A 57,671-nucleotide genomic window follows, 5' to 3' on the forward strand; every position below is an offset into this window, starting at 1 on the left:
GATGGCAGCAATTAACTCGCTACCTTGTACTGACCAACGACGACCTTGTTCGTCTCTCACTCGCCCTTCGATTACAGGTAGTGCTGCACTGAGCCCGTTTTGTCTAAGGGTGAAATAAAGAGACTCGGGCAGATAGTTTTGCCCTGCTGGTGGAATAATTAAGTTCTGAGCTTGTGCGCTAAGCTGCTCGGTAGATTCCGCATAACTTCGTTTGGCATTGAGGTTGATGGCTTGCACCGCAACAAATAAGGTCACAGCCAACACGATACCGATCAGAATCGCGGCGGCTTGCAGTGGTGCTTGTCGATAATGTGCCGCAAACAGATCCAGGGCGAGTCGAGTATGCGTGAATCTGGTGGTTGATAGCTTAGCTTGCTTCATGGCGAAGCTCATGTTTGTTTACTTGATGACTGTTCTGTAGCTGACTGTTATCCAATCGCAGCCGTGCTTTCATAAATTCAGCGCATTCATGGCTGTGTGTTACCAATAGCACCGCCGTATTGCCCTGGGTGGTGATTTCACTGAGCAGTTTCATCACTTCCAAGCCTGCTTTTTGGTCGAGGTTACCTGTGGGTTCATCAGCAAGTAGCAGTTTAGGTTTGTGTGCTAAAGCGCGCGCAATCGCGACTCGTTGTTGTTGACCACCGGAAAGGGCAGAAACATGTCTATCAAGCAGTTGGCTGATGCCTAGAGTCTCGACCAAATAATCGCACCAGTCATTCCATTTTTGTTGATTCAAATGTAGAGGGAAGGCGATGTTTTGCTGCACGTTGAGCGGCGTTAATAGGTTGAATTGCTGAAAAATAACACCGAGTTTTTGGTGTCGAAATCGGCTCCATTGCGGGTCTTTCCAAGCCGCCGTGTTATCACCATCTAACCACAACTCACCTTCGGAAAGTGGCTCAAAGCCAGCGATGACATTGAGTAAGGTACTTTTGCCGCTGCCACTTGCGCCTGTCAGCGCAACACTCGCTCCTGTGTTCAACGTAAAGTCGACGCCTTCCAACACGCGATGTGTCTCTTTGCCATCGACAAAGCTTTTGCTGGCGTGTTTGAGTGTGACAAGTGGGCTTTCCATTTCCTCTCCCTGTATTCAAAAGGTGTCGTTTCTTTTGGCAATGGCTATTGCAGTTAGTTCTCTAGAAACTTTAGACAACAATTAGATAAAAACAGCGATTTACATCGAGTTTAAGGTCTGTTGACCTTTCGAGCTGATTTTTGCAGCGAATTGTTGGGTATTTGTGCAAGGCAGAAGCTTTGATGTGTAGTTAGCCTACATGAAAAAGCTGATAACGCAGGAGAAATGACCAACAAACGCTGCCCAAAGGGTTCGGCTAAAATCGTTCTATGCCTTGTTAAGGAGTATTTACTTAGGATGCTAGGCTACACACTCCTTGCCTCGCCTAAAACGATTTTACCTCGAACAAAACTTAATCTCGAAAGATAAACAGACCCTACTTTGTACTGAAAAGAAGAGGGAAGAGATTAAATGAGGAAGGGATATGACAGGCATTAAAAAAGCCCGAGTCAGACTCGAGCTTTCAAAGATATTAAGCGTGGTCAGCTTACACGTAGTACGCTTCAACTTCGCCTTTAAGCTTGATTAGCATTGGGTTACCGAAACGGTCTTTTGCTTTAGGAGAAGCAATTTTTACCCAACCTTCGCTGATGCAGTATTCTTCTACGTCAGTACGCTCTTGGCCGTTGATACGAATACCGATTTGGTGCTCGAAGCATTCTTTGATGAAGAATGGGCTACGTGGGTTACCCGCTAGGCGATCTGGTAGAGCTGGTTTAGCTGTATCTGTCATTTTGTGTGACCTAAATTCCGTAAAAAGTGCGCTATTGTAGTCAGTGCACTGTGTGTGTTCAAGATATGTTGAGAGTGGATGCGTTGTTTAACTTTCAAGTACCGCCTACAACCCCTTCAAATACTGCGCGTTGGCTGTTGGTTGAATCATGTCATTCAGCGTTTGGACGGCTTGTTCACTGTGATCTTCAAGTAGAGCTAAGAACGCGTCAATCAACTCAGGTTTGCTTGCTGAGACTTTCGTTTCTGTCTGGATATCACGCAGATCGATCAACACATCGGTAAACAATTGCGGCAGATCGTGCAGCACTTGCAGGTTTAAGACGTTGTGCTCGCTGTAGATTGAATTGTGGCTGCCTTTTTGTTTTTGTACCACGTAAGGATTGTCTTTTAAGTTGATGATAGACGTGCGTTTATCACAGCGTTTCAAACAACCTTTGTTGACCTTCACCTTACGGCATCCTTCGGTTTGTTGGAACAAACATTGGCGGCTCGTGAGTAGGGTATTTGGATGATAAATGCTGTAGAAGCTGCGCATGTTTTTCGGACGCTTTATGTGACGCATCTGCTTCATATTCAGCTCGTTAGAAACAAACGCGCCACTTGCCGCGAACTCGTCTTGAAGGCATTTAAACGCGTATGAGTTCACCGTGTTCATTTGTGGGCCTGCCACCCAGCCTAAGCCGAGCTCTTTTGCGATCATGCCGACGCCTGAGTTGTTGGTGATCAACAACTCAGGTTGGATGGTTTCCAAAAATACGCGCGCGGCGTGGTAGTCTTCGCCAATCAAAATGGCCGGGAGCCATGGTTTGAGCATTGGATTGGCTTGGAATAACTCAATCATCGCGCTCAGTTCGCCAGACAATCCCATTGGCAATTGATAGTAAACATCAACGTCGTGGTATTCGCACAGCATAGCTTCTTGTGCTGACGAGATCAGAACCGATAATTTTGGCGCACTTTGGCGAGTTTCTGGTTGAGGTAACGCTGGCAGAGTTGGCACATCAATCGCCCCTTTCAAGCTGCTGCCGGATACTTGTTTCGAAGCGACATCGAACGACTTAGTTTGCTCTGCCACTTTCTCAATGATCGCGGTTTTGTCGTCGTAGAGTTTCTTTTTCACCGCTTGCACATCATCAGCAGACTGGCATTGATAAACCTTCGAAAAATGTTTTACAGCGTGGTCGCGCGGGTTGTCGATGTACATCGCCTTGCCGAAATCACCTTGCAAAAATGCGTTGGAGAAATCACGGTTGAACACCGTGTATAACTCTGTGGTGTCTTCAGAGAGTTCCAAACCCTCGCACATGCGATCGATTTGCTGACGCCAATTGTCGACCACGGCATAGACGTAGTGCGATTTCTTGATTCGCCCTTCTACTTTTAAAGAATACACGCCAGCATCGGCAAGCGCTTCCAAGTCCCCAAAGGCGGAGTTGTCTCTCATATTGAGTGGGTAGTTGTTGCCCGTTTTGGTCGTTTCGTACTGCTCGCGACAAGGTTGACTGCAACGTCCACGGTTACCTGATGCACCATTGCGAGCGGAACTGATATAGCAAATTCCGGAGAATCCGATGCAGTATGAGCCGTGGACAAACACTTCCATCATTACGTTGTGCTCGCGACCAAATTGCGCCAGATGTTTTATTTCATCGATGTTAAGTTCGCGAGATAAGTTTACTCGGCTTGCGGTGAGCTGGTTGAGAAAGAGGATCTGGCCTTCGTTATGCGTGTTCAGTTGTGTTGAAGCGTGCACATCCAAATCGGGAAAGTGATGTTTGAGAATGTAGGCCAGACCGAGATCTTGCACGATCACGCCATCGATTTTGGTGGTGTTCAGTTGGCTGAGTAAGCGAACAATCGCTGGAATTTCACTTTCTAAAATCAGCACATTCAACGTTAGGAAAATCTTACAGCTGTGCTGATGGGCTAACGTTAACACGCCATTTAAGTTATCTAAGGTGAGGTTGGTCGCTCGGTTACGAGCATTGAAGCGGTCGAGCCCACAGTAAATTGCATCGGCGCCAGCGGCAATGGCGGCTTTGATGGAATCTAAATCACCACCGGGTGCTAATAACTCAAATTGATCGCGTGTCACTACTTTTCTCTTTCTTACTAAAATAGGCTGCAAATGTTACGTATTTCACGCTTTTGATGCTCGGCTAGTTAATGCTTTATTAATCTGAATCAATTAATCCGTGTTACACGGTCGACTCTTGAGTGGGTAGAGTGCAATTCGCCATAGCGGAATCTGACTTCTATAGTTTTCCTACACTTGGTTTTTCTATATTTAGTTTTCTACTCAGAGAGAGGAAGGGACGACAAATGAAAAAAGTAATGATGGGGTTGGTAGTGGCGTTGGCGTCATTGAGTACGTTGGCTGGGGAGGGTGTGGTAACCGTTGCGAGCACGCATTCAGCAAAAGATACGGCGGATAAATTTGTCGCTATCGCGCAAGAAAAAGGGTTGAACGTCTTTGCGCGCATTAACCATCAAGAGAACGCCGTGAAAGTCGATATGACGTTGCGACCAACTGAAGTTATCGTGTTTGGGAACCCTAAAGTGGGCACACCACTGATGATCTGTGCGCAGGAGGTGGCGCTCGATTTACCCCAAAAAGTGTTGGTGTATGAAGATGCTGAAGGTAAAACGTGGTTAGCTTACAACGATCCGATGTATTTAAAACAGCGCCATCATATTGAAGGCTGCGACGAGGTATTGAACAAAATCAGCGGCGTGCTGGGCAATTTAACCAACGCGGCGGCGAAGTAGGGTTGGTTATTGGCTTCGCTTTTTTAACTCCGAAAACGAAAAAGCCAACCTCACAAGGAGGTTGGCAAATCTTACCTAGATTGGGGGAGGTAAGATCAGGAGGTGGCGAGTACGCTGTGCACTTCTGACTTAATTGAGTCAGACTGCGTGCCGAAAATCGCTTGTAAATTGTCGCCAATCACTAACACATCTCGCGCGCCGAGCGCTTTTAGCTTAGCAACATCAACGTTGGCAATGTCTTTCACCGAGACACGCAGACGAGTAATACACGCATCGACTGACTTAATATTGGCTTTGCCGCCCAATGCAGCCACTACATCTACCGCGATTTCATCAGGTTGTCCGGCAATCTTCACTTCTGCAATGTCGGTTTCACGGCCCGGCGTTTTCAGATCCAACTTCACAATTAGGAAGCGGAACAAGCCGTAGTACAGCGTCGCCCAGATTGGACCGATGATGATGAACATCCACGCGTTGCTCGACATTGGGTAGTAAAGGAAGAACTGGATCGCGCCGTGCGCAAAGTCCGTACTGTGTTTGATTTCCAAAAATGCGGTGATCGCAAACGCAATACCGGTGAGGAAAATATGGATCACGTACAGCACTGGCGCGACGAATAAGAAGGTAAATTCGATTGGCTCTGTGATACCAGTCAACCAAGAGGTCAACGCCGCAGACATCATCAAACCGCCGACGATTTTCTTACGCTCTGGAGACGCGCAGTGGTAAATCGCCAGTGCCGCTGCAGGTAGCGCCCACATGGAGTACATAAAGCCACCAGACAGATAACCTGCGGTTTTATCGCCCGCGAAGAAGCGAGTGAGCTCACCGGTAAACTCTTTGCCGGTTTCTGGGTCTACATAGCTGCCGACTTCGAAGAAGAACGGCGCATTCCAGATGTGGTGCAAACCAACAGGGAGTAATGAACGTTCGCCCGCGCCGTAAACCGCCCACGCGAGAACAGGGTTTTGGTACGCTGCCCAATGAGAAAATGCATCAAGAAGTTGTCCGACAGGTGGCCATGCAAACGCGAGAATCGCACCAACGACGATCGCCGATAAACCAGTCACAATGGGCACAAATCGCTTACCCGCGAAGAAGCCCAAATATTCCGGCAGTTTGATGTTGTAGAAGCGGTTGTACATGATTGCCGCGACCGCACCGATAAAGATGCCGCCAAACACCCCGGTTTGCAGCGTCTCAACGCCCATGATGGTGGCATCAGTTTCTAGGCCGCGCAGACCAGTCACGATACCGAGCGATGCGTTCATAATAATTAGGCCAACTAAGCCAGCGAGCGCAGCCGCACCGTCATTGCCTTTTGATAACCCGAGCGCCACACCGACCGCAAACATCAACTGCATGTTGCCGAACACGCCTTCGCCGGCGGCGAGCATCACTTTGTTGACCGCGTCTGGAATAAACGCAAAACCCGCGTTACCAATACCCAGCATCAAGCCAGCCACCGGTAACACCGCCACAGGCAGCATTAACGACCGCCCTATTTTTTGTAGTTGTCCAAATATACTTGCAAACATGGTTTCCTCCTGACGAATGCCAGTGTTGTCGGACCTGATTCCTTCAGGTCATGTTGTTTCACGTAAGGTCAGGATGATCATAGCGAGCAAGGCGGCGCCTAAGGTTACAAAAGGCAATCAGTTTGTAAGTGGCCGCTTACAAATCTCTTACACCGAGAAGTGAAAATTGTAATCAGCTCGATTGTGCATGGGCGTTTAAGAATGCATCATATTGGCCAGCGCCAAACTCAGGGGCAGGCAAAGGGACGGACACAGGGAAAGTCGGATGGAAAACAAGCAGATACTGGTCGTCGATGACAACCTCGACCTTCGCGAAGCGTTGTCAGACTACCTTGGCCGCGCTGGGTTCGAAGTACTTTGCGCAGAAAACGGCGGCGTGATGTGGCAGCTGCTCAACGATCACCATCCCGATTTGATCATCCTCGATATTATGATGCCCGGTGAAGATGGCTTTACCCTGTGCCAGAAACTGCGCAAAAACTCCGATATCCCGATCATCATGCTGACCGCCGTCACTGAAGAAGCCGACCGAGTCGCAGGGCTAGAAATGGGCGCTGACGACTACATCACCAAATCATTCAGCCCGCGTGAACTGCTCGCGCGCATCAAAACCATTCTGAGACGCAGCCAATCGACCGCCAATAGCAAACTGACGCGTAAAGTGCGTTTTGACGATTGGTTGTTGGATACCGTAACCCGGCAACTGACCCACATTGCTAGCCGCGAGGTCAAGCAACTGAGTGGCGCGGATTTGTCGCTGCTCGGTTTGTTCGTCAACCACGCGCAATCAATATTGTCTCGCGATGACATTGCGCGCGAGATCTGGGGACGCGATGCCGACCCGTTTGAACGCGGCATTGACGTGCAGATCAGCCGCTTGCGTCATCACCTTGAAGATAAAGACCGTTCGCTGATCCTAACGGTGCGCAATAAAGGCTACATGCTAACCACGGACGTGCATTATGAGAATTAAACGCTGGACGGGATCACTGGTCGTTCGCACCAGTGTGTTCCTGTTGCTGGTGATCATTTTGGCGCAGGTATTATCCGGAATTATCTGGTATCAACACGCCAGCGAACGCGATAAAGAGGGCCTGACCACCACAGTCAAAAGCTTAGCACTGAGCGCTTCTTCCACCATCGCTTTCTTTCAAACCCTCCCTTCTGAATATCGCCACTTGGTGCTCAATCAACTGCGCAACATGGGCGGCACGCGCTTTTTCGTCTCACTCAACAATCACCAGATTGACGTCGACCCACTGCCAGAAAGCGAACGCAAAACGCTGGTCATCAACCAAGTTCGCGAGGTATTAGAAAGCGAGTTGAGCGGCATTCCTAATATCGAGGTGGAGTTCACCCAGCGCGACAAACTCAAAGTGTTCAACAACGAGCTACCTATCGATGAACTGCCACTATTGTGGGCGCATTATTCGCTTTCGTTTGGTGACCTCAATCCACCCATTCTGGTGATGCAGGTCGAAGTCGCGCAGAACGAATGGTTTTATCTCGCGGCGGTGCTACCCGCGCCTTACATCAACCTAGAGACTAACTATTTTGAGCTGCGCCAATGGCTGACGCTATTGGTGTCCGCGCTAATGCTGTTGCTGTGTACCTGGTTTATCGTTCGCAAAGAAATTCAACCAATTCGAGAGCTGGCAAAAGCCGCAACCCTGATGTCGAGCCGACTAGACGTGCCCGAAGTCTCTGAGCGAGGCAGTAACGAACTGAAAGCGGCGGTACGTGCGTTTAACAAGATGAGTCGACGCATCGACAGCCATATTAAAGACCGTGAAATGTTGTTCAGCGCCATCTCCCACGATCTGAAAACGCCGATTGCCTGCCTAAAACTGCGAGCGGAAATGCTGGATGACGACGCCGACCGAGAACGCTTTATCCGCCTGAGTAACGACCTAGATTTGATGGTCAAAGGCGCATTGCAATGCATTAAAGAGACCGATATCCACGAGGAAATCGAGCCGATCAATTTCACCCAACTGATTCAGCACATTTCCTCCAATATCGCCGATGCGCCGGACACAATTCGCATCCACGGTGAAATCCGCACCCACTTTGCTGGTAAACCGTTAGCGATTAAGCGCTGCATTCAGAATCTGGTCGATAACGCGCTCAAATACGGCCATCAAGCGGACATTACGCTGAGTGAAAGCCCAGAGTCGATCCAGATTGAAATTGAAGATCACGGTGGCGGCGTTGACGATTTATTACTTGAAAAGCTCTGCCAGCCATACTTCCGCGCTAGCAACGATAAAGAAGGCAGTGGGCTGGGGTTAACCATTTCACAGAGTATTGCAAAGGCTCATGGCGGCAACTTGTTGCTGAGCCATTCTCAGTTTGGCGGCCTCTGCGCCACACTGACTTTCCCGAGAGACTGACTATGAACAAACTGGCATTCTGGTTCCCACTGTTGCTCGCCCCTTGCGTTGCTCACGCTGAGTCGCCACAAGGGGTAGAGTTTTTACATTGGTGGACTTCTGACGGCGAGCAGCAAGCGCTGCAAACACTTAAAGCACAACTGAAACAGCACGATATTGAGCTGCTGCAAAGCCCGGTGTTAGGCGGTGGTGGTGACAGCGCGATGACGGTACTGCAAGCTCGCGCGCTGGCGGGTAATCCACCGAGCTTCGCGCAAATCGAAGGGCCAAGTATTAAGGCGTGGGATGCCATCGGTATTTTGCACAACGTCAACGCGGTTGCCGATGAGCAGCGCTGGGACGAGGTGCTCTACCCGCTGTCTATCGAAATCAATAAAACACAAAACGGCTACATCGCCCTGCCACTCACACTGCACCGCTTAAACTGGCTGTGGGTCAACCACAAGCTGCTTAAACAACTGAATCTGTCCGCGCCGAAAAACTGGCAAGAGATGTTCGCCGCCATGGAGCTTGCTAAGCAAAATGGCATCGTGCCGATCGCGGTCGGTGAGCAGCCGTGGCAAGTCGCCCAACTTTTCGAGAACTTAGTGATCTCCACTGGCGGCGTTGAGTTCTACACCAATGCGATGGTTAAACTAGAACGCGACAGCATCGACAGCGATACCCTGCGTCAAGCTCTGACGCAATTTCGCCGCCTGAGTTTGTTGATCGACAACCAATTACCCGACAGTAAGTGGGATACGGCGACCCAAGCGCTAGCCGACGGTCAAGCGCTGTTTCAAATCGGTGGAGATTGGATTTTAGGTGAGCTGCTCACCAATCAAGTCTCGGTTCCGCAAGAGGTCGGTTGTTACCCAACGCCTGACAGCGATGGTGTCTTCCTCTACAACATGGACAGCTTGGTGTTTATGTCGAGCAAGTCGTTTTCTGCCGAGGCGGCTCTGCAAACCGCAAGCGCGCTGGCAGACGTCGAGTTTCAAGCCAAGTTCAATAAGGTAAAAGGTTCGATTCCGGTACGCACCGATATTGACATCAGCGATTTTAATCCGTGTCAGGTCCAGTCATATCAAGACTTTCACTACGGCGTTAAACACAACCTCGCTGTGCCGAGTATGATTGATTCGATGGCGGTCAATCCGGTTGCCCAGCAAGCGATAAACTCGGAAATTTTCCGTTTTTACCGCAATCCCAAGATGGAACCCGACGAGCTGATAAAACGCATTATTGCTATTTCGCAAAGCGGTTAATGGCAATGAATTTGTGCCGAGTGGAATAAAAAAGCCCCAATGATTGGGGCTTGAGTAAAGCGAAGTATGCCGTTTAGAAATAGTGGAAGATCGGCGGTTCATGCATCAAGAAGTTTTGATGGGAGATGTTCCACGCATAGGCGCCCGCTAAGGTAAACACAACATAATCACCAATATCGACGTGGGCGACGTGTTGATTGCGTGCCAGCACATCTTTGGGCGTACAAAGCTGGCCGACAAAGGTCGCTTGTGCATGCTGAATTGGGTGAGAAATCTCATGGTGTTGCTCGCTTTTCAGGATGACGAATGGATGATCATGGCTCTGCGCTGCTGGCGTGCGGAAATGGTGGGTTCCTCCGCGTGCGATGACAAAGTTTTCGCCAAGATTTTGCTTAATATCCAGTACTTCCATCACGTAATAACCGCATGCCGCCGTGATGAAACGTCCGCATTCAAAACGCAGTGTCCAGTCTTGCACTTGCTCTTTAGCGATGAGGAATTCCAACTTGTCGCAAAACTCCATCCACGGAAAGTGTTGCTCAGGGTTTTGGTAGTTGATGCCCATGCCGCCGCCCAAGTTGATCATCAGCTCACCGAGTTCGAACTGCTGCTGCCACGCCTTCACGACTTGGAAATAGCGCTGCATTAACGCTAAGTGACGTTCAACATCAAGCTGATGCGACATCAAGTGAAAATGGAAGCCTTTCAGTAACACTTGCGGGAAATCGCGCAGCAACATCAAAGCATTGCTCAGTTCGGACTCGTCCAAGCCAAACGGAGTCGGCTTGCCGCCCATCGCCAACTTGCTGAGCGTGATGTCGCCAATATCAATGTTCATACGCAAAAAGATCGAAGTAGGGCGGTTGAGGCGCTCGGTTAGTGCTCCAATGCGTTGTAGCTCGGTGAGGCTTTCGACATGAATTGCATCGACATCAAGCTCAATCGCTTGTTGCAATTCACTTGGCATTTTTCCTGGGCCACCGAAGATCAATGGCTTATCGAGTTGTTGCTGGTGGAGGTGTACCAGCTCCCCGCCAGATGCCGCTTCAAAACCATCGACATACGGCGCGAGCGTTTTGAGAATCGGGCCTGATGGATTGGCTTTGGCTGCGTAAAATAGCTCGACATTTTTCGGCAAAACGTGACGCAGTTGTTTGATGTGTTCTTCTAAGGCGTTTAGGTCATACAAGTACGCGCACAAGGGTTGATTTTGCTGCTGTGCGAGCGTGTGAACTTGTTGGCAAACGCGTGTCGGTAGAGAGAGTGAATTAGACATGTTGCGCTCCTTTTTCGTGTTGCTGCCAAGGCGCGGCGACTTGGGTATAGCCCGACTCCTTATCGGCTTTTTGCATCAAACGCGTGGTGAAATTATTTTTGCTTGGGAAGTGACCGCCATTCAGCAACGCTTCTAGTTCCGGCTGTTTTCCATTCACTGATTGCCAACGCACAATGGCACTTTGCACCGCATTCCATAGCGTTTGCTCTAGTGGCTCATCACCTTCTGCGATGAAGAAAATCGCTTCGCTGATGTTGTTGATAAAGGTGCAGTATCCGATGCGATTCCAGCCTTGTTCGCGACTGTAGTAAACCGATTGTCGCGCGCGTTCAGACAAGTCAGTTAATGTTTCTGCTGGCCAGAACTCTGGCAGTAATTTAGTGCCTTCCAAATCACGAATCCAAACACAACACGGCATCTCTTGCTCAAAGCCAATCAAGGTGTTTTGCAAATGCGGCTCAAACGCCACCCCGTGTTTGAAGTAGTAATTAAACACGCCCGGAATTAGGCAATGCAAATAGCGCTCAAACCACAGTGTCGCGATGTCGGAATAGCGATTTTGCGTAGTACGCGCTTTGTTTTTAAGGCGTTGAGCAATGCAACTGTTGCCGTTTTTGTCGTAAGCAAACAGAGCGCCAGCGAGGGTTGGTTTTAAGATGTCGACTTCGCTCAGCGAGAAATTTTCGCGGTATAAAATCCCAAACGATTCGCGCGCTTTGGTGTTGTCGTCCCAGTTGTGCTCAGCGACACTTTCTAGATTCAACGTGGTGGCGTAAGGCTCAGTCATCACTTTAAATACGGGGTTGTGCAGCTGCTCGTTTTCTCTAATTGGTTTAAGAATCGACGTGAGCTGCACGGCGCTGTCGAGTTCGTACCACGCGTTTTTGCGCACGCAATTGGTTAATCGTACGTTGATGGAGAATTTCGCAAACCAATCCATATCTGGGTGGTAGAGGGTACGAACTGAAGAGGTCGGCTGCATCTTTTCACCACCTAAACCCAGTGGCGTGATCTTGCCTTGTTCAATGGCACGCTTCACGCTTGGGTTACTCAAAATGGTGTAGCTTTCCCAAGGATGGCAAGGGTAGAGGGTCTTCCCATTGCTGGTGGCGTGTTGTGGCGCGAGCTGTTGTAGCATGTGCTGAGCAGGGTTAGCTTCTCCGTCGGAACTCAGCACATCAAGTAAGGACGTATACACTTCAAACCAGTACAACGGGACTTGCGCGCCGACTTCTGGAGAAAACGCCAAGAGATCATCCATGGTGACGCCCGAACGACTTTTCGGGGTCGGATGGAAAGTATGCCCCCAAATCAGAGACTGTTCCGAAGCGATAAACTCGTTGTGATGCGATTTGGGCGCGACGTTGAGAAACTGCTCGGTAACCAGCACGCTATTTTCTAGTTGTTCGATCAGCTCATGGTTAAACGGGATCGCCAACACCTGCTTGAGATAGTTAAGCAAAAGCGTAAGAGTTTGCGTGGCATCCAATTTCGCCCAACCAGATCCCGGCATTTTCGCCCACGGCAGTTCTGCCAATTTGATTTTGCCCAGTTTGCTCGCGTAGTGAATCGGCAAAACCAGCACGCCATTTTGTTGAGAAAGATGAACGGCTACCCGCTGCTTGGCGGAATAGTTGCGTTTTAACGTTTGGGGTAGCGATGTCGATTGGTAGTGCCATTCCACTTGTTGATTCGGTAGCGCAAATTCACGTAAGTAACAATTAAGAACACCCATTATCGTGTTGAGTTGGGCCTTCTCCCGATTGAGCTGCACATCATGCGCGCGCAACTCGCTAGTCTGAGAGGATTGAGTTTGTAACATGTTGATTTCCAAATTTTGAATGGAGAACCAGCGCGATCAAGGTGATTACGCTGACTATCGCAGAAAGTAGGAAAGGAACCTCAAGTAGCCCCAAGCTAGAAATGAAAGAAGCGCAAAATCCCGCTGCCACGCCACCCCATTTGGACATGGCATCAAAGCGAGAAAATACTTTGCCACTGAGTTTGCGATCCAGATTGCTCGCAAGATGCTGATGCAATCCGTGATAACAACACACCATCGCGATGCCGAAGATAATTCTCGCAGCAATGAGTGCGGTTTCGGATGCAATCAAATGCAAGGCAGAGCTCACGGCAAGCAATGCAAACCCAAGCCACAACGTGCGCAGCGGTTGATGGCGATTCAGCCCATCTGACAACACGTGGATTTTGCCTGCCAGCAACAGATAGACACCATGCGGCAGTGCGTACAAAAAACCGATCCATGCGTGGTTAGTGATGCCATATTGCTGCACAAACGGCGAGAAATAAGGAAAGGTCACCACCATAGAAAACGCAAACCCGAACTGAGCAAAGAAGATCCAACGAATGGCATGCATTGCGTTTTTCTGCGCAACAGGTTGTTCTTGCTGAGATTCTGAGTTTGGCTTTTCGAAGTTTCGTTCGGCGGGTTTATCCACTGGCAGTGTTAGCGTGATGCCCATCGCAATCAAAGGCAAAACGCATAACCAAAGGTACGCGTTGAGCGGGTTGGTCTCTGACAAGCTCCAGCCGAGCCCAATAGGCGCAACGATCAGCGCCAAGCGAGCAGATAGCTGGGTTTTATTGAGTGACTTGCCGAGTGTTTTGGCTTCTTTAATTTGACTAGATAAGTAGCTGTTCGAGGCGGCCATGGTGCCGCCAAAGGTTCCTTGAACAATAAGACCAAACACAAACATGGCGAGGTTGTCTGCCAAGCCGCACAGCGCAAACCCTGCTGCAAGGCCAAGTTGCGCACGCAAGAGTGAGCGGCGGCGACCGTAGCGATCGGCAAAGTTGCCCCAAAATCGCGCTGCCAACGCAGTACAAAACGTAGGTAGGATAAACAATACCCCTGCCCAGTCCGCATCAATGCTTGCGCCCAACGTTGGCAACACGACGGGTAGAAATAGCGGCATACCTAACGCGGCAAACGCAGCGATAAAGTGGCACAACAACACGCTGTAGATGAGTTTGGTCATAATCGTTTAACGTACGCTTTTTTTGATGGCTTCTAAGTAGGCGCGTTGCGCTTCTTCGCTAGAAAGCAGCAAGAAGTTCGGAGCCGACAAACCATAGAACTTATTGATGTCGCTCGCGCCGGAGGCTTCTTTCGAGAGCAAACTGCCAGAGCTCAACAAGTACTTGGCGTACAAATCAGGAGCTTCTTGCAGTAACTCGCGTGCCAGTTTTGTCTCTAACCCTTCGCCTTCCAATCGGTTGAGTTGCTCTGCAATGCTTTTGGCCACGATGGCGTAAAGCGATGCTGAAGAGGCAATGCACTTCGCTGCCATGGCTTCTACAATCGCTGCAATATCCAGTTGTAATGTGATGGTGGTAAACATCTGACCGAGCGCCAATTCATTGTCGACTTTGATGCGTTGGTCGAGCAGTTCATCACAATCCACGGGATTTGTTCCTGCGCCGTGTTTTTGGGCAGCATGCTCTGTTGCAAAGTGGAAGCGCTCTGGCCAAATTCGCGCTGCGTCGTTGTCTTTCATCGCGAGCGTCATTTTGCCCTGTTGATCAAATGCAACGATGGCGTTTTGCTGGTTGGACTCCAATGCAATGCCATAACGAAGCCACAAGGTAAGGTGTACTTGGCATAATAGGTCGACGTAATCTTTGAACCACGCCAGCGTATCTTGTTGATAGTACTGCTCTGCCAAGTGTTCTAAGAACAAGCGGTCGTCAGGCATTGGGCTAGCCAGTGCTGCAACCGGAACTAACGCTTTATCTTCGCAATGAGTAAGTGGGTACTCACGTACGATGTACGCGAAGGTTTTATCCTCGCCGACGTGTCCACCGTGCTTTTCGTTGCAATGGAACAAGCGACTGTTTAAGTCGGCGTCCGTTTGTTCAAGGTGGCTGAGTAGGCGTTCAAACCAGTGGCCGTCATACAGTGTTGAAGGCTTGATTAAGCGAATGTTTTTCGTGCCTAGCGATCGCATGATCAGCGGAACTTTGATGTGAATATGCGGCGCGTCGTTGACTACCACAGTACGAACGGAAAGCGTTGGCGTCACGTCTAGGTACGTAAACGGCGCTTCTATCACACCTTCGGGTAAGGCTTCTAAAGATCGCAGGGTGAGCGGATGTGCAGGGAACAGAACGTGGCTCAGTGCAAAATCAGCAGGAAGCCCAACTTGCTCCATGGTCGGCCAGCAATCAGGTTGTTCGCTGGTTAATGTCACCAGTGATTTTTCAATCGCAATCCAATGCAGAGCAAAGCTTGGTGCAAACTCGGGCGCGTACTTAGCAAGGTCTTCATCGCTCAGACCAAACTTCGCCCGCGCAGTTGGATAGTACGGATGGTCAAGGTAAGAAGCGATCTGGTCGGCTAGCAGCAGCTTTTTATGCCAAGAACCAAGCTCGGATATTGGTTGAGAAATGTGGTCTGCGTGATGATGAAACGCTTGGTCACACAGCGCTTTGTGTTTCTCTGCACATTCCAGTTCTTGAAGGTATCCCGCCAGCAACTCGTGAGAGCTCTCATGCGCCAGTGTCGTTAGTAGCGCAATCCACTCTTTGTAATGCTGTTGATGCTCGACTTGGCCATTTTTCTCCACCCACCAACCTTGTGGTGTTTCGTCATTGGCGTGACCGTAGCGCCAGTGCTGCATGTAATACGTTGGCGCAACGGGTAAATACAACGTGAAATCAGAGTTGGCAAATATCAGCCAGACTTGCTCGTCTTGAGGAACAATTACCCCTTTTGGCGCGTCGCTACTGAACTTGGCCTTCGACAAAATGCCAAACATGTCTTCGCGCAAGCAAGTGTCGATCAATCGTTGCGTTAGATACAAAGCGTTGTCATTCATGCTGCCACCTCACGAGTCGGAGCTAGATTGAAATTGTTAAGCGCGTTCTGCAGTGCTTGGTCGAGGTTTCTCCCCGATGGCGAGACAATCGAAATTCGGGCGAGATAATCCTTGTTGGAATAACTCTGTTGGAAGAGTTCTCCCGCGTTTTTTAGTACTTGCTGCTGGGTGATGACATCGCCATCGTGTTGGATGAAGGAGGTTGAATCTCCATCAATCACACCACTGTGATCCGCAACCACATAGTGCACGTGTGCTGAGCCATGAATTTGGTAATCGCCGTCCAATCTTCGGCCCAGATGCAGACCCAAAATTGTGCTAAACCAACCAAAGTGAGCGAGATTGTTGAGCAAGAATTCGCGGCCATCTCCAATACTGCGGTAGTTAATTTCCACCAGAACTGGGCCGTTTTCCGTAATGATAAATTCGCTGTGGCAAACTCCAAAACCAACGCCGAACGCTTTCAGTTGAGCCAAGCAAGCTTCTCGGTGAGTAATGCCGTTTGGTCCGTTCCAGTCCGCGGCGGTTTCGATAAAGTAAGGCGGCTCAGAGAGCGACACATCAAAACCGCCCACGGCGATAAGTTGGTTACCGTCTCCTAAAGTTTCGAGCGTAACCAACGGTCCTTGAAGAAACTGCTCCACCAGAATGGCGGCGTTTGGGTGCTTTTGCCAAAACGCCTCGCAGTAAGCATCGAGCTCGCTTTGGGAGTCACAGCGCTGTACATCTAAACTTGCCACGCCTTCTTTGGGTTTTGCTACGACAGGGAAGGCCATGCCTAATGCCACATTCGAATGGCGATGCAGCAAACAGCTTTGTGTGTTGGGTAAGGATTTTTCATTTAACACTTGTCGAGTTAAGTGTTTGTTTTTGGCCTTTAACGTGACAGACCAATCTTTGGATGGGAGGCCAAAAAATTGCGCGCAGATGGCGGTGGAAGTTTGTAAGTGATCACTATTGCTGAAAATAGCGTCTGGCTTTAATTCATGCTCCGTGATGGTTTCGATGAGTTCTAATGGGTTGAAGACATCACATTCTAGAATGGTATCCGGATTAAAGTGACTATCACGACTCGCCAGCTCTAAATGGCTTAGCTTGTGGTCGGTGATAAGAACGACGTGAAGGTCCATCGCTTTAGCTGCAGGCACAAAGCCGTGAGTGACTGCATCGTTAACGACATGACTTACGATAATCATCGTAGATTTCATGAGCTTTCCTAATTTTCTAACATTTTCTTCTAACGTTGATAAAGTCGCTCACGGTCGTCTTCCAATGTGCCTCTCTCGAGACGGAGGGCAGAAGTTTTAGTGTTTATTGTTATGATATTTGGTTTTTTTTGTTGTTAGTTGTGTTTTTAGGGTAAATAAATATAGAGCATAAAATTAATATTGCAAATAGAAATAATATTTGTTTTTATTTCCATCCGTTGGCTTTATAACAACTAAACGGAATTATGGAATGAATAAATTATTGACCCTGACCCCCTTGGCGGTCGCGATTGGTTCTTCATTAGTAGCACCAAGCGCAGTGGCTTCAGAAGAGACGAACTCAACCCCATCAGCAACTGAAACGATTCAAGTCTTCGGTCATCAGTACGAAGGTTATGCTGAACACATGCCTCAATCAGGCACCAAAACCGATGTGGAATGGCTTGATGTGCCACAAGCGGTATCCGTAGTAACGAAAACAGAAATGCAAGACCGAGGCGCGGTGCGTTTAGTGGATGCGCTAGATGGGGTAGCCGGGGTCAATAACACCTTGGGCGAAGGCAGCCGCGATCAGTTCATGATCCGTGGTTTTGATTCACTCAACGATATGTACCGTGATGGCTTGCGAGATGACGGTACGTTGCAGTCTTACCGCAGCTTAGCGAACGTTGAACGCGTTGAAATTGTGAAAGGCCCTGCGGGTGCTTTGTATGGCCGTGGTTCGGCTGGGGGCATCATCAACTTGGTGACGAAACGCGCTAACGGTGAGAATTTTACTCACGTAAACGGTAGTGTAGGCAGCAACAACCAGTATGTTGGTCAGGTCGACAGCTCAATGGCGTTTTCAGATAAGGTCAACGGGCGTATTAACTTGGAATACCGTCAAGCCGACTCGTACGTTGATCATGTTGATTCAAACGATTTCTTCATTGCACCGACCATTCGTGTGTTACCAGCGGATGGTCACACCATTGATATTGACGTGGAATACGCCCATCAAGAACTAGTGCCGTATCGTGGTGTGCCATCAAAAAATGGCAAGCCAGTTGATTTGCCAGTAAGCACTTACTTTGGCGGCACAAACGACTATCAGGAGTCAGACAGTCTCCGTATTGCGGTGGATTACGAATGGCGTCTGAACGATCAATGGGTATGGAACAACCGAGCGGCGTTCAACCATATCGAACTTGAGCAAAAAGGCACGCGTCAGGGCAAAGTGACGGGTAATGAAGTGTCTCAAACCGTTAACAACTTTGGTTACGATCCACGTACTACGACCACTTTACAATCTGAGTTGGTTTGGGAAACCAGGGACAATCAATTGATGGTGGGTGCAGATTTCAACCAGATCGATATCGACCTAACGTTGGCAAGTGACAAAACGCTTCCTCCGCAAAATATCTACGACCCAGTCGTTGGTCCAACGCCTGATCCGGGCTTTAAGCCATTTCGTGACAATACCACCACCACGACAGGTTTGTATGTGCAAGACGTCTATACGTGGGGTGACCTTTCTTTGATCGGTAACGTGCGTTACGACTCGATGGAGCTAGAACAACAAAAAGCGGGCTCAGATAAGGAAAAATTGGATGATGACAAAGTCAGCTACCGTGCTGGTTTGGTATACCGCATCAATTCCGACACATCCGTATACGCCAGTTTAGCGCGCTCTTGGCAGTTACCGTACGCTGGTATCTACATCAATCCAAAATTGGCGGAATTCTTCCACACCGACTTAAAAGAGGTGGGTGCGAAAGCGTACCTTTTGGATAACGCATTAATGTTGAATGCGGCACTGTTCCAGATTGATCAAGAGCAACCACAAACTAACGTGGACGGCGATGTGATCGATAAAATTGAAGTGCGTCACCAAGGCATTGAATTAGAGGCTCGCGGCCAAATCACCAAACAGTGGGACATCTCTGTGGGTTACAGCTACTTAGATGCGGAAGACAAAGCCACAGGCAAAAAGCCTAACGATGTATCAGACCACTTGTTCTCTCTTTGGAGCACTTACCAATTGGATGACAACTGGCGTTTAGGCGGTGGTGTGAAGTACGTGGGCGACCGTTACGCAGGTAACGACGAAGCCGTCGCACTTGGCGATTACACAACGGTGGATTTGATGGCGGCGTACACCACTGGTCGTCACAAAATCCAAGCGAACGCTTACAACATTTTGGATGAGAAATACATTCTTGGCGCAACAAACGGCACGTCTGGCTTAAACCAGATTGGCTACGGCGCACCAGCCGAGTTCATGCTCAGCTACGGATATCAGTTCTAGGCTTTTTGTGCGTAGTTAGCGCCTGTTAGCCGATTTTTTCCTCATATTGAGGATGTTTAGCCCCGAGAGCCTACGGGATGTATTCTGCCCGAGGCTCAATTTCTCGCAAAGGAGATCTTAATGTCTTACCAGAATTTGGATGGTAAAGTGCGTGTACGTGCTGGTTTGTCTACCACTTACAGTGTGCTTGCGATTGCAATCGCTTCTGCCACATCCATGAGCGCGGTTGCCGCTCCTGCTAAAAAAGAACAAACTACCGCGATGGAAACTGTCGTTGTCACTGGTAGTGTGATTGGTAACTCTGAAATTGAAGACGTCAAAGAGTACCCTGGTGCTCGTACCGTCATTACCCGTGATCAAATTGAGAAAACCGCCGCAGGTTCGATTGATAACGCGCTGCAGCGCGTGCCGGGTATTAAAGTTCAGGATGAAAGCGGAACGGGCGTATTGCCTAACATTTCCGTACGTGGTTTGAAAGCAAGCCGTAGTGGTCATGCTCAGTTTTTGATGGATGGTGTACCGCTAACACTTGCGCCATATGGTCACACTGGTCAGTCTATCTTCCCAGCAACACTGTCGATGCTTGATCGTATTGACATTGTACGCGGTGGTGCCGCAGTACAGTACGGCCCAAACAACGTCGGTGGTGTGATCAACTTAGTGACCAAACCGATTCCACACACGTGGCAAACTGAAATCAGTAACCGCCTTACCGTGTTTGATGGCGGTGATGCGCCACTGAATGATTTTTACCTGCGCACGGGCGGCTGGTTAAGCGACACATTCGCGCTGCAGTTGGAGGGTAACTTCCTAAAAGGCGAAAGCTTCCGTGAACATTCCGATACGGACGTGAAGAACTTTCAAGCTAAAGCACAGTGGCTATTGAGTGACACTCAAGAGATTCAAGCATTCCTGCAACGTTACGATGCTGAAACGCAAATGCCGGGCGCACTTTCGCCACAAGATTACGAGCAAGATCGTCACCAATCGAAACGTCCTTACGATGATTATGAAGGTAAGTCGACGCGCTGGAGTGTTAAGTACATCCACGATTTGCCATTTGCCGACAGTGCTGAGCTAGAAGTGCTAACGTTTGGCCATAAGTCAGAGCGTCTTTTCAAGTGGGGCTTTAACAGCGCGGGTGGCCATTGGGCTGATCCGGCTTTGCCTTCTACGAAAGTAAGTACTTCACCACGAGAGTTCCGTGTTTATGGTATCGAACCAAAGCTTGCTGTTTTTGTTGATGGAGGTGCCATTACGCAAAACTGGATTATAGGGACTCGTTACATTAATGAAGACATTCAATATAAAGTGACACAAATACCAGTGTCAGGCGGAGCCACAAATGTACCGCGAAATTGGCACCTTGATACCGATGCGTACGCAGGCTATGTGAGCAACGAAGTCGGGTTGTTTAATGGTGCGTTAAAAGTCACGCCCGGACTTCGTTATGAATTTGTTGATATGTCCTATAAAGATTTGGGCAGCGGGCAAGAATCTGGAAATAAGGTGACTGAATTATTGCCTGGTGTGACGATCGCATATAACTGGAATGAACAATGGCTGAGCTATGCCAATGCCCAGAAATCTCTTCGCGTTCCTCAGCTTGTTAATGTTCGAGGGGTCGGTGAGGAAAGCAGTGAGTTGGCTTGGAACTACGAATTGGGCATTCGGTATGTTCAAGATTCAACAAGCTTCAATGCAGCTTTGTATCGCATTGACTTTAAGGATCAGTTGCAATGGCGGAGTGCGACAAATACGTCTGAAAATATAGGTAGAACCCTTCACCAAGGTTTAGAGCTTTCTGCTCGTTACGTGCCTGAAGTTCTACCTGCTCTGAGCTTGGGCGCAAGCTATAACTATCTAGACGCTACGCTTGAAGAAGAAGGTGAGAATAAAGGTAATCAACTGCCTTACACCTCTAAGCATCAGCTTGGTTGGGATGCAACCTACGCATTTTACGGCATGGACACCACGCTATCGGGCTTCTACTTCAGTGATTCGTATACCGATAACGCCAACACCAGTGCCGAAGATGCAACAGGCGCAACGGGTAAAGTACCATCTTACATGGTGTGGAACTTCAACTTGGGGACGGATTTATACAAAGACGACAAAGGCAAGTTACGCATGAATGTTGCGGTGAACAACTTGTTTGACGAGGAGTATTACTTCCGCGGGATTGATACAAGCCCAGTTGGTCGGTACCCAGCTCCGGGACGCTCTTACACACTGGATCTGAACTATCAGTTTTAAGCGTTTCGTTCACCGAGTTTGAAAAGAAAAGTCGCCAATTTACCTTGGCGACTTTGCCGATCTTAGGTACTGGAAAACTCTTAACACTGGAAAAAAGCAAGATGAAAAATAAAAAACAATTTACGATCAAACACTTTTCAACCGTTTTGCTGATGCTACTGAGCTCAGCTTTGATGTCATTTAGCGCATTTTCTCAGGTGCGCAGCGTGCAAGATGAGCAAGGCACTTTTGAGCTAGAAGCGATACCTCAACGTATTGTGGTTTTAGAATATTCGTTTGTCGATGCATTAGCGGCAGTCGATGTCTCACCTGTAGGCGTCGCCGATGACAACGATGCCACACGAGTTATCCCTGCTGTTCGCGCCAAGATTGAACCTTGGCGATCGGTCGGCATGCGCTCACAACCGAGTTTAGAGGCTATTGCGGTGCTCAAGCCGGATTTGATCATTGCTGATGCAGAACGTCATCGCGCGATTTATCAAGATTTGCAGCGAATTGCGCCAACTTTGCTGTTAAAAAGCCGTGGTGAGACATATCAAGAAAATCTCGAATCCGCACACAAAATCGGCGTGGCAATTGGCAAACAAGCGAAAATGACACAACGAATTGAGCAGCACAAACAGACAATGGCGGAGTTCAAACAGCATTTTGCAACACAAGAAACCATTCAGTTTGGTGTGGTTTCTGACAAAGGGATGTGGCTGCATAGCCCGGTTTCTTACGCTGGGGGCGTTTTGAGTACGCTGGGCATCCAAAGCCCGCTGGCTCCATCTGAGCAAAAAGCGTATATCCCAACCAGTTTCGAACTTTTACTAAAAACCAACCCTGATTGGTTGTTAGTTGGACTTTACTCTCAACCAAATATTGTGGATGAGTGGCGCAAAAAACCATTATTTAAGCTGCTAACCGCTGCGAAAAAACAGCAACTTGTTGAGGTATCTCCTGAACTGTGGTCGTTAAATCGCGGCATGTTGGCTGCGGAAGAAATTGCCCGCAATCTTGAAGCGTTATTGGAGCGCTCATGAGTTCGGCGATAAGCTCGGAAAGCGCGTCTTCGGTTAGCAAATCGCATTGGAAAGCGAGCTTGTTTGTCTGTGCTATGGCGTTGTGTACGCTCTCAGGCTATGCAGCCTCAATGATTGGCTGGTCCAACTTTTCTTTGAGCGTTAATGATCTGACAAGCTATTGGTTTGCGTTTGATGAGGGCAATATGCTGCATCAAATCCTCGCGACGCTGCGTGCGCCTCGTACCTATGCTGGGTTATTAATTGGCGCTTCGCTTGCGGTATCCGGAGTGCTGATGCAAGGATTGACTCGTAACCCTTTGGCGTCGCCATCCATTCTCGGCATTAATGCAGGTGCGGCGTGTTTTATGGCCTTGGCGTCCATCGGCGTACCATTCTTTAGTCAATTGAACCCAATCATCAACGCAGTACTCGGCGCGCTACTAAGTGGTGGTGCGGTCATGTTGTTGGGCGGTTTTTTCTCCGCGCGTTCTCACCCATTGCGTTTAGTGCTAGCGGGCATTGCCATCAGTGCACTGCTGATAGGGTTAACTCGTGCGTCGGTAATTTTGGCGGATGACATGGCTTACAGCGTGTTGCATTGGTTAACGGGTTCACTCTCCGCGGTAGATTCTGAGCAGTGGCAGCAACTGTGGCCTTTTGCGACTTTAGGTTTGGTGCTCGCCATGGGCTTAGCGCGAAACTTAAATTTACTCGCGTTGGGGGACGAAGTTGCTGTTGGGCTAGGTGGTAACATTCGCCTTACGCGATTTATCAGTGGATTATCGGTTGTGCTGTTGGCAGGAACTAGCGTAGCGATTGCTGGACCAATTGGCTTTGTCGGGTTGTTAGTGCCGCACTTGGTACGCCCGATTGTTGGTCACAGCTATCACATTCTCATTCCGGTTTCCGCCTTGTGTGGCGCGGCATTGGTGACGTGGTCAGATGCTTTATCACGAGCGATTGCTTTTCCGGCTGAAACGCCAGTGGGCGTGATTACCGCGCTGTTGGGCACACCTTGCTTTATCGCGATTGCAATGAGGAAATCATCATGATGAATCAAACCAAACTGTTTGCATTAGTTGGATTGTTGCTGATTGCGTCTTCTCTCACGCTGTTTGTTGGTGCGGCGAACATGTCGGCTCAACAGGTTTTTGCATTGCTGTTTTCTTTCTCTGACTCGGACTTTGTGATTCACCAATATCGATTACCGAGAATGTTGCTCGCCATTGGCGTGGGCGCAGGGTTGGGTCTGTCAGGCGTTTTAGTTCAAGGCGTCATCCGTAATCCACTTGCCTCACCAGATTTAATGGGGATAAGCGCCGGAGCAGGACTGGCGGCTACCGCTTGTTTGGTGCTGTATCCGAATGCGCCAGTGGCAATGTTGCCGATGGTCGCCATGGCGGGAGGCTTGCTTGCTGCTGGCTTTATTGCTGTGCTGGCTTACTGGTCGAAACCAACACCAGCACGTTTGGCGCTGATTGGTGTTGCTGTCAGTGCATTTTTAGCCAGCGGTATCGATTTTCTTCTGATTGTGCACCCTATCGAAATCAACACGGCGATGGTATGGCTAACCGGCAGTTTGTGGGGACGAAACTGGCAACAAGTGCCGTTTATTTGGAGTGCTTTATTGCTGCTACTACCATTGGCGTTTTGGCTGGCTTGGCGGCTAGATGTTATGGGACTGGGAGAAGAAAGCGCCACTACACTTGGCACGAAACCAAGACAGATCCAAATTCTTGCGTTGATTGCTGCCGTGCTATTGGCGAGTATCAGTGTGTCTGTGGCAGGCACGATCAGCTTTGTTGGCCTGCTTGCGCCGCATCTTGCGCGTTTGCTGTTTGGCCACAACCACAAGTTGTTGATTCCAGCCGCTGCAACCCTTGGCGCTTTGTTGGTGATTTGCGCCGATGGTTTAGCGAGAGGCTTACAGCCACCAATTGAGCTACCAGCGGGAGTGCTGACATCTGTTATTGGCGCACCATATTTCATTTTTCTTTTGTATCGTTATAGAGGTTGGTAAGCATGTTACGAACGCAGAACTTATCCGTCGCGTACGGCAAACAGACCATCATTCCAGATCTCTCTTTGTCGATTCCTCAAGGTAAAATTACCGCACTAGTTGGTCCAAATGGTTGCGGTAAATCGACACTATTAAAAACCTTGGTACGCATCTATAAACCCGCTTCTGGCCAAGTGTTGTATGACGACAAACCACTAAGCAGCTACGGTGATAAACGCTTGGCGCGTTCGTTGTCTTTGCTGCCGCAGATTCTTGTCAGTCCTGAAGGTATTACCGTCAGAAAACTGGTCGAATATGGCCGCTCGCCTTATCTCTCTCATTGGGGCCGGTTAAGTCAACAAGACAAGACCTTAGTCGAGCAAGCAATGCAAGATACTGGCGTGATTGAGTTTGCTGACAAGCCAGTTGAATCGCTGTCTGGCGGTCAAAGGCAAAGGGCGTGGATTGCGATGGTAATGGCGCAAGATACCGACGTAGTGATGCTTGATGAGCCAACCACTTACTTGGATCTCTCTCACCAAGTTGAGCTGATGAAACTCATGAGGCAGATGAACGACAAAGGCAAAACAGTGGTCGTAGTGCTGCACGATCTAAACCAAGCGTGCCGTTACTGCGATCATTTGGTGGTGTTGGAAAAAGGTCAGTTAGTCACGCAGGGAACACCGCAAGAGGTACTGACAGAAGGTATGTTGGCATCGGTGTTTGATTTACAAGCGAGAGTATTTAACGACCCAATCTCAGGCACGCCGATGTGTGTGGCGGTGTAGGTTTACGTCTTTCGAAAGCTATCTGCAATAAAAACGTCGATCCATAAAAACAAACCCCGCTAGTAACAAAGTCGCTAGCGGGGTTTGTTGTTTTTAAGAGCGTCCTTAATGTGGCGTTTAAGCCAGTTTAAATGTTGCTACTTTCGAGTTGAGAACCTCAGCTTGCGATTTCAGCTCAGCAGATTGATTCATCGATTCTTCGGCACCAACTACCAAGTGATCGGTCACATCTTTAATGGACGTGACGTTTTGCGTGATTTCATTGGTTACGTGCGTTTGCTCTTCGGCGGCGGTCGCGATTTGCGTTGCCATATCGCTGATCAGCGCAACGGCCGCGTTGATTTCATCCAGAGCCAGTGCTGCGCGATCAGCATCTTCCACCGAACCTTGCGCGAGCTGAGAGCTTGTATCCATGATGGCCACTGCGCGTTGTGTGGTTTGCTGCAAGGTCTCGATCGTCGAGCGAATCTCTTCGGTTGAGGTGTGTGTGCGTTGTGATAGCACGCGAACCTCGTCTGCAACAACGGCAAAACCGCGACCTTGTTCACCTGCACGCGCCGCTTCAATCGCCGCATTCAGAGCCAGTAAGTTGGTTTGCTCTGCGATGTCTCGAATCGTTGATAGCACGGTTGAGATGTCTTGCGCGTGCTGGTTGAGCTCACCGATGACAACGCTCGCTTGGTTGACTTCAGAAGACAAATTATTGATGGACGATTTGGAGTTGATCACCAACTCATGACCGTTTTGTGTGCTTGCTGAAGAGTCTTGAGCGGCTTTAGCCGTCTGCTCTGCATGTGCTGCAATCTCTTGCGTTGCCGATGCCATTTCAGTCACAGCGGTCGCCACCATAGTGATTTCTTGTTGCTGATGGTTCAGATCGGAAACCGATTGATTCGCGCGATTCGTGCTCAGCTCCGATTGTTGGCTCAGTTCTTCCGCTTGGTGACGAATGTGACCAATAAGTTGCTGCAAACTTTCAACGAACTGGTTGAAGTTTTCAGCCAGCTCACCAACTTCGTCACGGTTTTCTACTTTGATGCGTTGAGTTAGGTCGCCGCTACCGTTGGCGATTTGTGCGAGCGCATTCGAAACGTTGTAGAGCGGACGGAACAAGATGCTACATAGCAGATTAAACAAAGCTACACAGATAACGACGACGATGGTGGTTGCGATGATCTGATCCCAAACAGCATCGTAGAGTGGGGCAACCAACGAGTTTTGATCTAACACCGTCACTGTTGTGAGCTTGGTACCCTCTATGTGGCGCGCGTAAATCACATATTCGGTGCCGTTAATAGAGACGCGACGCTCTGTACCTGAACGTGCGGCAGACGTAATGTCGTTGTTGTTGAGGCCTAGCTTGCTAACCGGTTGATTCAGCAGTTTACCGTTGTTATGAGTGAAAATATTGCCCTGTTCATTGGCAATAAACATATAACCTTCACCCGGTAGGATCACTTGGTTGAGGCTGTTCAGGATATCACCGATCTCTACGTCAGCACCCAGAACGACGGTTTGACCATGCAATTGCAGGGCTTTACCGAGCGACACCACATTCGCACCAGTTGCAGCAGCAACGGTCGGGTTATCCATAAAGACTTTCGATGGATTGGCAATGGCGTTGGTGTACCAGCCCCACTTGCGAGGATCGTTATTACCTGGTGGCAAAACCACCCCATTAGCGTTGTCTTGTGACCCGTCCGGGTAAGCGAGGAAAACGTTATCGAACGCGCCAGAGTCTCGGACTTGTTTCAAATGCGTAACCAGAGAACGTTTCTCTGAATCAGAAGAGAGTGAAGTTAGTGCGCGCTCTTTAGAGAGTAGCCAGTCCTTTACGTATTGATTGTAAGATGCGCTAGTGCTTTCTAGTCGCTGTGCGACTTCGACATCGAGCCTATTTAATGAATCTCGAAAAGACAGCCCCTCTACCAGCACTCCCCCTAGAATGATGGCGGCACTGGCAGAGATTGCCAGTTTGTTTTTTAATGATAGATTTTTGAACATAAAGCGAATAATAGATCTTTGAATAATAGTTGTTGTGTTTTTATTCTCATCAGTGCTCTCTGCGCTGTTGAATATGCAGCAGAAAGTTAGATTCGAATCTGTTCAATAATTATATTTTATTGCTCAAAATAAATACTGACTCCATGTCGCGAATTTGAGTTTTACATCAAATAAGCAAAAGGATTTGGAACGATATTATTTATGTATTTGTAAAGTAAGGATTTGTCGATTTTTGTAAATGAGAATTGATTTCAATAAAAGGTGATCTTTATCACGTTTGCGCGTCTGATAATCCATTAAAAATGTGAAGGTTATAGCACCGGATATATATTGATTAGCTTAATCATTGTTATGGGCAATCGTTATGCGCAGTATATTGTTAGTCCCCGCGTTATTAGTGTCAGGGTGTGCTCTGATACAACAGTCGACGCCGATTCAACCTGACGCCAACTGGCACGTGGACCAGTTATCGAACGGTATGAAATACCATCTTTATCCAACAGAAGACCAAGAAGTCTCGGTCCGTTTGGTGATGAATATCGGCTCATTCCAAGAAACATCTTCTCAAAAGGGTTACGCTCACTTTGTTGAGCATATGGCGTTTAATGGTAGTGAGCATTTTACCGGTAACGACGTTGTCAAACTTTTCGAGCAATCTGGTGGTAGCTTTGGCGCTGATATCAACGCTTTTACCAGTTATCAGCAAACGTCTTACCAACTTGACCTAGCGAATAATACGAAGCTAGAAGATGCCCTGAAGTGGATGAGAGATATCGGTAACGGACTTGAGTTTGCTCCTGAGCAAGTAGAGAAAGAAAAAGGGGTGATTCTCGGGGAATGGCGACGTGCTAATCCGGATGATAAGTCCTTTTCTATGCATGCTTACCAAGCCTCGATTGAAGGCACTATGTATGGTGAGCATGACCCAATAGGTACTCGCGAAGCGATTCAAAATGCTTCCTCGAGTAAGTTAAAGGTGTTTTACGACAAGTGGTACCAGCCACAAAATGCCGAGTTGATTGTGACTGGTAATATCGACGTAGATTCACTGTCCAAGATTATCAAAAGCAAGTTCTCGAACTGGGAAAGTACCTCGGATACGTTGATAGAGAAGCGCCGTGATATTCGAGTGAACAACGAAAACAGAATTTTGCCAAGTAACACGATGGAATCACCAAGTCTTCATTTAGTGATTGAGCGTGGTCTAAGTGGCGGCACGACGATTGAGCAACAACATGAAGTGTGGCGTGATGAAGTCGCAACACAACTCATTCAACAGCGTTTGATCCGTGTACTCAGTGATGCCGCTGAACCTTTTCAATACGCTTATGCAGAGCCCTATTACTCTAACTATCAGCGTATGATGTCGGCAGGGATTTCGTTTGCACCAGATCGCCGCGAACAAATGCACCAGACTTTCATTCGTACCTTGGCGTCGTTGAGAGATTATGGTGCGACTCAATCCGAGTTAGATAGCGTTATGTCAAATTGGCAAGGTGAACTTGCAAATATTGATTCAGATTGGAGTCAGCGTAAGCCAAACAGTTACGCAGAAGCACGTGTTTTTCAAATTGGACAAGACAGTGTCAGCCAATCAAAAGAGAATTATGCCCAGAGTTTGGCAGAATTCATCAACAACGAGAATTTAGAGAGCATTAACACACAATTGAATGCCTTGTTATCTCAGCAGCCAAGCTTTTTTATTGGTTTGGGGAAAAGCGAAACGTCAGAGCAGTTCAACGGTGTATTTGCCGCTCTAAACAGTGCCTATCTTCAAACTGGCGAAAAACCGTTAGAGATGTATGACAAAGTGGATGGATTCTTAAAGCCTACCCAGGAAGGCAGCATCACGAGCATGCGTCAGGAAGCGGGTGGTTTTCAAGTCTATACGCTATCAAACGGTGTCGAAGTGTGGTTCCAAAAAGATACTAAAGCGGGTGGTCGAGCGTATATTTACTATGCGAGCCAAGGTGGTAAAGCCGCTGTTGATCCGACGTTGTATGCCGCTTATGAAATCGCAGCAACAACGGCAATACGCAGTGGGTTAGGGGCATTTTCTGGTTCAGAGCTAGATAGCTACTTACGCAAAAACAACATTGCGCTTGGCGCGATGCTTGATGCGACCAGTCACGGAGCGCAAATTACGGCGCCAAATACGCACCTAACTGATGCTTTGAATGGACTATACAACCTAGCGACGGAGATTAAAGTCGACGAGCGCCAGATGGCGGCAGCGAAGCAAGAGTTTAAACAGCAGAGCGGCGCTTTTTTTGAATCACCGATGGGCAAACTGATTCAAAAAGCAAACGGCAATTCTTATTTGCCGGGGAGTCGTCATCGTATAGTGTCCAGTGATGATGTTGAACAAGTGACTTCCGAGCAGATACTAGCGGTGCATGAGCAACTTTTCAAAACCAATGATGGTTTTAAGATGGTTATTGTTGCAAACGTAGAGCCGGAAGAAATTACACCACTTTTGCGTAAATATGTGGCCTCTATCGAAATGAAACCGAGTCGTTCGATTGATTATCACGTTGCGTTTAACCCGGAAGTGCCGGAGCGAACTGTGGTTGCGGATGGGCATGAACCTTCATCGTTGTATGTAATGCGTTTGACTAATACGAGCGATTACCAACGTACGGCAAGAGACACGGTTATCGAAGATATTTTGCAACGTATTAGTAATGCACGTGTTTTGGATATTGTGCGAGAAGAGTCTAGCCTTGATTACAGCCCGAGCATTTACACCATGACACAAGATCGCGAACCCATCTCTGATTGGCTCTTGGAGTCTCAAGTTGAGCCCGAAGACGTGGCACTTTTAGAGAGTAAACTAGGCAAAGTGTTTGATGGTTTAGCGTCAAATATTACCCAAAAAGAAGTGGATACGGCCGCGAAACAACTGGCAGTCGCGATGCAAGGATTGGATGACAACCCAGCACAGAGATCATGGGCATATACTCGTTATTTGGTGCATGATTACGGCGTCGATGTGTTACTTGACGTTGAGAAAGTGGCTAAAAGTGTGACGTTAGATGAAGTGAAAGCGCATGCAAAATCAGCTTTTGGTCCACAGGCAAAACGCTCGGTGATGGTTTTAAATCCGGCCGAATAATCACGTAGTTTCTGACGAAAATCGTGGCAATAGTAATAAAAAAGACGGCGTGAAAGCCGTCTTTTTTAAGCACTTTAATCAAAGCTTTTATGCTGATTTACGCGAAAGTCGCTTTTCATTGTTGGTGTTGTTTTCTTTTGTGATCGCACCGTCTTGAGCCTTACCCTTTAACGTTACCACTTCCTTTTCAGGTAATTCGGCTGCTTCACCAAAGAATTTGCCACCAGGTTCAATGCTGAGGTTATTGCTCCAGATCCTACCGCTTACGCGTCCCTTGGCAAGCACTTGAATGTGTTCTGCGTGACAGTTTCCGTCCATCATGCCGTTAATGATCAGCTGTTTAGCGTAAATTTCACCGTTTACTCGCCCGCTTTCTGCGACAACGAGAGTGCCTTCCACGTTAATTTGACCATCGACGATGCCATCAATCTGGACATCGTTTTCTACTTTGAGTTCTCCGCTAAGAGAACAGCCTTTGGCGATGAGAGTTGAAGCTGCTGAGCTACTCGTTGTTCCACTGTTTTGATTAAAGATTCCCATCGTATTCTTCGCTCCTTAGTAAAAATGTCTTCGAAATCATTAAGGCTCCAATCGACAAATGGTTTCGGATTCAGTGCTCGCCCAACAAATCGCACCTCGTAATGCAGGTGAGGGCCAGAAGAGAGCCCACTGTTGCCGGAAATTGCAATCAGTTGCCCTTTTTTGACGAACTGACCACTTTTTACTTTGAACGCTTTCAAGTGCGAATAAGAACTCGAAAAACCGAAAGAATGTTGCAGCCTGAGGAAGTTACCAGAGCCCTTATTACTGCGGCGGGTGACTTCCACTACCCCATCGGCAGGGGCATAAATTTTGGTGCCGATATTTACGGCAAAATCGAGCCCACGATGCATCTTGGCAACTTTTGTCACCGGATGGATACGCTTACCGAATCCGGAAGATAGCCGTACCTTGCCGACTGGAGAGCCACTTGGTATTTGGTTTAATAACACCATGCGAACGTTTGAGGTTATCGCCGCCGCATCGAGCCTAGCATCCAAGTTATTTGTCGAGGTATGTTCTCCAACCCCAAGCACTTTCTCTAATTCACCCAAACGTTCCGAAACAAGTTGTACCCGTTCTTCCCGTTCTGAAAGGTCATTTTCTAGCTCTGATTTAAGTGTTTTCAGTGTGCTGAGCTCTTCACCCATGGTGCGTGAATGTTCTGTCAATTCAGCTTGTTTTAACGCTGCATTATCAACGCGAGTGTACAAGTGATGAATTAAGATTATGGTCGCGGCCAGAGCAACAACAAAAAAAACGAAAAACGTTTTTATGTTGCGTTGCATCCTTTTACTGAAGTACCAATGTCTTGAGCCATTGATAGTTGATATAGAGATCGTCAACTGGTCTTTCATCGTCTTCTATTGCTCGTATTTGGTATACGTCTCGTCACTGAGTTAGTAGGAATGTAAGGAAAACGAGTAGGGACCGCCAGAGGCAAATTGGAAAGAAGTGTCAGGTCGTGAGGCGTTTTCAGATATTAGATAAAAGACTCAATAAAGATTTAATATTCTGCTGATTTTGGTCGTAATTACTCCAAATCGCTTCATTTAACTGAATATTATGATTTTTAAGGCGGTTATCCGAGAAATTGGATTGTGAATATTGCCAATAGCATCCGCACGCAATTCAACTTACTTCACGGTTTGCCTTATAAATGTTGGATAATTTATCAAACCGACATTCATTACATCGATAACTTGTTTATGATAGCGGTTGATATAAAGCACTATTCATTGGCTTTAAACCTAAGCGTTACATTTCGTTTAGGAACACATAACTATGACAACGGAGTTGGTCGTGAAAAAACTACTATTGGCTACAGCAGTGGTCGCAGCTGCAGGGGGCGCTGGCTACCTGTACCAAAACAATACTACCGCAAGTGATGCAGGCTCACTGTTAACGCAAGTTCCTGCAGATTCACTTATGGTGACGTATCAGACTGAACCTTTTAACCATTATAAATACATGAACGCATTCGGTACGGCGAACCAAGGCTCGATTGCAGAACTTTTTTCCGATGAACCACTGTCTCCACAACAGCAGTTTGCAGTTAACTTATTCGATGGGTACCTAGAGAGTGCTGCGTCGCCAGAAACATTAAAAGCTTATTTGGGCACCGGGGAAAACATTAATCCTGTGTTGTACACAATTGGTATGGTACCGGTGTACAAAGTGGATATTGAAGACCCTGCCGCGTTATGGAAAACACTGGATCATGAAGAGCAGATGAGCGGCGCTAAGCATGAGTTGGTTAAGCTTGGTGAAGTCGAGTATCGTCGTTACGAGATGACTGATTCAATTGACCCGCAGGACGGTATTGGCTTGGTTGTAGCCGTGGTTGATAACGTGCTTACGTTAACGGTTGATGTTCCGCAACTGGGCGTTCAAAACCCGATTAAAATGGCATTAGGGCTTGAAGCACCAAGTCAAAATATTGCTGAGAGTGGACGTCTTGAGGCGTTGCAAGCCAAATACGGTGAAAACAACAACTCTTTTGGTTACTTTGATCATCGCGAAGTGATTAAAGGTTTGACGACGAAAGATGGCAATATGTTTGCTCGTCAAATCAGCACGTTGGATGCAATAGATCCTGAACCAACTATTGAGGAAATGCGTTCACCAGCCTGCCATACTGAGCTTACTCAAGTTGCAGAAAACTGGCCTCAGTCCGTCGCGTTTGCAGAATACAAGATGAAAGGCGATCAGGCGTTCATTAAAGGTTCTTTTGTTGTTGAGTCCAACAATAAAGTGATTCTAGATGCGCTCAAGTCGATTCGTGGTGTATTGGCAGAGTCTAAAAGTGATAAGAGTTTCTTTAGTATGGCGCTTGGTTTAGACATCAATACGCTAGCGCCATCGATTGGTCAGATCTGGGCTGACTTGACCCAGCCTCAATACCAATGCTCTTTATTGACACAAATGCAGCAAGAGATGGGCGGCCAGAATCCAGCAGCCGCTGTAAGCATGGGGTCAGGCATGGTTAACGGCCTTAAAGGGTTAAGCCTGCAAATGTTTGATATCAAAGTAGATACTAATGCTCAGCATGGTGAAGTATTTAGCCAGCTAGATGGTATGTTGTCTCTTTCTGCCAATGATCCAATGATGCTTATTCAAACTGCGCAAATGTTCGTTCCTGAACTTGCTCAATTGCAAATTCAACCGGATAACCAACCTGTTAATGTCAGTGAGCTATTAGAAATGCATACTGGCGTGAAGGTGGACGTGTTTGCTCGTCTAAACGAAAACCATTTCACCCTTTACAGTGGTGATAGTGCTGCGGAAGCAAGCAAAGAAGTGATGGCGCAATCACTTTCTCCAAATGGCTTGTTCAGCTTTGATTTTGATTCAGAGCGTATTTTGGAAGTGTTAGAGAGTGCGTCGTCAATCACTGGGGAGCCGGTTCCGGATGATGTTGTCAAAAGCTTACAAGGCGAGCTTGTTGGTGGTATGACGATGGACGTGACAGACCAAGGTATTGGTTTTGAGTTTGATTACCGTGGTGCAACTAAACCTGTAACGGTTGCACAACAGTAACACATTGAGTAGAAAAAGGCGGCATATGCCGCCTTTTGTTATTATGTACCGCATTAAAAAGCGAGTGGGAAGAGCGACGCTTACTCATCTATTTGAGGATGAGAGTATTGCTGATATTCAGGTAACTCTTTTCTTAAATTACTAAATGTCGCCCATGCACTTTCTTTTGAGAGTTTGTTGATCAGCCAGTTTGGCAATAGACCTCCGGGGTCAGCAAACGCCTTGTATTCCACGAGTGTTGTATCGTTTGTGAGTTTTTGTAACTCCCAAGTCGCATCAACCGAGCGAATTCGAACATAACCATTTTGTTCAGCAAGATATGAGTCAGGTGCGCTTTTGATTTCTATCGTGAATCCCAGCTCATCGACCCAGTACTTTGAGTAGGTGACCATATCCCGATTTTTGGCAGGCCATGGTGCTTTAAACTGGGTGTAAACGATGTTCTCGGTGGCCGATATCTGATTTAAAACCCGGCTATGACTGGCATTGTCAATCCAGTTCGGGATATTGTCACTGTCTTCCAGTAGCGTTAAAAATGCACCATAGCTGGTGGGTGTGAACATCCGGGCACGGATCTCAACTAAACCGTCACTATGTTCTCGGGAGTAAATTGTGATTCCATTCTTGTCACTCTCGAACTGCCAGTTCTCGTTGGCGCTCGCATCAGTGCCAGCGGATATCAATGTGGCGAGTGTTAAGGCGCCCATTCTTAAATGCAACATCATGTTAGTATCCGCCAACTTTTCCTAAATTTAAGTTTATACGATTTGTCGTAACTATAAGGACAATAGTATGTTTTTTGTTATCGTTCTGAAGGTTGCTCTGCACTGAAGCCACGTTGAATGTTGGTGAAGGTAAGCGATGCAAATATTACGATAACGATCGCTAGATGCCATGCTTGACTCAATCCAAGCTGCACCAGAGTTAAGCTGACCAATGAGGAGACGACCATTTGTCCACCACCAGACATTGCCGCTGCGGCACCTGCTTGCTTTTTATAAGGTTGCATTACCATCGCTTGTGCACAAGGTAGGGCAATACCATTACCCAAGATCATTAATAGCTGTCCTAGCATCAGAAATAGAGGCTCAACAGGACAGAAAAATAACCATATTGCGGCAGCGAGGTGAAGAAATGGGGTGCAGAGCAGCATTTTTTTATTGCCAATAATTGGCCTTACTCGGTTACAAATCGTGGTACCACATAACATACCCAAAGCGGGAATGAGCGCCCACATCGCGTATTGAGCGGAGGTCATGCCAATTTGATCTTGCATGATAAATGGCATCACAGAGACTGTCGTAATCATTAAGCTGAAGTTTAACCAACTGATACTGGCGAAACTCATAAAGTAACGAGACGTAAGTAAGCTCTTGTATTGGAGTAACATTTTTCGGGGTGACGGAATGACAGAACGTTTTGTGATGGTTTCTGTGAACTTAAAGGCGATGATTACCCAAGCCAGCGAGACATAGCCCAACAGAGAAATAAACACCATACTCCAACCGAAGTGGAAGTTGATAAAGCCGCCAATCACAGGTGCAATAAGTGGCGTGATTGAAGCCGCCATGGCGATGTAAGACATTGCCACTGGGAGTTCATCCCCGCTAAATCTATCTCGAGTCGACGCCCTCGCGAGTACCGCGCAGCATCCTGTACCTAACCCTTGTAAAAAGCGCCCCATCACCATCCCTGTAAATGTGTCACTGAAGAAAATAATTATCAGCAGACCAGACATCGCGATGAGTAAACCGGTAAGTAATACTCTTTTTCGTCCTAAAGCATCTGACACTGGCCCGTAGATAAATTGAGAGGGGCCGAAGCCGAGCAAATAAATACTCACAAGCAGTTGAGCTTGGTCGAGGGAGATGGAAAAGTCTTTTGCTATCCATGGCAAAGAGGGCATAACTAGCCCCATGCTCAACTGGCCAACGCTAATAATAAGACAGGCGAGTAGTATAGTATGAAAGTTGATTGGGCGACTCATGACTGGTCTCCATTCAAACAACCTTTTTGGCGTCGTGAGCTTAAGCCGCCTTCGTCATCCACTTCATTTAGCTTTGCTTTGACCCGCTTCACAGTCGATAGACTGACTTCGCATTGCTCTGCTACGTTTTGCAATGTGTAGCCTTCTAGCAGTAACGTTGCGATCTGTTGGTGTTTGGTTTTGTTTGCGGGGCGGCCGCGAAACTTCTGTTTCCATAATTCTGGCTGCTCTTTAATGGCCTGTCGCCCTTGCTCTGCGGCAAACAGGCGATGTTCAGTCTGCACTTTCCCATATCCAGATAACACTGTGAGTAGTGTTTGAGTCTGAACAGAACCTGGCTCAAAAGTTATTGATTCACATACAGTTTTCAATGTTACCCCTTTATCGAGTAGCATTTTTATCGTGTTCAATGCTTGACTAAAGTCGCGACCAAATGCGGTCAGCCACCAGAGCACAATCGTATCCCCAGCTCTGACGGAATCGAGCAGTCGTAAGAATGCCTCTCTCTCGGTTGGAGGCATGCAACCACGAACCTTATCCTCAAAATGCTGAGCTTCGGGCGCAAAAGCTTTTAGAGTATTAAGGTGCTCTTGGTAAGCTCGATTTTTTGGCGAATAACGAGTGTAAAGATACGTGGTCATAAGGATTATGAGCCTCTTTTTGTTTGGTTCATATAGTGTAATAGCTCATAAATATACATGGGTTCATTAATGCTTGCAACACTAAATGAGCCGTTTGGGAGTCAGAGGCAAATAAAAAAGCCAACCGAATGGCTGGCTATAGCTATTTAAGCTTTTGTTGTCTGGCGCTCGATTAACTTCACTGGCACCATCATTTTTACTAGGCTGCCGTTTTTCGTATTAATTTGATCAACAATGATCTTCACGCACTCGCGAGCGAGGCGACGGAAATCCTGGCGGAACGTGGTTAATTGATAGCTTAACCATTCTGTCTGAGGAATATTATCAAAACCAATGACTTGTAAGTCCTGAGGAATCCTCAACCCGCATTCTATACGGGCGATATCCATGACCGCCATCGCAAGGTTATCGGTTGCACAGAACACCGCTTCAGGCCGATTTTTGTCTGCCAGTATGGCACGGACTTTATCAAGTGAGCTCGCGTAGTCATAGCTGGCTTCAATGATGCGTGGCGTCTTGCCGGTTAGGTCTTCAAATTCAGAGCAGAAGCCGCTTTGACGTTCGTCATTCGTAAAGGTTGGCACTTCTCCCGTCAAATAAACCGCGTTCTTCACGCCACTTTTGTGCAGAAGTTGCGCAGCTTGTTGGCCTGCTTCGTAGTTGTCACTGATAACGTAGCTACTCCTAGTACCTTCAACAACTCGTGCGTATTGAACAATTGGGATATTAAACTCTTCACATTCTTCATAAAGGGACTTATTGAAGGTTGCGGAAGCAGCAATGACACCATCGACGCGATACTGGAAGATATTTGGGATTGAGTGGCCCTCTTCTTCATCCACTTGCCATGGAATCAATACGGCAGAATAACCTTTTTTCTGTAACTCACTGGAAATTAATTGCAGTGTTTTCATATGGATAGGGTAATCCGCATCAGGAAACACCAAACCTATCAATTTCGATTCGTTTGTGGTCAGGCTACGTGCAAAGGCGTTAGGGCGGTAGTTAAGGGCTTTAGCCGCTTCAAAGACTTTTTGCTTGGTCTTTTCGGATACTGAGCTACCCGGAACAAACACGCGCGATACAGTAGATTGAGAGACGCCTGCCATCTTTGCCACATCTTTTGATGTGACTACGTGTTTAATTGATTTCATGAATAAAACTTAGTTGCCAGTAATTGAGGTCATAAGACTAGCATAAATAGGTACGTATTCATAAATGTTCTGACGGGGTATCCTAAGTAGAATAATGGCTTTGGAGTGTTAAAAAGCAAAATGTGGGTTAACCCATTTGGTTTGCTTTGAGCTAGCACTAGGTCTAGAGCGTAGATACTGTCCGTTTGTTGGACGTACAGTATCTACGTAAAGAACATTAATTTGCTTGTTTGACTGCAACTTTACGTTTTGGGGAGAGGAGTGAATACCCCATGTATCCGATGCAAGCGGTAGCGACAAGAATAGAGCAGCCACGCATAAAGTTAATCAGCATAGGAGCGTTGTCGGTAAACGCGTTGATCCCCCAAAGCATCACGATCGAGAATACAAACATCACTAGTAAGCCATAACATGGAGCATCGATTTTGCCGGGAACGACATACCAACCATCTTCCTTGATTGGTTTATTTAGACGAGCATATTCCGCTTGCTGGCCTTTCACTGTGTAAAGATGCATTTCATCTTGTTTACCCGTCAGGAGAAGGCTAGCAATGTAAGCGACAACGGCATTCACAAGGACGCCAATCACGCAATACCAAGGCCACGCAATATCGGTCGCAACGGCTACATACCAAATCACCAAGAAGCTAGCAGCAACGCCAATCAACAAGCCTTTTTCCGTAATGTGTTTTGAGTAGAACCCAAGGACAAACATACAGAAGCTTGCACCGACAAAGTAAGAGCCTGCCTTACTCAGCACTTCCAGTACCGAGCCTGTGCTGGTGGCAAACATGATCGCTGGAATGATGACCAAAATCGCCCACGCCACCGTGAAGAAACGCGATACCTTCAAGTAATGCTCTTCCGACTCGTTTTGCTTGTAGAAGCGTTTGTAAAAGTCAGCCACAGAAACGGTCGCCATTGAGTTGAACGCAGAGTCGAGACTCGACATACTTGCCGCCAGAATCGCAGCGGCAATGATGCCCATCAAGCCTGGCATTCCATATTCACTCGCATAATGAAGAATGATGGTGTTGCCGTTTTCAAACTCTTTACCGTCGTAATAAGCGTTGAATAGGACACCAAGCAAGATAAAGACAAAGTAAATAAAGAAGGCCACGTAGCCCATCATCAACATTGCCTTTTTCGCATCGCCCATGTTTTTCGCGGCCATACAACGTTGTACCATCATCTGGTTACCGCCATACACGGTGGTGTGGAACATCGTCATTGCGATAACGCCGGCCCATACCGTCGTTACTTGGCTTAGGTCAAAACTTGTTTGTAGGGCATCGGTCATTCCTTTCGCTTTGAGTTCTGCCATGACCTCCGTCATTGGAGCAGGCATGCCATTCCAAACGGCTTCAATGATGATGAATGCGCCAATAAATAAGATTACTGCTTGAATCACATCGGTCCAAATGACAGCCGCGATACCGCCCATTACGGTGTAGATAAGGGCGATTGCAGTGACGATCATGATGCAGTACATCACGTCGATACCAGTAATGAACTCTAAAATCATTGCTGTCGCGTAGAGTACGGCTGCCGAACTCAATGCTTGTTTGATAAGGAAGATAAACGACAAAGTCAGTCGTGAAGCCTTGCCGAAGCGTCGTTCTTGATACTCGTAGATAGAGGTTAAACCGTTGTTGTAGAAAAATGGCATAAATACAGCCACGATGAAGAAGATCACCAGCGGATAATTGAGGTGAATCGCGATAACCGACAGGCCTTCTTTGTAAGACCAAGCTGGCCCGCCAAGGAACGACATGGCACTCACGTAAGTACAAACGACAGAAATACCGATCGCCCACCAAGGGATGCTCTTATCACCCAAGGCGAATTGGCTAGCTGAAGTGACTCGCTTTCCAATTACCGCCCCCAGTACTAGCGTGAGGGCGATGTATCCTCCAAGGATGCTCCAGTTAAGTGCGCCAAACTCATGCATAATTAGGTCCTTCTAACTGTTCTTTCATTTGTGCAAACACGTCATAGCCAAGTTGCAGCAGGATATGAACGATGTCGATCGCCACCCAGTTTTCCTTCAGTAAATCGCCTTCGCGTCGCCAAATGTCCATAACGCGAAGTTCGATGTGTTTTCCGGTTGGGGCAAGACCGAGCCAGCCACTGTAACCAGTGTGAGTACCATGCATATGTGGCCAACCACCTGTGGATACGTAGTCATTTTTGGCCAAAAAATTGACCTCAATATCGACACTTCGATCTGGGAACGCAAACACAAATGGCGCTTGATGGTGGTTACGGAAACCTTTGATACCGCGCGTAGTACCAATACCAGCAGGGCCGTACCACATGAAGTCATTGTGCCAGTAGTTTTCAAGATCCATCGAGAAAAGATCTTTGCCATCAAAACGACCCAAGCAAGACAGCATATCTTCAACCAGCTGGGCGCTCTTTTCACTTTCTTCCAAAGACACAACAGATTGTTGAATACCGTTAGAAGTTGCAGGAGAAGGAACCAAGCCATCGTGACCTAAGCTTTTACGAAGAGGGTTGCAGCCTGCTTGATTCATCGCATCGATGAAGTCTGGAATCATGTAAGATTCGGTGATTTGGTCGTTCTCCACACACACCATTTCGGTGTAACGCAAGTAGAGTGTTTTCCCTGTTGCTGGGATGCCAAACAGTGGTTGTTCAAATGTACCGATAAAGTAGCCGGTAGAGTTGTACCAAGTGCGGCCTTCGTATTCGCCGTGCATCACAATCATTGGTCGGCGCTCGGCATCAGGTAAAGCATTAACAAGTGGTGAGAGGAAAGATTCGTGGGTTGCATCTGGGCCATTAAGATCGTTCACAGGGTGCGCCACGCACCATTTTACGTCAGAGTTCAAAGCTTGCAGAGCGGCCTGTTTTTGCTCGATGTCTGCGGCTTTGAAGTAGTTCTGGTAGAACTGTTCGATGATGTTGAGTGACATGTTGCTTCCTTACTGTCTGTGATTTTAATAAATAGTGTTTAGTCAGCCGTTAGCCTTGCTGTAGCAGGGTTTGCTTCCAGATTGCGGTCTCGTCAAACAAAGTGAATTCGCGACGAATACCCCAAGGACCAAACTCAGCGTGGCTGATCCCCATGATGTAAACCTCTTTCCCAGAAGGCTTACCGAACATCCCATACCCTTCATGCTTACCGTGCAAAGACCATCGAATTGCAGCGCGTGGTGACATCATGTCGTCATCTCGGCCAATACGATGGTGAACGGTAAATTGAGCATTTGGGAAAGACGCACGAAGTGCCATCCAAAAATGATCGACTTCCGAGTGTGATAGGGCAGTTTGACCTCCAGTGTATTCGCCGATGCAAGCGCGGTCGTACTCTTTCGGTACTATAGAGAACTCGGCATTCATAAGGCTTCTGAGAATTGCTTCGTAGCGCTGACCATATTCGTTGTCGTTGCCTACGCCCAAATAAGGTCCAGGAATGTCGACTTCAGGTGTGAACGGAAATGGGCTTGATTCCACGCCACCTTCAAATTCGATTTGTTGGCGTGCAAACTCTTCTGACGTCATACCCAGTTGTTTCGCGATATCGGCTTGATCGCGAACCAACCATTCGTCATTGATTTGGTTATTGATGGCGTGGCAATCCGCGATGATACGGAAACGAAGTTTGCGGTTCGAGGCTTGCCCATAGAAGCCGTTGCCACTGTGTGTTGCAGTAGAGATGATTCGATGAGAAGAAAGCATGCCTTGTTCCGGGGTGCCTGACCAAATGACGTCTTCGCCATATAGCGTGCGATCGGGAAACTCGGCCAGTGTCGCCATTGTTGCACTGATCACCCCTTCGTTTCCTTGAACGATAGAGAGTGGAGTACGCACAACAATGTCGGGAGAGTAGTAGTGTTCTAAGGTGTTTAAACCTCGGTCTTCCCAAATCTCTTTTGTGATACCAAGAATGTAGTCGGGAAAATCACGCCACTTTTCATCGAAGCCAACCATGGCCATAAATCACCTCCGTAATTGAATAATTATGTTTTGATTACGTATTCAAAATATATCATGTTGCCATTTTGTCAACGGATTGTTTTTCGATTGTTTAAATAGCGTGCTGATGATCAGATTTTTAACAATTGAGCGGAAAATAAACTAAAAAAGTACAGGAGAGATGGAAGCTATCTCTTATCGAGACGTGTTAATAAGAAAGGAGGTCAAAGTTTTTTGTATGAATTTCCTAATATCTTATTGTTTTTTAATCGCTTAATTTATTTTTATCTGTTTGAATGGAAACAAATGATTAAGCCAAAACTGATAATCATGCAGATCAAGGCACCCAAATAGACTTTATCGCTAATATTCAGCTATTTTGGTGTCAATTATCCTTATATCTTTCAAATTCTCCTTTTGCATACGAATGCTTAAAGGCTTTTTTATTAAATCGGAAGTAGATAACGAATAAGCCACTAGAAAGGTATTTATCTAGTGGCTATAACAGTCATAAGCGCTCTATGAGTGCAACGATCAGGATAAAAGCGCAGGTAATGATAGCGAGATGGCAGGGATGAAGGTAATCAACATCAAGGCCACTATCATTGCTCCAATCCAGCCCATGATGGCTTTAGAGAGCGACTCTATCGGTACTTTGCCTACCTGACTTGCCATAAACAGGTTGGCACCCAGAGGAGGCGTAACAAAGCCAATGGCTAAGTTCACGATCATCACGATACCAAAATGAACTGGGTCCATGCCGAGTGCTGACGTAATGGGTAACAGAATTGGTGTGAGAATAACAATCGCTGCCAGCGTTTCCATAAAGGTACCGACGAGCAACAACAGAACATTGATGCAAAGCAGTATCAGCAGTTTGTTTTCGGTAATCGATAGAATGAACTGAGCGATCTCGGTCGGTAGACGTTCTAGGGTCAATATGCGGCCAAACGTCACGGACGCACCCACAATGACGAGCACGGCGCCAACTAACAGTGACGACTCTAGAATGATTTTCACCACTTGCGCTGGTTTGAGTTCTTTATAAACAAACATGCCAAAGAATAAGCCATAGAGAACTCCGATGGCGGCTGATTCGGTAGGCGTGAAAATACCAGAATAGATACCACCGAGAATGATCACGGGGAGTAGCATTGCCCAGCTGGCTTCTTTTAGCGCAGCAAGACGCTCTGCCCAAGTCGCTTTGCGTTCGTTACCTGTGTAGCCCCGCATTTTTGAGACAATTAGACAGTAGCCGATCAATACCATACCGACGACCAAGCCAGGAATGATGCCCGCCATGAACATCTTAGTTACCGAGACTTCAGCTGTGATCGCGTAGACGATCATCACCACAGAGGGTGGAATAATGACGCCAATTCCGCCGGAGGACGCGATTAAAGCACCTGCAAAGCTGCGGTCGTAGCCTTTCTTCACCATCGAGGGAATCATCGTCAGGCCGATAGCGGCAACAGTGGCAGACCCTGTACCAGAGATGGAAGCGAAGAACATACACGCCACAATGGCCACGATGCCAAGCCCGCCAGTAAAGTGGCCAAAGAAGACCTCCGCCACATGCAATAATCGTTTTGAGATCCCTCCTTGGCTCATAAGGTTACCTGCTAAGGTAAAAAGAACGACGGCGAGGAGAGGGAAAGAGTCGAGCCCTGTTACCATTCCTTGGACTAAAAACTCGATGTTAAGAAACGGCAGACTGAGTATCGCGACCATACTGGCTGCCGCCAGAGCAATACCGACCGGAACGCCAATGAGCAGAAGCAGACCAAAGCTGCCAAACAAAAGTGCAGACGTCATGCGTTAAACTCCAATAGTCGGTTAGAAGTACGATACTTTGCTTTGATATGGCGATAGCGTTGGCGAGAAAAGCGAACTCGTTCATTGCTGGTGGAGCACGCGTTCACACGGTGATAAATGCTTGTCACTAGGCGCGCGCAGCTTAATAGTGCGCAAACTAAAACAGAGGCATACAAACACGCAATAGGAATTTCCATTGCGGGTGCAATCTGACCGAGTTGCAGGCTGCGGTTTATAACCTTAAATCCAAACCAGGCGACAGTTGCACTAAAGGCAAGGTAGATAAGATCAGAGACAATCAAACTGAATTGCGTCCAATTGCCCGGAAGTTTATCGATGAACACACGAATGCGGATGTGTCGATCATCTCGGATACAGTAGCTGATGCTCAGGTACATCGCCCATACGAATAAATAACGAGCCAGCTCTTCAGCCCACGCGATCGTTGCATCGAACAGGCGTAGGGCGATTTGCAAGCACAGTAAAGTTGTCATCGTTGAGATCGCGATAACGATAAGGGTTGGTTCTAGGTATTTGTCTAGTAAGCGAAACCACTTCATATTCACCTCCAAAACGGAAAGTACGACCTGTTTCCAGATCGTACAAAAGAGTGGGAGTTATAGGCGTTCTATCCCGGCAATCACGTTGTCAAACAAGTCTTCACCTGTCTTGCTACGCAGATCTTGGTACACGGCTGCATTCATTTTTTCTTTCATGATGCTGCGTACCTCGTCTGGGACGATGTTAACCGTCATGCCTTTTGCTTCGAGCTCTTTGATTACTTCTTGGTTTTGCTTAGCGGCGAGCTCACGCTGTTTTGCGATGGTTTCTTTGCTTACTTCACTGATCAGCGCTTGTTGTTCGGCCGGCAGTGAATCCCAAAACGATTTGTTCATGAACAACACGTAGTTGGTGTATATATGGTTAGTTAAAGAGAGGTACTTTTGTGCCTCGTAAAAACGTTCGGCATAAATAGAGTAGATAGCACTTTCTTGAGCGTTAATCAGGCCTTGTTGTAACGAGGTGAAAATTTCTCCCCAAGACAGAGGTGTTGGCGCAGTACCAATAGATTTCCACGCGCTTATTTGAGTGGGGTTAGATGCCGAGCGAATCTTAAGTCCCTTCAAGTCCTCAATGCTATCGATTGGCTGTTTGTTGTTGGTCACGCTACGAAAGCCGACCTCCATAAAGCCAAGTCCATGAAAGCCTTTTGATTCCATAGCATTCAACAATGGTTGTCCGATCTTCTCACTGTCGAGCGCTTTGTGTGCTTGCTCTTCGCTATCAAAAAGGTAGAACACGTCGAGCACGTTAAACTCTGGGACGTAGGGAGAGAGTAAAACTGACGCACCAAACGTCATTTGTAAGTTGCCTTGCTGTACGAGTTCAGTCGTCTCACGCACATCGCCTAGTTGTCTTGCCGGATAGATTTCAACTTCTATCTCACCGTTTGAGCGAGCTTCCACTTCTTGTTCGAAATAGAGCATTGCTTTGTGTACGGGAGAGGTTTCTTGACTGTCATGAGCAAGACGAATAACACTGTTTGCAAACGTATTCATACTGCTAAATGCAAGCCCCAGTGCGGTAAGTGAAGTAAGGATTGCTTTCTTCATCGTTCTTCCTTGTTTCTGGTATGACCTGCCATGGGCATTCGTCGGCAAGTCACACAACTTTTTATGTTTTTATAAATTAGTTGAGCAATTCATATCCATTTTGCATACGAATCCAAAATAAAACATTAAAGTAACAAGTCAATAACAAAATTGATGAATTGATGAGGAATTAAATAACGATTGGTGAAAATTTAATCGCGATCACAGAAAATGCCTTACTTGAAAGCAAGACATTTTGTTTATGAAGAATGAATAAAAATGGATTTATTAAATGGTGCTGCTGCGTTCGATTAAGGTGCCTTGTTCGAGAAGATACTCACCCGTTGCGTCCTGATTGCCATTGATGCGGTTCATCAGATCTTCAACTGCGCGCTGAACAATTTTGTCTACGGGTTGAGCGATGGTCGTCAGATCATAACTAGGCCAAGCAGACATCGGAATGTTATCCACGCCCATCACGGAGAAGTCTTGAGGGATCTTTGCTCCTGCTTGGCGTAAACCATCCATCACACCCATGGCGAGGATGTCGTTTGCACAAAAAATTGCATCGGGTTTGCTAGTGTGCGACAAGATCGCTTTCGCCGCTTCTAAGCCTGCTTCAAAGCTGTACTTGGCTTGGATAAACGTTGGTGACGGGGAGCCGAGTTCTTGCAACTTTGAAGAGAAACCCAGCCAACGCTCTTCACTGGTCATGGAGCCAGCATCGCCACTGATATAAGCACACTGTTTTGCGCCTTTATGCGCTAAATACTCCGCAGCTTGTTGGCCCGCCAAGCGGTTATCAATACCAGAGCTGTTGGCATTAATGCCTTCGGCGTAGCGGTTGATCAAGCTTAAGTGAACGCCAAACTTTTCGCATTGGGCAAACGCGCGTGAGGTTAAACGGCTGGTGGCGATAACGAGTCCGTCCACTTGGTATTCAATGGCGCGTGAAATGGCGAGATCGAGGTCGTCCTTGTCGATAGGGCAAAGCACAACTTGTCCGCCTCGCTTTTGAATTTCGACAGCCAAAGCACGAGATTGCATGTCGTACATTGGGTTTGATTCGCTATCTAACGCAATCGCCACTAAGCCTGAACGATTCGAAATCAGACCTCGGGCGATGGCATTCGGTGTGTATCCGAGCTTAGCTGCGGCATCCATCACCATTTTGCGTTTCTTCTCGCTAATACTCGCAGTCGGGCTGAATGCTCTAGATACCGTCGATTGAGAGACGCCGAGCATCTTCGCGACGTCGATCGAAGTTACTTTCGCTTTAATGGTGATACTCCTTATTTAAGGCCATTGAACCTTCTCATACGTGCTGAGTGTATGGGCTAGGGGATTTCTGTGTCTAGAGCATTACATTGATAAGGCGTAAATATCAGAGAAAACTCAAGAATTCATCACATTTCTCTCTTGCTTGAAGCCATCAATGATCATTTTGTGTTCAGAGCCAACACAAAAGAAGCTAACGCCGAGTTCACGCCATTCCCGAGCTTGTTGAGCCGTCGCGACAAACATGCCAACAGGTTTATTGGCGGCTCTGGCCGCTTCGATTACTCGCATACTTGCTTGTGCGACTTTCTCATCATGAACGCTATCAGCACCATAAGCGACAGTGAGATCAACTTGGCCAATGAAGAGCGCATCAATTCCTTCAACATTGGCAATCGCTTCAACATTTTCGACCCCTTGAGGGTCTTCAATTTGTGCAATGACAATCGTATTCGCACGGCTGTCTTTTAAGTGTTCAACCATGGGCTTAGTGGCGTATTGCGCTGCTCGACTGGAACCAGCATACCCTCGGCCACCTTCGCCGTAATGGCAGATTTTCGCCAGTTGCGTCGCTTGCTCAGCAGTACAAACATGGGGAATTTGTACACCCGCCGCGCCACAGTCAAGCGCGTTCAAAATGGTTGAAGGGGCGCTGTCTTGTACTCGTACCACGCACGCGAGGTCATTCGCTCTGGCCGCCATGATGCACAGATCAAGCGAGGAACGACCGAAAGGTGCGTGCTCTGCATCCAGTACCACAAAAGGCAACTCTGCCAGTGCCAATACCTCGATAATGTGAGGATGAGGGGTTTTAACAAATGTACCTAATAGCGTTTCTTTAGTCAGACGTTGCTTAAAATTTCTCATAATTCTCTCCTTTGCAAAGGTATGCAAAAACTAACACGGAGAAATGTAAATGATGAGTAAAAATGATGTGATCTAAAACTCATTTTTGATTAAAAATTAAACTCAATCAAGGTCCTTATTACTTGCCTTTATTTGTTTAAACTAATTAATACAAAGGCTTAAGGGTGGTTTTTGTGGTTTGTTGACTTAACTTGTCAAATGTTAATTAAGTGTTTAATCTTATTTTGCATTCGTATCCAAAAGCATAAAAATAACCGTTCGTCAGCCTCAATGTTCAAGGAGAAAACCAATGGCACGCATTTTAAAAAACGGAATCACTGAAGAAGCATCAGCATCAAACGACGCAAAAGTGCGTCAGATTGTTGAAAGCATTCTTGCTGATATTGAATCGAAAGGTGATAGCGCTGTACGTGAGTTGTCTGAAAAGTTTGATAACTGGTCGCCGGAGCAATTCCGCCTGTCAGAAGAGCAAATCCAAGCCTGTGTGGATGCGCTTGATGAATCGACTCGTCATGATATCGAGTTCGCTCAGCAACAAGTTCGAAACTTTGCTCAAATTCAACGTGACTCAATGAAAGACGTCGAAGTAGAAACCATGCCTGGTGTGGTACTGGGGCATAAAAATATTCCAGTCAACAGCGTGGGTTGTTACATCCCTGGCGGTAAATACCCATTGGTTGCATCCGCTCACATGAGTGTACTGACGGCGAAAGTCGCGGGCGTAAAACGTGTTATTGCTTGTGCGCCTCCGTTTAACGGCCAGCCGAACGTCGCGATTGTCGCTGCGATGGCAATGGCGGGTGCGGATGAAATCTACTGCTTCGGTGGTGTTCAGGCGGTAGGAGCTATGGCATTGGGCACGGAGACTATTGCGCCAGTCGATATGATTGTAGGGCCGGGTAACGCATTTGTAGCAGAGGCAAAACGTCAGTTGTTTGGTCGCGTTGGTATCGATTTGTTTGCAGGGCCAACGGAAACCTTGGTCATTGCTGATGAGAAAGGCTGTGACCCGGAATTGGCAGCGGCAGACTTGCTTGGTCAGGCTGAGCACGGTTACAACTCCCCAGCTGTCTTGTTGACCAACAGCGAGACATTTGCAAAAGAAACTATCAAAGAGATTGAACGTCAGCTAACTATTCTTCCAACGGCGGAAGTTGCGGGTAAAGCGTGGGCAGATTACGGACAAGTGATCGTATGCGATAGCTACGAAGAAATGGTGGAAGTGGCAGACGATATCGCTTCTGAACACGTTCAAGTGATGACGGAAGATCCTAAATACTTCCTAGATAACATGACCAACTACGGTGCCTTATTCCTAGGTCGTGAAACCAACGTTTCTTACGGCGACAAATGTATTGGTACCAACCATACACTGCCAACGAAGAAAGCGGCACGATATACCGGTGGTCTTTGGGTAGGGAAGTTCATCAAGACTTGTACTTACCAGCGTGTGACGGAAGCGGCATCCTTAAAAGTCGGCGAGTACTGCTCTCGCTTGTGTGCACTCGAAGGTTTTGCTGGCCACAAAGAGCAAGCGGATATTCGTGTGCGCCGTTACAAAGGCAAAGTGGAAGAGGCGTAATATGTCGAAACTTGCCTTAGTCACAGGCGGCAGTGGCGGACTGGGTGCCGCCATTTGTCGCAAGCTAGCTGAATCGGGATATCGCGTAATTCTGACTTACAACAGTAATCAGAAAGCGGCCGAGGATGTGCTTTCCTCGCTGCCACGTAACGAGCATCTAGCATTCAAATTGAACGTGGCAGATTCTAGTGCGATTGAACAGCTTAAACATCAAGTCAGTGAAATAAGCGACAAGCTGGATTTGTTGGTCAACTGTGCGGGGATGACGAAATTCGTCGCGCACTCTGATTTGCAAAGTTTAGATGACCAGCTGTTTGACCAAATTTTCCAAGTGAACGTCCGTGCGCCTTTTGCCATGGTTCGAGCGTTTGAGCCTTGGCTTAAGCAAGCCAATGGTTGTGTGGTTAACATTACTTCTATCGCGGCACAGACTGCGATGGGGAGCAACATTGCTTACTGTGCAAGTAAATCTGCCGCGGAGAACATGACCCGTTCTTTAGCTCGCGCTCTGTCTCCCGAGGTTCGAGTTCTGGCTGTTGCTCCAGGGCTTGTCGACACTGAGTTTGTCAAAGGCTTGGATGACGCATGGCGTAATCAACAAGAACAATCCACACCGCTTAAGCGTTTAGCCAATGACGAAGAAGTCGCTCAAGCCGTGTACGCCGCAGCAGAAGTTTTGACCTTCTCGACAGGCAATACCATCGCGGTTGATGGTGGGCGACCTTTAGGTCTGTAACACACTTTCGGTCTGTAACTAACTTTAGGCTTGTAACTAACAATTCAAAGGCTAGGTCCAAACAAGGACAACAAGGATTTACAATGACTCTACAATCTAAAATGAATAATAACCTGGTCCGCTACATGGAACTGATTCCGGGTACGAGTGCGTTTATTGATGCGCGCACGCCAGGCAGTGATCTCAAAGATAACTTTTGTATTATCGGTGCAGGGGTGGCAGAGAGCAGTCGTCAGCATGTTCATATTCGCGATACGGCGGGCTTTAATATTGGTGCTGCAGGCCAACCGCCGGGCATCAAAAATTCGTTACATTCTCATCGCACCGCTGAGCTTTTCTTGGTGTTCAAAGGTCAGTTCCGTTTTTATTGGGGGAACGATGGAGAGCATGAGGCGGTGTTGTCTCACGGTGACGTCATCTCGATTCCAACCAATCTCTTCCGTGGATTTGAAGTGGTTGGCCGCGATTACGGCTTTATGTTCTCGGTACTTGGCGGCGACGATTCAGGTGGCGGCGTTATTTGGCATCCAAACGTTATTAAAGACAGTCAAGGTTATGGTTTATACCTCAAAGCCGATGGCACACTCGTGGACACCATTAATGGCGACCCGGTGCCACAAGAATCAGAATTGATGCCGCTGCTTACCGAAGAAGAGCTCGCGACCTTCGATACCTACACCGCAGAAGAGATGATGCCATTTGTCGCTCTGCAAAAAGATTATCGTGAAATCAAAGGCGATTTCAGCGGAAGCAACGTGAAACAATACGCCTTAACGGGTCACCCTTTGGCGAGTTATGACTTCCAAGTAAAGAGTGAAGATGAAGTGAGCATCATGGCTTATGAGCTTTCTGAAGGTGGCTCGATTCCTCAACACTGCCGAGAAGAAAAACAAGTACTTATCAACTTTGATGGCGATACAGAGGTGGTCCTCACGCATCAAGGCGAACAAGCTAATGTTGTTTTAACACGCGGTGATGTGCTGAATGTTCCAGAAGGTGCGTCTTATTCACTGACGAACTTGCGTGGTAATAGTTTGACGTATTGCATTCTTGGGTCTGATCAACCAAAGCCGCTGGCAGGAGAATAAAATGACACAACCCACCTCGTTAGTTTGGCTACCCGGACTACTTTGTGATGGCACATTGTTTGAGGAAGTCAACCGAGCGTTGCCAAGTTGGGTTGAGCCTTCATGCCCGACGCTGGCTTCATTGCCGTCAATGGAACAGCTGGCGCAGAGAGTGTTGCAAGACGCACCGCAGGAGTTTGTCTTGGGTGGCTTATCAATGGGTGGGATTCTTGCCTTTGAGGTGTACCGCCAAGCGCCAGATAGAGTCAGAGGTTTGGTGCTAATGGACACCAACGCGGCGGATGAAAAGCCAGAGGTGACACAAAAGCGCGACGCACTGGTTAGTCGAGCGTTAAGTGGTGAATTTGAAAGCATTACGCCTGATACTCTAATGCCAGTGCTGATTCATCCAACCCGTTTGCAAGACAAAGCGTTAACTGAGCGTATAGAAGGCATGGCGATCAATGTAGGTTTGGAGGCATTTGAAGCACATGCTAAAGCGTTAGCAACTCGCCCGGATGCTCGACCTTTATTGGCGGACATTCAAGCTCCTACGTTGGTGATAACAGGTAAAGAAGATAAGCTTTGTCCGCTAGACAATCATCTGCTCATGGAGAGATGCATCCCAAACGTCACGCTTCATGTTATCCCTGAGTGTGGGCATCTATCTACGCTTGAGCAGCCTTTAATTATTAGTGAAGTGATGACTACTTGGCTTCAAGATAACTTTGCTTAGTGTTGATAAGAACTTCATCACTCACCACCTTAAGGTTACTTGGGTATAGGTGGTGAGCGATGAGTATTATCAGAAGTAGTAGCGAATACCTGCCGCGAATTGATCATCACGGTTTTCGAATTTGCTGCCATCGTACTGATCTTTACCTAGGTCGAACTGGTATTCAGTCCAAACTAGGAATTTGTTCTTCTGGAAGTGGTATTCAAGACCAGGAATCAGCAAGTTACGCTCGTAGCCTTGTGTCTCGTCACCGCGATCTTCCATGTAGTTGTAGTTCAACGTTGGGCGTAGGCCGTTATCGAAGTGGTAGTAAGTGTAGATTTCGCCACCTAGGGTATCGAACATTACGTCCGTACCGCCTTGGCTCACTGCTTCCCAGTTTTCGCCAACGTGGAAAGTCGCACCTGCGTAGAAGCCACCGTTGCTGTAGTTTGCGCCCAATAGCATGATGCGCATGTTGTCGCCGTTTTCTACGCCAACCACGCTTGCGTCTAAATCAGCAACTTCATTTTGATGGTAAGCCGCACCAAGTGTTACGCCATCAACCGGTTTGTAAGTGATAGACGCACCCATGCCGTTTTTCAATGAGGCTGTCGCATTGCTTGCTAGAGCAACATCTTCACGCGTGGTTTGGTAAGTAAAGCCGTAGCTCACTTTTTCATTGATTGAATTACGGTACGTGATTGAGTTTTCTGCACGACCAGCACCGGATGCGATACCCCAGTCAGCTAGGTTGTAAACACCTGAGCCACGAGTACCGAATACACGACCTAAATCGGTGTACCATGCTACGTCGTAGAAGGTAGACCACTGCTTAGTACCTGCAGCAATCTTGCCGTATTTGTCATGTTCCACACCTGTGTATAGCAAGCGGTCGTAAATGTTGTCGCCGTTCGCGCCAGAGTTGTAGCCCCATTCCGCGTGACCGAAACCAGTCCAGCCGTTATCCAGACCCATTTGGCCTTTCAAACCGAAACGTGAGCTGCCGCTGTTCCATTCGCCATTGTCATCACCGCCACGGTCTTGGTAGCGAAGATCGAAACGGCCATCGATGGTTAGGCTGTCGCCAGCGTCATTAACAAAAGTGTGTGCAGCAAAGGCTGAGCTAGAAGTAAGCGCTGCTAAAATCACTGCAGAAAGGGTCGACTTTTTCATCATCAATCTCATTATTCAGGGCGCAGAAAGCCACCGTGCGTTCATGCCCGTTTTGAATAAGGGTTCTATCTTGAGGTTGTGCCCCATCCTTGAGGCACGAGTTGGGAGCATGTCGCCTGAACCGAGAGGGGATTCAGGCAACATAAAGGCGGGTTGACAATCCGCCCCTAGGACTTCTTATAGAGAAGGGTTTAGGATCTGCTGAGTACGCTCGAACACGTCTAGACCTTGCTGTTTTAGCCAGTAAGGAAGGTCGATCAGTACCCAGTTCTCAGATAGCTTGTCGCCGTCACGGTAGTAAACATCAACCACTTGCATGTCTGCACGTACTTCACCACCTGTCATACCTAGGAAACCACCGATAGGCGTGTTAGATAGGTTTGGCCAGCCGAAGAAACAAGAGAAGTTACCTTCTGCGAAACGACATACGTGGCCGTTAAACTTCTTGTCTTTCAGGTTGTTACGGAACGGCAATTGGTGCTGCTGTTGGTAACGAGGGATTGTGTAAGACGCACCGATACCACATGGACCGTACCAGATCATGTCTTTAGACCAGCTCTTCTCAAGAACTTCTGGTGGGCAACCCATAGCGCCACTGTCGTTTAGTGCAGATAGGTCATCAACCATCTTGTTCACTAGTGCTAGTGTCGCTACGCCTTCTTCTGGTGCTGCGTCTTCGAACAGTAGACCGTCGTGGTTACGAGGGCCAGGGTATACGAAGTGCTTACCTGTTGATGGTGGTAGTGGGTAACAACCCGCTTGGTCCATCGCGCCTAGAAGGTCTAGGAATAGGCCAGTCTTAGTGATCTTGCCGTTTTCAACACAGTTAAATTCTGCGTAACGGATGTTCATGATTTTGCCAGTTGGGCGCATGCCTAGGTATTCAGCGTCGAATAGACCCATGAAGTGACCCATGCTCATTACCCAGATTTCACCTGATGTTACTTCGTTCTCACCACCGATGAAGATGTCTTGACGACGCTGCATGCGAGTCATTGATTTCATCAAAGGAGCCCAGAAAACGTCAGCCGCTGCTTGAGCGCCTTGTTGCTCACGGAATGGGTAAACACCACGCCATAGGTAATCTTCTGAAGTGTGTGCTTTTAGTACTTCTGCCACGTTCTCGTGAGTTGCGTTTTCCATTGCGCTGAAGTATTCACGTACAACGCGTTTCGCTTCTTGATATTTAGACATAATAAACTCTCTTATTTGCTGTCGAGTCGGCTTTGGGAACAGGACTCGAAATTAAGTTTTTTCATCCGACCGGGGAGCGAGCCGGAGTTTTTGAAATTCAGTTACGCTTTTGCTGCTTCGGCTTTTTTGCTCTTATCGAACACGCCGCCTTTTAGTGTCTCTGGCAGTGATAGCCATAGAAGACCAGCAAGGATCCATACGATTGGTGAACCCCACATTGCGGTTTGTAGGTCGGTACGCTCTTGGATGAAGATAAGTACCATTGGTGCCCACATACCCAGGATACGACCGCCGTGGAATAGCGCCGCGCCGTAGCTACGTAGGTGTGCTGGGAACAGTTCTGAGAAGTAACCACCCCATACCGCTGAAGAAGACAGGCCGAAGTTGTAAATCAGACCTAGTAGAGCCAGCATGTTTAGGCCGCCAATCACCATGTCGCCAGGTGCAACAAAGAAGATTGAAACCATGATGCCCGCTAGGATGAAGCCAAATGCGTTCACCTTACGACCGAATTTGTCAGCTACCCAACCCCAGAACCACGCACCAAACAGTGAACCAAACGCTGAGATAGAGAAGATGAGACCGATGGTTGCACCGTCGAACATACGCACATCACGTAGGTAAGTGGTTACGAAGCCACCAAAGAATTGGAAACCGTAGAAGTTAAGGCCAGCCAGCAATAGACACGTTAGAGTGATCTTACGGTAAGGCTTACTTAACATTTCGCCCCAAGAGCCTTTTTTCGCTGGTGCATTTGATTCTTCTGCCTTTGCTTGCTCTTCTTCACCGTAAGCAATTACTTTGCTGTCGCTAGGTAGTACAAAGATCATGACCACAGCGGCTGCCAATGGTGGGATACCACCAACAAGCATTAGGCTTTCCCATGGTGCATCGATGCTTGCAATAAACGCTGCATACGCACCCATTACCATCAGTGCTACAGAGAACATAGAAGACGCGAATGCCGTCAACTTACCACGTACCGTTGGCGTAAATAGGCCTATCATCAAGCTTACTGCCACGGTGAAGTAACCACCCAGTGACAAACCAATGATGAAACGCATTGCTGCCCATGTTGTGTAGTCGGTGAACATCATATTGATGATCGTAGCGCCACCGTTTAGGGCTGTGATGGTAATAAGAGTGGATTTCTTACCAAATTTTGTTGCGAACCAAGCACAGCTCAATGCACCGATGAGTGCACCAACCGACTGCCATGTATAGAACTGGGCAGTGTCTGACAGGCTAATACCATCATACGCTTCAACGATGTATGGGCGTACGTAGTCAATAATTACAAAGTTATAACAATAGAAAAAGTAACCAACCAGTATCGCTAGATAGGCAGCTACCCTTTGAATCATAGGAACTTCGCTCATGTGTCTTTTGGCATTCATGACCGATAAACCTCTATTTCACTTAGGATTTGTTGCTATTCAAACTTAAAGAACACGATCTTATTGGGATCATCTTCGATTTCGTGTCGTGGTGAATCATAGTTTTTTTAAGGTTATTAGATCCGTGATCAATATCAATTTTAAAATGAATGCGTACCCAATTAGTGGTTTTTAGTGATGGGAGTCTCATTAAATCGGTCTTTTTGGCATTTTTGAATATATAACCGTCTATATTGGTGATTATAGTCACAGTTATGGCGGGATTATCGTTTAGATATGCTTTTTTAAAGTAATATCCAAGCACAAATAATTAGCACCCAGAATTATGGAAACCCTGAAATGGTTACGTACTCAAGTTTTGTGGTGATTGCGTTATACGTGTTAATCACCATATTAATCAGCTATTTAGTGAATAAGCGCTACAGCAATGGTGGCGACTTTTCTACGGGTGGAAAGCAATTTGGCTGGTTTACGGCAGGTGTTTCGATACTTGCGACTTACATTAGTGCGATGACGTTTGTAGGGATGCCAGGTTGGGTTTATAGCTCTGGGATGGAAGCGATGAGTATTCACCTTAACTATCCCATCGTTATTTTTTTCACCGTCATTTTCTTTGTGCCAGTCTTTTATAAGCTGGGCTTGACTTCGATTTATGAATATCTTGAGCACCGCTTTGGGGTGTATGCAAGAACCATCAACTCGATTGTGTTCATTGTGGTTCAATGTATATCTGCGGGTGTGATTTTGTATGCTGTGGCGCTGATCTTAGTGCAAGTTCTGCCTATCAGTATTTCTGAAGCCATTATCTACATCAGTATTTTCACCGCTTGCTATACCTATGCGGGCGGAATTTCCACGGTTATCTGGACCGATATGTTGCAATCTGCAGTATTGGTGGCGGGCAGTATCGCTATCTTTGCCATTCTAATGACAGAGATTAATGCGGCAGATTACCTTTCTCGTAATCACCTGAATATCATCAACTTAGACTTTGATTTAGGCGTAGATACCACACTCTGGGCTGGCGTGGTTGCCGTGAGCTTTTTGCATTTGAGTGTGTACGGCACCAACCAATTGATCATCCAACGCACGTTAGCGACGAGATGTGAAAAGACGGCGCAGAAGTCGATGCTGTTGTGTGGTTACGGTGCATTTTTTGTGTACTTATTCTTCGCGGTACTCGGTGTTCTTTTGAGTGTTTTCTATCAAGATCAATCGTTTGAAAACAGCAACGAAGTGATTTTGGATTTCGTCTTCAACCACACTAACCCAATCGTCGTTGGTTTGATCATTTCCGCATTGGCGGCGGCCGCAATGTCGACGCTGGACTCGACCTACAACTCGATGGCGACCGTCGCGACGTTCGATATCTACAAGCGTTTCGTTCGCAAGAGTGCCGATGATGGGCACTACGAAAAAGTCGCAAGAAAGATGAGTTTGCTTGCTGCGGCTATGGTGGTAGTGCCAGCTCTACTGGCGGTATCGAATGAATCGGTACTCAAAACCATCGCTAGCTTGACTTCCATCTTTGTTGGTATCCGTCTTGGTTCATTCGTGCTTGGCTTATTCTGGGCAAAAGCCAATGAGAAAGGCGTGATCGTTGGCAGTATCATGAGTGTGATTGCGGTGTTTACTGCGATGTATCTCGACGTGGCTTGGCCGTGGTTCGCGCCAATTGGTACGTTCGTCTTCCTTTTGTTTGGTGTGTTAGTAAGCCGTCGTTGGGGCGCTGTGACTGCCGAGCAACAAATCTTTATCAATAATCAAAAACATCTTTTTGCAAAGCCAACCGCAAGCCATTACGGGTTGTTGGTGTTCGCTGTGGCGACCATCGCTGCTTGTATGGTTCTCCCTGATTGGCTTTATGCTGCATTGTCGTAATAGGTAAGTTTATGCTGTCCATCTTTGATATTTACAAGATTGGTGTGGGCCCTTCTAGCTCTCACACCAATGGTCCAATGATCGCGGGTTACCACTTCACTCGTTTGATTGAATCGAACTTGGCAAAAGTGGTTCGTATTCAAGTCGATTTATACGGCTCACTTTCGTTAACGGGGATTGGTCACCATACTGACCGTGCAACGATTTTGGGTCTGTTGGGTAATAAGCCAGATACCATCAAAATCGCTTCTGCGAACAAAGCGATGCGCAAGGCGATTGAAGAGGGCATGATGTCTGTCGATGGCCGTCATGAAATCGAATTCAACTACAAAACGGACATGTTGTTCCACGAAGAGAACCTTCCTCTGCATGAGAATGGCATGACGATTACTGCCTTAGATGCGCACGGCAATCAGGTTGGGTTTGAAACTTACTACTCTATCGGTGGCGGTTTCATCGCAACGGCGGATGAACTGCAAAATGGCAGCGCGACTTCACCCGTAGAAGTTGAGTTTCCATTCTCCAGTGCA

At 47.4% G+C, this 57,671-nt stretch carries 46 protein-coding genes (2 of these 46 running past the window's edge); 18 read left to right on the top strand and 28 right to left on the bottom strand.

Annotated features, from left to right (window positions below; all coding sequences use genetic code 11):
- The 4 genes from R7093_RS06130 to R7093_RS06145 all read right to left on the bottom strand — a co-directional run.
- Nucleotides 1–381 carry the 5' portion of an ABC transporter permease gene (locus tag R7093_RS06130; RefSeq protein ID WP_318146581.1) on the bottom strand. Its footprint begins 2,151 nt before the window's first position, so only the first 381 of its 2,532 coding nucleotides appear in the window; the start codon lies at nucleotides 379–381; its stop codon lies off the left edge, out of view.
- On the bottom strand, nucleotides 368–1,078 hold the full coding sequence (locus R7093_RS06135) for an ABC transporter ATP-binding protein (RefSeq protein WP_047102441.1): 711 nt from the start codon (nucleotides 1,076–1,078) through the stop codon (nucleotides 368–370). Before R7093_RS06135 ends, R7093_RS06130 begins: the two co-directional genes overlap by 14 nt.
- Nucleotides 1,079–1,565: 487 nt before the next feature.
- Nucleotides 1,566–1,811 carry a DUF3297 family protein gene (locus tag R7093_RS06140; protein WP_005374689.1) on the bottom strand — a complete coding sequence of 82 codons (246 nt, stop codon included), beginning with the start codon at nucleotides 1,809–1,811 and terminating at the stop codon, nucleotides 1,566–1,568.
- Between the two features lie 105 nt (nucleotides 1,812–1,916).
- Complete coding sequence (locus tag R7093_RS06145) at nucleotides 1,917–3,908, bottom strand: U32 family peptidase (RefSeq protein ID WP_047102440.1); 1,992 nt, start codon at nucleotides 3,906–3,908, stop codon at nucleotides 1,917–1,919.
- 227 nt (nucleotides 3,909–4,135) lie between these two features.
- Here R7093_RS06145 and R7093_RS06150 point away from each other — a divergent pair, with 227 nt between their 5' ends.
- Complete coding sequence (locus tag R7093_RS06150; RefSeq protein ID WP_047102439.1) at nucleotides 4,136–4,582, top strand: DUF302 domain-containing protein; 447 nt, start codon at nucleotides 4,136–4,138, stop codon at nucleotides 4,580–4,582.
- Nucleotides 4,583–4,677: 95 nt separating this feature from the next.
- Here the strand turns inward: R7093_RS06150 and ptsG are convergent, their stop codons facing one another.
- A complete protein-coding gene (gene ptsG / locus R7093_RS06155) occupies nucleotides 4,678–6,120 on the bottom strand; it encodes a glucose-specific PTS transporter subunit IIBC (RefSeq protein ID WP_080960093.1) in 1,443 nt (480 codons plus the stop codon).
- A 265-nt stretch (nucleotides 6,121–6,385) separates the two neighbouring features.
- Between ptsG and R7093_RS06160 the strand changes: the two genes are divergently transcribed.
- From R7093_RS06160 to R7093_RS06170, 3 genes are read left to right on the top strand one after another with little or no spacing between them, the layout of a single operon-like run.
- Nucleotides 6,386–7,093, top strand: a complete 708-nt coding sequence (locus R7093_RS06160; RefSeq protein WP_031850184.1) for a response regulator — start codon at nucleotides 6,386–6,388, stop codon at nucleotides 7,091–7,093.
- Complete coding sequence (locus tag R7093_RS06165) at nucleotides 7,083–8,513, top strand: ATP-binding protein (RefSeq protein ID WP_258625373.1); 1,431 nt, start codon at nucleotides 7,083–7,085, stop codon at nucleotides 8,511–8,513. The genes R7093_RS06160 and R7093_RS06165 overlap by 11 nt, the downstream gene beginning before the upstream one ends.
- 2 nt (nucleotides 8,514–8,515) lie before the next feature.
- Nucleotides 8,516–9,760: an ABC transporter substrate-binding protein gene (locus R7093_RS06170; RefSeq protein WP_258625375.1), complete on the top strand. Its 1,245-nt coding sequence runs from the start codon at nucleotides 8,516–8,518 to the stop codon at nucleotides 9,758–9,760.
- Between the two features lie 73 nt (nucleotides 9,761–9,833).
- Here the strand turns inward: R7093_RS06170 and R7093_RS06175 are convergent, their stop codons facing one another.
- From R7093_RS06175 to R7093_RS06195, 5 genes are read right to left on the bottom strand one after another with little or no spacing between them, the layout of a single operon-like run.
- Nucleotides 9,834–11,036 carry a type III PLP-dependent enzyme gene (locus R7093_RS06175; protein WP_053303937.1) on the bottom strand — a complete coding sequence of 401 codons (1,203 nt, stop codon included), beginning with the start codon at nucleotides 11,034–11,036 and terminating at the stop codon, nucleotides 9,834–9,836.
- The gene (locus R7093_RS06180) at nucleotides 11,029–12,858 is read right to left on the bottom strand and encodes an IucA/IucC family protein (RefSeq protein ID WP_213986914.1); all 1,830 of its coding nucleotides are present in this window, start codon (nucleotides 12,856–12,858) and stop codon (nucleotides 11,029–11,031) included. Before R7093_RS06180 ends, R7093_RS06175 begins: the two co-directional genes overlap by 8 nt.
- Complete coding sequence (locus R7093_RS06185; protein WP_213970157.1) at nucleotides 12,830–14,035, bottom strand: MFS transporter; 1,206 nt, start codon at nucleotides 14,033–14,035, stop codon at nucleotides 12,830–12,832. Before R7093_RS06185 ends, R7093_RS06180 begins: the two co-directional genes overlap by 29 nt.
- Nucleotides 14,036–14,041: 6 nt before the next feature.
- Nucleotides 14,042–15,874 carry an IucA/IucC family protein gene (locus R7093_RS06190; RefSeq protein ID WP_318146555.1) on the bottom strand — a complete coding sequence of 611 codons (1,833 nt, stop codon included), beginning with the start codon at nucleotides 15,872–15,874 and terminating at the stop codon, nucleotides 14,042–14,044.
- Entirely contained in the window at nucleotides 15,871–17,082 is a 1,212-nt protein-coding gene (locus tag R7093_RS06195; RefSeq protein ID WP_318146556.1) for a hypothetical protein, read from the bottom strand. The genes R7093_RS06190 and R7093_RS06195 overlap by 4 nt, the downstream gene beginning before the upstream one ends.
- A gap of 250 nt (nucleotides 17,083–17,332) precedes the next feature.
- Between R7093_RS06195 and R7093_RS06200 the strand changes: the two genes are divergently transcribed.
- The 6 genes from R7093_RS06200 (at nucleotide 17,333) to fecE (ending at nucleotide 25,419) form a co-directional block, all read left to right on the top strand.
- The gene (locus R7093_RS06200) at nucleotides 17,333–19,369 is read left to right on the top strand and encodes a TonB-dependent receptor (protein ID WP_258645300.1); all 2,037 of its coding nucleotides are present in this window, start codon (nucleotides 17,333–17,335) and stop codon (nucleotides 19,367–19,369) included.
- 120 nt (nucleotides 19,370–19,489) lie between these two features.
- A complete protein-coding gene (locus R7093_RS06205; protein ID WP_318146557.1) occupies nucleotides 19,490–21,625 on the top strand; it encodes a TonB-dependent siderophore receptor in 2,136 nt (711 codons plus the stop codon).
- A gap of 101 nt (nucleotides 21,626–21,726) precedes the next feature.
- A complete protein-coding gene (locus tag R7093_RS06210; protein ID WP_318146558.1) occupies nucleotides 21,727–22,650 on the top strand; it encodes a Fe(3+) dicitrate ABC transporter substrate-binding protein FecB in 924 nt (307 codons plus the stop codon).
- A gap of 74 nt (nucleotides 22,651–22,724) precedes the next feature.
- Nucleotides 22,725–23,684: a FecCD family ABC transporter permease gene (locus R7093_RS06215; protein WP_411913248.1), complete on the top strand. Its 960-nt coding sequence runs from the start codon at nucleotides 22,725–22,727 to the stop codon at nucleotides 23,682–23,684.
- Entirely contained in the window at nucleotides 23,681–24,652 is a 972-nt protein-coding gene (locus tag R7093_RS06220) for a FecCD family ABC transporter permease (protein ID WP_005383459.1), read from the top strand. Before R7093_RS06215 ends, R7093_RS06220 begins: the two co-directional genes overlap by 4 nt.
- 2 nt (nucleotides 24,653–24,654) lie before the next feature.
- On the top strand, nucleotides 24,655–25,419 hold the full coding sequence (gene fecE / locus R7093_RS06225; protein ID WP_318146560.1) for a Fe(3+) dicitrate ABC transporter ATP-binding protein FecE: 765 nt from the start codon (nucleotides 24,655–24,657) through the stop codon (nucleotides 25,417–25,419).
- A 117-nt stretch (nucleotides 25,420–25,536) separates the two neighbouring features.
- Here the strand turns inward: fecE and R7093_RS06230 are convergent, their stop codons facing one another.
- Entirely contained in the window at nucleotides 25,537–27,423 is a 1,887-nt protein-coding gene (locus R7093_RS06230) for a methyl-accepting chemotaxis protein (RefSeq protein WP_318146561.1), read from the bottom strand.
- 364 nt (nucleotides 27,424–27,787) lie between these two features.
- Here R7093_RS06230 and R7093_RS06235 point away from each other — a divergent pair, with 364 nt between their 5' ends.
- Nucleotides 27,788–30,538 carry a M16 family metallopeptidase gene (locus R7093_RS06235; RefSeq protein WP_318146562.1) on the top strand — a complete coding sequence of 917 codons (2,751 nt, stop codon included), beginning with the start codon at nucleotides 27,788–27,790 and terminating at the stop codon, nucleotides 30,536–30,538.
- An 87-nt stretch (nucleotides 30,539–30,625) separates the two neighbouring features.
- Here R7093_RS06235 and R7093_RS06240 read toward each other — a convergent pair whose 3' ends face one another.
- Both R7093_RS06240 and R7093_RS06245 read right to left on the bottom strand, forming a co-directional pair.
- Complete coding sequence (locus tag R7093_RS06240; protein WP_081007941.1) at nucleotides 30,626–31,078, bottom strand: polymer-forming cytoskeletal protein; 453 nt, start codon at nucleotides 31,076–31,078, stop codon at nucleotides 30,626–30,628.
- Nucleotides 30,982–31,935, bottom strand: coding sequence for a M23 family metallopeptidase (locus R7093_RS06245; protein ID WP_213873729.1), 954 nt, complete (start codon nucleotides 31,933–31,935; stop codon nucleotides 30,982–30,984). Before R7093_RS06245 ends, R7093_RS06240 begins: the two co-directional genes overlap by 97 nt.
- A 427-nt stretch (nucleotides 31,936–32,362) precedes the next feature.
- On the opposite strand from R7093_RS06245, the gene R7093_RS06250 reads away from it, so the two are divergent.
- Nucleotides 32,363–34,117, top strand: a complete 1,755-nt coding sequence (locus R7093_RS06250) for a hypothetical protein (RefSeq protein WP_318146563.1) — start codon at nucleotides 32,363–32,365, stop codon at nucleotides 34,115–34,117.
- Nucleotides 34,118–34,197: 80 nt separating this feature from the next.
- On the opposite strand, the gene R7093_RS06255 is transcribed toward R7093_RS06250, so the two are convergent.
- The 12 genes from R7093_RS06255 to R7093_RS06310 form a co-directional block, all read right to left on the bottom strand.
- On the bottom strand, nucleotides 34,198–34,842 hold the full coding sequence (locus R7093_RS06255) for an START domain-containing protein (RefSeq protein WP_017820098.1): 645 nt from the start codon (nucleotides 34,840–34,842) through the stop codon (nucleotides 34,198–34,200).
- Between the two features lie 77 nt (nucleotides 34,843–34,919).
- Nucleotides 34,920–36,104, bottom strand: coding sequence for a multidrug effflux MFS transporter (locus R7093_RS06260; RefSeq protein WP_017820099.1), 1,185 nt, complete (start codon nucleotides 36,102–36,104; stop codon nucleotides 34,920–34,922).
- Nucleotides 36,101–36,745: a recombinase family protein gene (locus R7093_RS06265; RefSeq protein ID WP_047102429.1), complete on the bottom strand. Its 645-nt coding sequence runs from the start codon at nucleotides 36,743–36,745 to the stop codon at nucleotides 36,101–36,103. Before R7093_RS06265 ends, R7093_RS06260 begins: the two co-directional genes overlap by 4 nt.
- Before the next feature lie 146 nt (nucleotides 36,746–36,891).
- On the bottom strand, nucleotides 36,892–37,899 hold the full coding sequence (locus R7093_RS06270) for a LacI family DNA-binding transcriptional regulator (RefSeq protein ID WP_017820101.1): 1,008 nt from the start codon (nucleotides 37,897–37,899) through the stop codon (nucleotides 36,892–36,894).
- A gap of 217 nt (nucleotides 37,900–38,116) precedes the next feature.
- A complete protein-coding gene (locus R7093_RS06275) occupies nucleotides 38,117–39,850 on the bottom strand; it encodes a sodium:solute symporter family transporter (protein WP_005374733.1) in 1,734 nt (577 codons plus the stop codon).
- Nucleotides 39,843–40,838, bottom strand: a complete 996-nt coding sequence (locus tag R7093_RS06280; RefSeq protein ID WP_047102428.1) for an ester cyclase — start codon at nucleotides 40,836–40,838, stop codon at nucleotides 39,843–39,845. The genes R7093_RS06275 and R7093_RS06280 overlap by 8 nt, the downstream gene beginning before the upstream one ends.
- 49 nt (nucleotides 40,839–40,887) lie before the next feature.
- On the bottom strand, nucleotides 40,888–41,862 hold the full coding sequence (locus R7093_RS06285) for an ester cyclase (protein WP_318146564.1): 975 nt from the start codon (nucleotides 41,860–41,862) through the stop codon (nucleotides 40,888–40,890).
- Between the two features lie 513 nt (nucleotides 41,863–42,375).
- A complete protein-coding gene (locus tag R7093_RS06290; protein ID WP_047102426.1) occupies nucleotides 42,376–43,656 on the bottom strand; it encodes a TRAP transporter large permease in 1,281 nt (426 codons plus the stop codon).
- Nucleotides 43,653–44,216, bottom strand: a complete 564-nt coding sequence (locus R7093_RS06295; protein ID WP_047102425.1) for a TRAP transporter small permease — start codon at nucleotides 44,214–44,216, stop codon at nucleotides 43,653–43,655. Before R7093_RS06295 ends, R7093_RS06290 begins: the two co-directional genes overlap by 4 nt.
- A 57-nt stretch (nucleotides 44,217–44,273) precedes the next feature.
- A complete protein-coding gene (locus R7093_RS06300) occupies nucleotides 44,274–45,269 on the bottom strand; it encodes a TRAP transporter substrate-binding protein (protein WP_047102424.1) in 996 nt (331 codons plus the stop codon).
- Between the two features lie 267 nt (nucleotides 45,270–45,536).
- Nucleotides 45,537–46,493, bottom strand: coding sequence for a LacI family DNA-binding transcriptional regulator (locus R7093_RS06305; RefSeq protein WP_047102423.1), 957 nt, complete (start codon nucleotides 46,491–46,493; stop codon nucleotides 45,537–45,539).
- A gap of 150 nt (nucleotides 46,494–46,643) precedes the next feature.
- Nucleotides 46,644–47,393, bottom strand: coding sequence for an HpcH/HpaI aldolase family protein (locus R7093_RS06310; protein WP_047102422.1), 750 nt, complete (start codon nucleotides 47,391–47,393; stop codon nucleotides 46,644–46,646).
- A gap of 289 nt (nucleotides 47,394–47,682) precedes the next feature.
- Between R7093_RS06310 and hisD the strand changes: the two genes are divergently transcribed.
- The 4 genes from hisD (at nucleotide 47,683) to R7093_RS06330 (ending at nucleotide 51,514) form a co-directional block, all read left to right on the top strand.
- On the top strand, nucleotides 47,683–48,975 hold the full coding sequence (gene hisD, locus R7093_RS06315; RefSeq protein ID WP_047102421.1) for a histidinol dehydrogenase: 1,293 nt from the start codon (nucleotides 47,683–47,685) through the stop codon (nucleotides 48,973–48,975).
- Between the two features lies 1 nt (nucleotide 48,976).
- Nucleotides 48,977–49,711, top strand: coding sequence for an SDR family NAD(P)-dependent oxidoreductase (locus tag R7093_RS06320; RefSeq protein ID WP_047102420.1), 735 nt, complete (start codon nucleotides 48,977–48,979; stop codon nucleotides 49,709–49,711).
- An 83-nt stretch (nucleotides 49,712–49,794) separates the two neighbouring features.
- The gene (locus R7093_RS06325; protein ID WP_017634482.1) at nucleotides 49,795–50,799 is read left to right on the top strand and encodes a cupin; all 1,005 of its coding nucleotides are present in this window, start codon (nucleotides 49,795–49,797) and stop codon (nucleotides 50,797–50,799) included.
- Between the two features lies 1 nt (nucleotide 50,800).
- On the top strand, nucleotides 50,801–51,514 hold the full coding sequence (locus R7093_RS06330) for an alpha/beta fold hydrolase (protein WP_047102419.1): 714 nt from the start codon (nucleotides 50,801–50,803) through the stop codon (nucleotides 51,512–51,514).
- A gap of 69 nt (nucleotides 51,515–51,583) precedes the next feature.
- Here the strand turns inward: R7093_RS06330 and R7093_RS06335 are convergent, their stop codons facing one another.
- The 3 genes from R7093_RS06335 to R7093_RS06345 all read right to left on the bottom strand — a co-directional run bounded on the left by R7093_RS06335 (nucleotide 51,584) and on the right by R7093_RS06345 (nucleotide 55,260).
- On the bottom strand, nucleotides 51,584–52,669 hold the full coding sequence (locus tag R7093_RS06335) for a porin (protein WP_047102418.1): 1,086 nt from the start codon (nucleotides 52,667–52,669) through the stop codon (nucleotides 51,584–51,586).
- 177 nt (nucleotides 52,670–52,846) lie between these two features.
- On the bottom strand, nucleotides 52,847–53,863 hold the full coding sequence (locus R7093_RS06340; protein ID WP_005374772.1) for a nuclear transport factor 2 family protein: 1,017 nt from the start codon (nucleotides 53,861–53,863) through the stop codon (nucleotides 52,847–52,849).
- Nucleotides 53,864–53,964: 101 nt separating this feature from the next.
- Nucleotides 53,965–55,260 carry an MFS transporter gene (locus R7093_RS06345; RefSeq protein ID WP_017634479.1) on the bottom strand — a complete coding sequence of 432 codons (1,296 nt, stop codon included), beginning with the start codon at nucleotides 55,258–55,260 and terminating at the stop codon, nucleotides 53,965–53,967.
- Between the two features lie 339 nt (nucleotides 55,261–55,599).
- Here R7093_RS06345 and R7093_RS06350 point away from each other — a divergent pair, with 339 nt between their 5' ends.
- Both R7093_RS06350 and R7093_RS06355 read left to right on the top strand, forming a co-directional pair.
- A complete protein-coding gene (locus tag R7093_RS06350; protein ID WP_047102417.1) occupies nucleotides 55,600–57,141 on the top strand; it encodes a sodium:solute symporter in 1,542 nt (513 codons plus the stop codon).
- A gap of 11 nt (nucleotides 57,142–57,152) precedes the next feature.
- Nucleotides 57,153–57,671: the beginning of an L-serine ammonia-lyase gene (locus R7093_RS06355; protein WP_017820113.1), read on the top strand. The gene runs 852 nt beyond the window's last position; 519 of the gene's 1,371 nt are visible here — the first part of the coding sequence; the start codon lies at nucleotides 57,153–57,155; its stop codon lies off the right edge, out of view.

It is taken from the genome of Vibrio sp. 1580 (assembly GCF_033340055.1).

Coding starts and splice junctions, on each gene's coding strand:
- R7093_RS06290 (WP_047102426.1), bottom strand. CDS start 43,656: ATGACGTCTGCACTTTTGTTTGGCAGCTTTGGTCTGCTTCTGCTCATT.
- R7093_RS06330 (WP_047102419.1), top strand. CDS start 50,801: ATGACACAACCCACCTCGTTAGTTTGGCTACCCGGACTACTTTGTGAT.
- R7093_RS06170 (WP_258625375.1), top strand. CDS start 8,516: ATGAACAAACTGGCATTCTGGTTCCCACTGTTGCTCGCCCCTTGCGTT.
- R7093_RS06210 (WP_318146558.1), top strand. CDS start 21,727: ATGAAAAATAAAAAACAATTTACGATCAAACACTTTTCAACCGTTTTG.
- R7093_RS06310 (WP_047102422.1), bottom strand. CDS start 47,393: ATGAGAAATTTTAAGCAACGTCTGACTAAAGAAACGCTATTAGGTACA.
- R7093_RS06230 (WP_318146561.1), bottom strand. CDS start 27,423: ATGTTCAAAAATCTATCATTAAAAAACAAACTGGCAATCTCTGCCAGT.
- fecE (WP_318146560.1), top strand. CDS start 24,655: ATGTTACGAACGCAGAACTTATCCGTCGCGTACGGCAAACAGACCATC.
- R7093_RS06305 (WP_047102423.1), bottom strand. CDS start 46,493: ATGCTCGGCGTCTCTCAATCGACGGTATCTAGAGCATTCAGCCCGACT.
- R7093_RS06350 (WP_047102417.1), top strand. CDS start 55,600: ATGGTTACGTACTCAAGTTTTGTGGTGATTGCGTTATACGTGTTAATC.
- R7093_RS06190 (WP_318146555.1), bottom strand. CDS start 15,874: ATGAATGACAACGCTTTGTATCTAACGCAACGATTGATCGACACTTGC.
- R7093_RS06255 (WP_017820098.1), bottom strand. CDS start 34,842: ATGATGTTGCATTTAAGAATGGGCGCCTTAACACTCGCCACATTGATA.
- R7093_RS06215 (WP_411913248.1), top strand. CDS start 22,725: ATGGCGTTGTGTACGCTCTCAGGCTATGCAGCCTCAATGATTGGCTGG.
- R7093_RS06140 (WP_005374689.1), bottom strand. CDS start 1,811: ATGACAGATACAGCTAAACCAGCTCTACCAGATCGCCTAGCGGGTAAC.
- R7093_RS06275 (WP_005374733.1), bottom strand. CDS start 39,850: ATGCATGAGTTTGGCGCACTTAACTGGAGCATCCTTGGAGGATACATC.
- R7093_RS06240 (WP_081007941.1), bottom strand. CDS start 31,078: ATGGGAATCTTTAATCAAAACAGTGGAACAACGAGTAGCTCAGCAGCT.
- R7093_RS06205 (WP_318146557.1), top strand. CDS start 19,490: ATGTCTTACCAGAATTTGGATGGTAAAGTGCGTGTACGTGCTGGTTTG.
- ptsG (WP_080960093.1), bottom strand. CDS start 6,120: ATGTTTGCAAGTATATTTGGACAACTACAAAAAATAGGGCGGTCGTTA.
- R7093_RS06300 (WP_047102424.1), bottom strand. CDS start 45,269: ATGAAGAAAGCAATCCTTACTTCACTTACCGCACTGGGGCTTGCATTT.
- R7093_RS06175 (WP_053303937.1), bottom strand. CDS start 11,036: ATGTCTAATTCACTCTCTCTACCGACACGCGTTTGCCAACAAGTTCAC.
- R7093_RS06245 (WP_213873729.1), bottom strand. CDS start 31,935: ATGAAAGACCAGTTGACGATCTCTATATCAACTATCAATGGCTCAAGA.
- R7093_RS06265 (WP_047102429.1), bottom strand. CDS start 36,745: ATGACCACGTATCTTTACACTCGTTATTCGCCAAAAAATCGAGCTTAC.
- hisD (WP_047102421.1), top strand. CDS start 47,683: ATGGCACGCATTTTAAAAAACGGAATCACTGAAGAAGCATCAGCATCA.
- R7093_RS06285 (WP_318146564.1), bottom strand. CDS start 41,862: ATGGCCATGGTTGGCTTCGATGAAAAGTGGCGTGATTTTCCCGACTAC.
- R7093_RS06295 (WP_047102425.1), bottom strand. CDS start 44,216: ATGAAGTGGTTTCGCTTACTAGACAAATACCTAGAACCAACCCTTATC.
- R7093_RS06165 (WP_258625373.1), top strand. CDS start 7,083: ATGAGAATTAAACGCTGGACGGGATCACTGGTCGTTCGCACCAGTGTG.
- R7093_RS06250 (WP_318146563.1), top strand. CDS start 32,363: ATGACAACGGAGTTGGTCGTGAAAAAACTACTATTGGCTACAGCAGTG.
- R7093_RS06335 (WP_047102418.1), bottom strand. CDS start 52,669: ATGAAAAAGTCGACCCTTTCTGCAGTGATTTTAGCAGCGCTTACTTCT.
- R7093_RS06320 (WP_047102420.1), top strand. CDS start 48,977: ATGTCGAAACTTGCCTTAGTCACAGGCGGCAGTGGCGGACTGGGTGCC.
- R7093_RS06280 (WP_047102428.1), bottom strand. CDS start 40,838: ATGTCACTCAACATCATCGAACAGTTCTACCAGAACTACTTCAAAGCC.
- R7093_RS06235 (WP_318146562.1), top strand. CDS start 27,788: ATGCGCAGTATATTGTTAGTCCCCGCGTTATTAGTGTCAGGGTGTGCT.
- R7093_RS06135 (WP_047102441.1), bottom strand. CDS start 1,078: ATGGAAAGCCCACTTGTCACACTCAAACACGCCAGCAAAAGCTTTGTC.
- R7093_RS06345 (WP_017634479.1), bottom strand. CDS start 55,260: ATGAATGCCAAAAGACACATGAGCGAAGTTCCTATGATTCAAAGGGTA.
- R7093_RS06180 (WP_213986914.1), bottom strand. CDS start 12,858: ATGTTACAAACTCAATCCTCTCAGACTAGCGAGTTGCGCGCGCATGAT.
- R7093_RS06150 (WP_047102439.1), top strand. CDS start 4,136: ATGAAAAAAGTAATGATGGGGTTGGTAGTGGCGTTGGCGTCATTGAGT.
- R7093_RS06185 (WP_213970157.1), bottom strand. CDS start 14,035: ATGACCAAACTCATCTACAGCGTGTTGTTGTGCCACTTTATCGCTGCG.
- R7093_RS06200 (WP_258645300.1), top strand. CDS start 17,333: ATGAATAAATTATTGACCCTGACCCCCTTGGCGGTCGCGATTGGTTCT.
- R7093_RS06325 (WP_017634482.1), top strand. CDS start 49,795: ATGACTCTACAATCTAAAATGAATAATAACCTGGTCCGCTACATGGAA.
- R7093_RS06160 (WP_031850184.1), top strand. CDS start 6,386: ATGGAAAACAAGCAGATACTGGTCGTCGATGACAACCTCGACCTTCGC.
- R7093_RS06340 (WP_005374772.1), bottom strand. CDS start 53,863: ATGTCTAAATATCAAGAAGCGAAACGCGTTGTACGTGAATACTTCAGC.
- R7093_RS06220 (WP_005383459.1), top strand. CDS start 23,681: ATGATGAATCAAACCAAACTGTTTGCATTAGTTGGATTGTTGCTGATT.
- R7093_RS06260 (WP_017820099.1), bottom strand. CDS start 36,104: ATGAGTCGCCCAATCAACTTTCATACTATACTACTCGCCTGTCTTATT.
- R7093_RS06195 (WP_318146556.1), bottom strand. CDS start 17,082: ATGAAATCTACGATGATTATCGTAAGTCATGTCGTTAACGATGCAGTC.
- R7093_RS06270 (WP_017820101.1), bottom strand. CDS start 37,899: ATGAAATCAATTAAACACGTAGTCACATCAAAAGATGTGGCAAAGATG.